The 55,931-nt window shown below is 75.0% G+C and carries 52 protein-coding genes (2 of these 52 cut by a window edge); 33 read left to right on the top strand and 19 right to left on the bottom strand.

What is annotated here, in order from left to right:
* Positions 1-371: the 5' portion of a M55 family metallopeptidase gene (locus tag ACSUPT_RS25460; RefSeq protein WP_351964743.1), read on the bottom strand. Its footprint begins 463 nt before the window's first position; the window shows 371 of its 834 coding nt (coding positions 1-371); it begins with the start codon at positions 369-371; its stop codon lies off the left edge, out of view.
* 47 nt (positions 372-418) lie between these two features.
* Complete coding sequence (locus ACSUPT_RS25455) at positions 419-886, bottom strand: Lrp/AsnC family transcriptional regulator (RefSeq protein ID WP_351964742.1); 468 nt, start codon at positions 884-886, stop codon at positions 419-421.
* 133 nt (positions 887-1,019) lie between these two features.
* Between ACSUPT_RS25455 and ACSUPT_RS25450 the strand changes: the two genes are divergently transcribed.
* Positions 1,020-2,021, top strand: a complete 1,002-nt coding sequence (locus ACSUPT_RS25450; protein WP_436945632.1) for a DMT family transporter — start codon at positions 1,020-1,022, stop codon at positions 2,019-2,021.
* The gene (locus tag ACSUPT_RS25445) at positions 2,014-3,234 is read left to right on the top strand and encodes an aromatic amino acid transaminase (RefSeq protein ID WP_351964740.1); all 1,221 of its coding nucleotides are present in this window, start codon (positions 2,014-2,016) and stop codon (positions 3,232-3,234) included. Before ACSUPT_RS25450 ends, ACSUPT_RS25445 begins: the two co-directional genes overlap by 8 nt.
* Before the next feature lie 21 nt (positions 3,235-3,255).
* Here ACSUPT_RS25445 and ACSUPT_RS25440 read toward each other — a convergent pair whose 3' ends face one another.
* Positions 3,256-3,756, bottom strand: a complete 501-nt coding sequence (locus tag ACSUPT_RS25440) for a hypothetical protein (protein ID WP_361664265.1) — start codon at positions 3,754-3,756, stop codon at positions 3,256-3,258.
* 138 nt (positions 3,757-3,894) lie between these two features.
* Between ACSUPT_RS25440 and ACSUPT_RS25435 the strand changes: the two genes are divergently transcribed.
* Positions 3,895-4,458 (top strand): hemerythrin domain-containing protein, encoded by a 564-nt coding sequence (locus tag ACSUPT_RS25435; RefSeq protein WP_351964738.1) that lies wholly within the window; start codon positions 3,895-3,897, stop codon positions 4,456-4,458.
* Positions 4,459-4,557: 99 nt separating this feature from the next.
* On the opposite strand, the gene ACSUPT_RS25430 is transcribed toward ACSUPT_RS25435, so the two are convergent.
* Together ACSUPT_RS25430 and ACSUPT_RS25425 are read right to left on the bottom strand one after the other, a co-directional pair.
* Positions 4,558-6,984: an MFS transporter gene (locus ACSUPT_RS25430; protein ID WP_436945629.1), complete on the bottom strand. Its 2,427-nt coding sequence runs from the start codon at positions 6,982-6,984 to the stop codon at positions 4,558-4,560.
* A 266-nt stretch (positions 6,985-7,250) separates the two neighbouring features.
* A complete protein-coding gene (locus ACSUPT_RS25425; protein WP_351964736.1) occupies positions 7,251-7,697 on the bottom strand; it encodes an SRPBCC family protein in 447 nt (148 codons plus the stop codon).
* 144 nt (positions 7,698-7,841) lie between these two features.
* On the opposite strand from ACSUPT_RS25425, the gene ACSUPT_RS25420 reads away from it, so the two are divergent.
* The 4 genes from ACSUPT_RS25420 (at position 7,842) to ACSUPT_RS25405 (ending at position 11,778) form a co-directional block, all read left to right on the top strand.
* On the top strand, positions 7,842-8,903 hold the full coding sequence (locus ACSUPT_RS25420; RefSeq protein WP_436945626.1) for an Rv2578c family radical SAM protein: 1,062 nt from the start codon (positions 7,842-7,844) through the stop codon (positions 8,901-8,903).
* Positions 8,904-9,167: 264 nt separating this feature from the next.
* Positions 9,168-10,742 carry an alpha/beta hydrolase gene (locus ACSUPT_RS25415; RefSeq protein WP_436945624.1) on the top strand — a complete coding sequence of 525 codons (1,575 nt, stop codon included), beginning with the start codon at positions 9,168-9,170 and terminating at the stop codon, positions 10,740-10,742.
* A 92-nt stretch (positions 10,743-10,834) separates the two neighbouring features.
* Positions 10,835-11,251, top strand: a complete 417-nt coding sequence (locus ACSUPT_RS25410; RefSeq protein ID WP_436945622.1) for a RidA family protein — start codon at positions 10,835-10,837, stop codon at positions 11,249-11,251.
* Positions 11,248-11,778 carry a GNAT family N-acetyltransferase gene (locus ACSUPT_RS25405; protein ID WP_403505525.1) on the top strand — a complete coding sequence of 177 codons (531 nt, stop codon included), beginning with the start codon at positions 11,248-11,250 and terminating at the stop codon, positions 11,776-11,778. Before ACSUPT_RS25410 ends, ACSUPT_RS25405 begins: the two co-directional genes overlap by 4 nt.
* Before the next feature lies 1 nt (position 11,779).
* Here ACSUPT_RS25405 and ACSUPT_RS25400 read toward each other — a convergent pair whose 3' ends face one another.
* Entirely contained in the window at positions 11,780-12,349 is a 570-nt protein-coding gene (locus ACSUPT_RS25400) for a HEAT repeat domain-containing protein (RefSeq protein ID WP_403505522.1), read from the bottom strand.
* Between the two features lie 384 nt (positions 12,350-12,733).
* Between ACSUPT_RS25400 and ACSUPT_RS25395 the strand changes: the two genes are divergently transcribed.
* The 11 genes from ACSUPT_RS25395 (at position 12,734) to pssA (ending at position 28,322) form a co-directional block, all read left to right on the top strand.
* The gene (locus tag ACSUPT_RS25395; protein ID WP_436945619.1) at positions 12,734-14,518 is read left to right on the top strand and encodes a 3-hydroxyacyl-CoA dehydrogenase family protein; all 1,785 of its coding nucleotides are present in this window, start codon (positions 12,734-12,736) and stop codon (positions 14,516-14,518) included.
* A 124-nt stretch (positions 14,519-14,642) separates the two neighbouring features.
* Complete coding sequence (locus tag ACSUPT_RS25390; protein WP_351964729.1) at positions 14,643-15,467, top strand: TetR family transcriptional regulator; 825 nt, start codon at positions 14,643-14,645, stop codon at positions 15,465-15,467.
* Positions 15,468-15,763: 296 nt separating this feature from the next.
* Positions 15,764-17,482 carry a hypothetical protein gene (locus tag ACSUPT_RS25385; protein ID WP_436945616.1) on the top strand — a complete coding sequence of 573 codons (1,719 nt, stop codon included), beginning with the start codon at positions 15,764-15,766 and terminating at the stop codon, positions 17,480-17,482.
* A 74-nt stretch (positions 17,483-17,556) separates the two neighbouring features.
* Positions 17,557-20,235 (top strand): tetratricopeptide repeat protein, encoded by a 2,679-nt coding sequence (locus ACSUPT_RS25380; protein WP_436945615.1) that lies wholly within the window; start codon positions 17,557-17,559, stop codon positions 20,233-20,235.
* Between the two features lie 316 nt (positions 20,236-20,551).
* Positions 20,552-21,889 carry a crotonyl-CoA carboxylase/reductase gene (gene ccrA / locus ACSUPT_RS25375; protein ID WP_403502894.1) on the top strand — a complete coding sequence of 446 codons (1,338 nt, stop codon included), beginning with the start codon at positions 20,552-20,554 and terminating at the stop codon, positions 21,887-21,889.
* A 30-nt stretch (positions 21,890-21,919) separates the two neighbouring features.
* On the top strand, positions 21,920-23,941 hold the full coding sequence (locus tag ACSUPT_RS25370) for a protein meaA (protein ID WP_351964725.1): 2,022 nt from the start codon (positions 21,920-21,922) through the stop codon (positions 23,939-23,941).
* Positions 23,938-24,918: an HpcH/HpaI aldolase/citrate lyase family protein gene (locus ACSUPT_RS25365; protein WP_351964724.1), complete on the top strand. Its 981-nt coding sequence runs from the start codon at positions 23,938-23,940 to the stop codon at positions 24,916-24,918. The genes ACSUPT_RS25370 and ACSUPT_RS25365 overlap by 4 nt, the downstream gene beginning before the upstream one ends.
* Positions 24,919-24,921: 3 nt before the next feature.
* On the top strand, positions 24,922-25,434 hold the full coding sequence (locus tag ACSUPT_RS25360) for a MaoC family dehydratase (RefSeq protein WP_351964723.1): 513 nt from the start codon (positions 24,922-24,924) through the stop codon (positions 25,432-25,434).
* 2 nt (positions 25,435-25,436) lie between these two features.
* The gene (locus ACSUPT_RS25355; RefSeq protein WP_351964722.1) at positions 25,437-26,642 is read left to right on the top strand and encodes an acyl-CoA dehydrogenase family protein; all 1,206 of its coding nucleotides are present in this window, start codon (positions 25,437-25,439) and stop codon (positions 26,640-26,642) included.
* Positions 26,643-26,812: 170 nt separating this feature from the next.
* Positions 26,813-27,460, top strand: a complete 648-nt coding sequence (locus ACSUPT_RS25350) for a phosphatidylserine decarboxylase (RefSeq protein ID WP_351964721.1) — start codon at positions 26,813-26,815, stop codon at positions 27,458-27,460.
* Entirely contained in the window at positions 27,447-28,322 is an 876-nt protein-coding gene (gene pssA, locus ACSUPT_RS25345; RefSeq protein WP_351964720.1) for a CDP-diacylglycerol--serine O-phosphatidyltransferase, read from the top strand. The genes ACSUPT_RS25350 and pssA overlap by 14 nt, the downstream gene beginning before the upstream one ends.
* 75 nt (positions 28,323-28,397) lie before the next feature.
* Here pssA and ACSUPT_RS25340 read toward each other — a convergent pair whose 3' ends face one another.
* The gene (locus ACSUPT_RS25340; protein ID WP_351964719.1) at positions 28,398-28,931 is read right to left on the bottom strand and encodes a GNAT family N-acetyltransferase; all 534 of its coding nucleotides are present in this window, start codon (positions 28,929-28,931) and stop codon (positions 28,398-28,400) included.
* A gap of 207 nt (positions 28,932-29,138) precedes the next feature.
* Entirely contained in the window at positions 29,139-30,128 is a 990-nt protein-coding gene (locus ACSUPT_RS25335) for an NAD(P)H-dependent oxidoreductase (RefSeq protein ID WP_436945611.1), read from the bottom strand.
* A 166-nt stretch (positions 30,129-30,294) separates the two neighbouring features.
* On the opposite strand from ACSUPT_RS25335, the gene sigJ reads away from it, so the two are divergent.
* Positions 30,295-31,245: an RNA polymerase sigma factor SigJ gene (sigJ, locus tag ACSUPT_RS25330; protein WP_436945609.1), complete on the top strand. Its 951-nt coding sequence runs from the start codon at positions 30,295-30,297 to the stop codon at positions 31,243-31,245.
* 120 nt (positions 31,246-31,365) lie between these two features.
* Here sigJ and ACSUPT_RS25325 read toward each other — a convergent pair whose 3' ends face one another.
* Complete coding sequence (locus tag ACSUPT_RS25325) at positions 31,366-32,520, bottom strand: glycerate kinase (RefSeq protein ID WP_436945607.1); 1,155 nt, start codon at positions 32,518-32,520, stop codon at positions 31,366-31,368.
* Positions 32,521-32,632: 112 nt separating this feature from the next.
* On the opposite strand from ACSUPT_RS25325, the gene ACSUPT_RS25320 reads away from it, so the two are divergent.
* Positions 32,633-34,351 carry a BCCT family transporter gene (locus ACSUPT_RS25320; protein ID WP_436945605.1) on the top strand — a complete coding sequence of 573 codons (1,719 nt, stop codon included), beginning with the start codon at positions 32,633-32,635 and terminating at the stop codon, positions 34,349-34,351.
* Positions 34,352-34,410: 59 nt separating this feature from the next.
* Here ACSUPT_RS25320 and ACSUPT_RS25315 read toward each other — a convergent pair whose 3' ends face one another.
* Positions 34,411-34,791: a TipAS antibiotic-recognition domain-containing protein gene (locus ACSUPT_RS25315; RefSeq protein ID WP_399217599.1), complete on the bottom strand. Its 381-nt coding sequence runs from the start codon at positions 34,789-34,791 to the stop codon at positions 34,411-34,413.
* A 231-nt stretch (positions 34,792-35,022) separates the two neighbouring features.
* On the opposite strand from ACSUPT_RS25315, the gene ACSUPT_RS25310 reads away from it, so the two are divergent.
* Complete coding sequence (locus tag ACSUPT_RS25310) at positions 35,023-35,514, top strand: NUDIX domain-containing protein (protein ID WP_436945603.1); 492 nt, start codon at positions 35,023-35,025, stop codon at positions 35,512-35,514.
* 102 nt (positions 35,515-35,616) lie between these two features.
* Here the strand turns inward: ACSUPT_RS25310 and ACSUPT_RS25305 are convergent, their stop codons facing one another.
* Positions 35,617-35,814, bottom strand: a complete 198-nt coding sequence (locus tag ACSUPT_RS25305) for a type II toxin-antitoxin system VapB family antitoxin (protein ID WP_351964712.1) — start codon at positions 35,812-35,814, stop codon at positions 35,617-35,619.
* A gap of 69 nt (positions 35,815-35,883) precedes the next feature.
* Here ACSUPT_RS25305 and ACSUPT_RS25300 point away from each other — a divergent pair, with 69 nt between their 5' ends.
* Positions 35,884-36,642 (top strand): SIR2 family NAD-dependent protein deacylase, encoded by a 759-nt coding sequence (locus ACSUPT_RS25300; protein WP_436945601.1) that lies wholly within the window; start codon positions 35,884-35,886, stop codon positions 36,640-36,642.
* On the opposite strand, the gene ACSUPT_RS25295 is transcribed toward ACSUPT_RS25300, so the two are convergent.
* The 3 genes from ACSUPT_RS25295 to ACSUPT_RS25285 form a co-directional block, all read right to left on the bottom strand.
* Complete coding sequence (locus tag ACSUPT_RS25295) at positions 36,639-37,133, bottom strand: methylated-DNA--[protein]-cysteine S-methyltransferase (RefSeq protein ID WP_436945599.1); 495 nt, start codon at positions 37,131-37,133, stop codon at positions 36,639-36,641. The two genes, ACSUPT_RS25300 and ACSUPT_RS25295, sit on opposite strands and share 4 nt — an antisense overlap.
* Positions 37,134-37,149: 16 nt before the next feature.
* Positions 37,150-38,628 carry an AlkA N-terminal domain-containing protein gene (locus tag ACSUPT_RS25290; RefSeq protein ID WP_436945598.1) on the bottom strand — a complete coding sequence of 493 codons (1,479 nt, stop codon included), beginning with the start codon at positions 38,626-38,628 and terminating at the stop codon, positions 37,150-37,152.
* A gap of 210 nt (positions 38,629-38,838) precedes the next feature.
* The gene (locus ACSUPT_RS25285; protein WP_361658882.1) at positions 38,839-39,408 is read right to left on the bottom strand and encodes an NAD(P)H-dependent oxidoreductase; all 570 of its coding nucleotides are present in this window, start codon (positions 39,406-39,408) and stop codon (positions 38,839-38,841) included.
* 120 nt (positions 39,409-39,528) lie between these two features.
* On the opposite strand from ACSUPT_RS25285, the gene ACSUPT_RS25280 reads away from it, so the two are divergent.
* The 10 genes from ACSUPT_RS25280 to ACSUPT_RS25235 all read left to right on the top strand — a co-directional run bounded on the left by ACSUPT_RS25280 (position 39,529) and on the right by ACSUPT_RS25235 (position 49,804).
* Complete coding sequence (locus ACSUPT_RS25280; protein WP_361658885.1) at positions 39,529-40,161, top strand: TetR/AcrR family transcriptional regulator; 633 nt, start codon at positions 39,529-39,531, stop codon at positions 40,159-40,161.
* A gap of 139 nt (positions 40,162-40,300) precedes the next feature.
* The gene (locus ACSUPT_RS25275) at positions 40,301-41,056 is read left to right on the top strand and encodes a (Fe-S)-binding protein (RefSeq protein ID WP_361658888.1); all 756 of its coding nucleotides are present in this window, start codon (positions 40,301-40,303) and stop codon (positions 41,054-41,056) included.
* Entirely contained in the window at positions 41,053-42,525 is a 1,473-nt protein-coding gene (locus tag ACSUPT_RS25270; RefSeq protein WP_436945595.1) for a lactate utilization protein B, read from the top strand. The genes ACSUPT_RS25275 and ACSUPT_RS25270 overlap by 4 nt, the downstream gene beginning before the upstream one ends.
* Before the next feature lie 65 nt (positions 42,526-42,590).
* Complete coding sequence (locus ACSUPT_RS25265; RefSeq protein WP_436946267.1) at positions 42,591-43,316, top strand: LutC/YkgG family protein; 726 nt, start codon at positions 42,591-42,593, stop codon at positions 43,314-43,316.
* A gap of 154 nt (positions 43,317-43,470) precedes the next feature.
* A complete protein-coding gene (locus ACSUPT_RS25260; RefSeq protein WP_351964704.1) occupies positions 43,471-43,695 on the top strand; it encodes a hypothetical protein in 225 nt (74 codons plus the stop codon).
* A 12-nt stretch (positions 43,696-43,707) separates the two neighbouring features.
* Positions 43,708-44,472 (top strand): outer membrane protein assembly factor BamB family protein, encoded by a 765-nt coding sequence (locus ACSUPT_RS25255; protein WP_436945593.1) that lies wholly within the window; start codon positions 43,708-43,710, stop codon positions 44,470-44,472.
* A gap of 76 nt (positions 44,473-44,548) precedes the next feature.
* The gene (locus tag ACSUPT_RS25250) at positions 44,549-47,002 is read left to right on the top strand and encodes a WD40/YVTN/BNR-like repeat-containing protein (RefSeq protein ID WP_436945592.1); all 2,454 of its coding nucleotides are present in this window, start codon (positions 44,549-44,551) and stop codon (positions 47,000-47,002) included.
* A gap of 130 nt (positions 47,003-47,132) precedes the next feature.
* Positions 47,133-47,534: a hypothetical protein gene (locus ACSUPT_RS25245; RefSeq protein WP_351964701.1), complete on the top strand. Its 402-nt coding sequence runs from the start codon at positions 47,133-47,135 to the stop codon at positions 47,532-47,534.
* Between the two features lie 106 nt (positions 47,535-47,640).
* The gene (locus ACSUPT_RS25240; protein WP_436945591.1) at positions 47,641-48,840 is read left to right on the top strand and encodes an NAD(P)/FAD-dependent oxidoreductase; all 1,200 of its coding nucleotides are present in this window, start codon (positions 47,641-47,643) and stop codon (positions 48,838-48,840) included.
* A gap of 10 nt (positions 48,841-48,850) precedes the next feature.
* Positions 48,851-49,804, top strand: a complete 954-nt coding sequence (locus ACSUPT_RS25235; RefSeq protein WP_361658901.1) for a sigma-70 family RNA polymerase sigma factor — start codon at positions 48,851-48,853, stop codon at positions 49,802-49,804.
* A 146-nt stretch (positions 49,805-49,950) separates the two neighbouring features.
* On the opposite strand, the gene ACSUPT_RS25230 is transcribed toward ACSUPT_RS25235, so the two are convergent.
* From ACSUPT_RS25230 to ACSUPT_RS25210, 5 genes are all read right to left on the bottom strand, one after another.
* Positions 49,951-50,508 carry an O-acetyl-ADP-ribose deacetylase gene (locus tag ACSUPT_RS25230; RefSeq protein ID WP_436945589.1) on the bottom strand — a complete coding sequence of 186 codons (558 nt, stop codon included), beginning with the start codon at positions 50,506-50,508 and terminating at the stop codon, positions 49,951-49,953.
* Positions 50,509-50,866: 358 nt separating this feature from the next.
* The gene (locus ACSUPT_RS25225; protein WP_361658906.1) at positions 50,867-51,436 is read right to left on the bottom strand and encodes a DedA family protein; all 570 of its coding nucleotides are present in this window, start codon (positions 51,434-51,436) and stop codon (positions 50,867-50,869) included.
* Between the two features lie 183 nt (positions 51,437-51,619).
* Positions 51,620-52,375: a thioesterase II family protein gene (locus tag ACSUPT_RS25220; protein WP_403499738.1), complete on the bottom strand. Its 756-nt coding sequence runs from the start codon at positions 52,373-52,375 to the stop codon at positions 51,620-51,622.
* 206 nt (positions 52,376-52,581) lie between these two features.
* On the bottom strand, positions 52,582-54,003 hold the full coding sequence (locus tag ACSUPT_RS25215; RefSeq protein ID WP_351964694.1) for a phytoene desaturase family protein: 1,422 nt from the start codon (positions 54,001-54,003) through the stop codon (positions 52,582-52,584).
* Between the two features lie 89 nt (positions 54,004-54,092).
* On the bottom strand, positions 54,093-54,923 hold the full coding sequence (locus ACSUPT_RS25210) for an inositol monophosphatase family protein (RefSeq protein WP_351964693.1): 831 nt from the start codon (positions 54,921-54,923) through the stop codon (positions 54,093-54,095).
* A 321-nt stretch (positions 54,924-55,244) separates the two neighbouring features.
* Here ACSUPT_RS25210 and ACSUPT_RS25205 point away from each other — a divergent pair, with 321 nt between their 5' ends.
* Positions 55,245-55,931: the 5' portion of a hypothetical protein gene (locus ACSUPT_RS25205; RefSeq protein WP_436945587.1), read on the top strand. It continues 3,981 nt past the right edge of the window; 687 of the gene's 4,668 nt are visible here — the first part of the coding sequence; it begins with the start codon at positions 55,245-55,247; the stop codon falls past the right edge of the window.

Below are 55,931 nucleotides of genomic sequence, written 5' to 3'. Positions count from 1 at the left end.
GTGATGGAGTTGGCGAGGTAGGTGTGGGCGAGGACGCCCTCGCTGCCGGCCCCGGTGTGGTAGCCGACGAAGGCGATGCCGTCGACGTCGCCGTGCTGGACGCCCTCGACCATGGAGAGCGACTTGTGCCGGCCGGTCAGCATCTGGGCGCGCGGGTCGAGTTGCTCGATGAGGAGGTTGCGCATGGTCCAGTGGGCCTCGTTGATGAGGACCTCGTCCGCGCCGCCGTCGAGGAAGCCGAGCACGGCCGCGTTGACGTCGGAGGTGAACATCGCCCGGCAGCGCTCCCACTGGGGCGTGCCGGGCAGGACGTCGGCGGGCCAGGTGACCCCGGTGGCGCCCTCCATGTCGGCGCTGATGAGGATCTTCATGCGCACACCGTACGCGGCCTCCAGCGGCCGGTACCAGGTGCGCCGCCTCAGCGCGGGTCGGCGGGGCGCGGGTAGGTGCGCGACTGCTTGACGCTGCCGAAGGCGAAGCTGGACTCGATGGAGGCGATCCCGGGGATGGCGTGGATCCGGTGGCGGACGAGCCGCTCGTACGCCTCCAGGCTCTCGATGACCACCCGCAGGAGGTAGTCGCTGCTGCCGGCCATCAGATAGCAGTCCTGGATGTGCTCGATGCGCGCGACGTGCTCCTCGAAGACGGCGACCGCCTCCGCCGTGTGCCGCTCCAGGCGGATGCGGACGAAGACGGTGATCGGCAGCCCGTACGCCACCTGGTCGACCATCGCCGTGTAGCCGCGGATCAGGCCCGCCTCCTCCAGGCGGCGCACCCGGCGCAGGCAGGGCGAGGGGGACAGCCGGACGCGGTCGGCGAGCTCCTGGTTGGTGAGTCGGCCGTCGGCCTGGAGCTCCCGGATGATCCGCAGGTCGATGTCGTCCATGTGCCGTCCGTTCCGCCCGTTACCCGGTTTTCCCCGCGCTTACTCCGCCCGTTCTTGGCAGATTCTGCCCCCACGGTAGACGTGGAGGGCAGAACTAGCAATCGGCTGCCCCGCCGCAGGGCCTAGCGTTGCGGTGACAGGGGACCCGGAGGGGCTGGAGGACGGTGTGGTCGCGACGAACGCGATGGAGGCTCCCGCGGCGGGCCGCGGGGTGTTCCCGCGCGGCCTGTCCCCGAGGGCGGCGGGCATGGCGGCGCTGCTGCTGACGGTGTCGATCTGGGCGGCGTTCGCGCTGAGCGCCCGGGCGCTGAGCACGTCGACGCTGCTGCCCGCTGACGCGGCGCTGCTGCGCTTCGGTGTGCCGCTGGTCGTCCTGGCGCCCGCGCTGTGGCGGCGGAGGCGCGCGCTGGGCTCGGTGCGGCCCGGACCCGCCGTCAAGATCGTCTGCGGGGCCGGGGTGCCGTTCTTCCTGGCCGCGATGTTCGGCGGGTCGCTGACCTCGGCGTCGTTCGTCGGGGCGATCGTGCCGGGCATGGTGCCGCTGTTCGTCTCCGCCCTGATGGTGGCGCGGGGGCGGGGCGTGCCGCGCGGGACGCAGGGCGCCGGTCTGGTGCTGATCGCGGTCGGCGTGGTCGCGCTGGTGTGGCGGTACGCGGTGCCGTTCGACGGCGACGTGATGCTGGGCTCCGGGACGCTGCTGGTGGCGAGCGGACTGTGGGCGCTGTACACGGTGGGCCTCAAGGAGGTGGACCTCGACCCGGTCGGGTCGATCGGGCTGCTGTGCCTGCCGTCGTTCGCGGTGATCGCCCTGCTGGTGGCGGCCGGTGTGCTGCCGACCGGGCTGGCGGACGCCGCCGTGACGGACGTGGCGCTGTTCCTCGTCGTGCAGGGCCTGGGCGTGGGGCTGTGCGCCGGGCTGCTGTACGCGTTCGCGATCCGGCGGCTGGGCGCCGAGCGCAGCTCCGTGGTGGGCAGCCTCAGCCCGGTCGCCGTGGTCCTGCTGGCGATCCCCCTGCTGGGCGAGCGGCCGACGGTGGCCGTCCTCGTCGGCGTACCCCTCATCACCACGGGCGTGGTCCTCGCGAACCGGCGCCCCCGTACCCCGCGTGAACCGGAGGTCTCCCCCGATGCTTGAGCTGCTGCCCGTCCCGCCGGTCGACCCGCTGTGGAACCTGGCCGCCGAGTACGGCGCCGACGAGCGCCCCCAGCGGCTGAACCTGGTGCTCGGCGTCTATCGCGACCACACGGGCGTCACCCCGGTGATGCGGGCCGTGCGGGAGGCCGAGATACGCCTGGCCGAGCACGCGGCGTCGAAGGAGTACCGGGGCCTGTCCGGCAACGCCGCGTTCAACCGGGCGATGCTCTCCCTCGTGCTCGGCGGCGACGTGCCGGCCGGGCGGGCCACCGCCGTGCAGACCGTCGCCGGGACGGGCGCGCTGCGGCTCCTCGCCGACCTGGTGCGGCAGACCCGCCCGGGCGCGACGGTGTGGATCAGCGACCCGGCGTACGTGAACCACCAGCCGATCCTGGAGGCGGCGGGCCTCACCGTGCGCGCGTACCGCTGGACCGACCACGACGGCCTGCTCGCGGACCTGGGGGACGCGGGACGGGACGACGTCGTGCTCCTCCAGGGCTGCTGCCACAACCCGACGGGCGTCGACCCGACGCGCGAGGTGTGGGAGGCGCTGGCGGACCTGGCGTCCCGCGCCGGCTGGGTGCCGTTCCTCGATCTGGCGTACCACGGCCTCGGCGACGGCCTGGAGGAGGACCTGTGGGCGGCGCGGATGCTGGCCGCGCGGCTGCCCGAGGTGCTGGTCGCGGTGAGCTGTTCCAAGAACTTCGGCCTGTACGCGGACCGTACGGGCTGCGCGATCGTGCTGGGCGCGTCGGAGCGGGCGCTGCGCCACGCGGAGACCGCGCTGCAGAACGCCGCCCGCACCCTGTACTCGATGCCTCCCGAGCACGGCGCCGCCATCGTGGCGGCCGTCCTGGAGGACGCGGGGCTGCGCGGGATGTGGCGCGACGAGCTGGACGGGATGCGGGCGCGGATCGCCGCGAACCGGGCCGCGCTGGTCGCGGAGCTGCGGGCGCTGGGCTGCGACGCGCTGGCCGGGCCGCTGGCGCGGCAGAAGGGCATGTTCGCGGGGCTGCCGCTGACGGCCGGCCAGATGGCGCTGCTGCGCCGCGAGCACGCGGTGTACGGCACGGCGACGGGCCGCATCAACATCGCGGGCCTCCCGGAGGCGCAGGCCGGCCGCCTCGCGGGCGCGCTGGTGGCGGTGCTGGAGCGGGGAGCGCCGGAGCGGGCGGTGCCGGCGGGTGCCGTCCCGGCGCGGGCGGCGCTCTGAGCACGGCGCCCGCGCCCGCGGTCAGACCGCGACGGCCGGGTCGCGCGGGTCGAGGGCCAGTGCGGTGAGGAGCTCCGCGCGGTGCAGGTCGGCGACCGGGGCCAGCAGGTCGGGGTGGCGCAGCAGCGCCGCCGCGCGGCGGTCCAGGTCGCCGGGTGCCAGGAGGCGGCCGTACTCGGCGGGTGCCCGGCCGGCCGCCTCGACGGCGGCCCGCGCCAGGGCGGGGTCGCCGAGCAGGCAGGCGGCCCAGCTGGCGACGACCTCGTCGACCCAGCTGCGCCACGGCGCGTCGTCGGCGCCCGCGCCGGTGATCCAGTCGAGCCGGTCGGCGCCCCCTCCGCCGGTGACGTCGACCAGGGCGGCGTCGAGCTCGGTGGGGTAGCGCAGCGCGGCGGCCGCGTCGGCGGCCTGGCGCGCCTGGGCGTGTGCGAGGGCGCGGTCGACGGCGCCGCTTCCCGGCGGGTAGGCGCGCAGGAGCCACTGGGCGGTCGCGGCGACGAGCGGGGCGAGCGGTGGGTGCACGGGCGATCCGTTGGGCCGAACGGGTGCGGACGGGGGCACGCTACCCCGGCGGGGCCGGACGGCGTAATGACGCATATCACCCGCTCCCGGTGGTATCCGCACTCTGCACCGATCACCCGGAACGCGTGAGGAGACGCCATGGGACACGGCGGAGATGTGATCACCGAGCTGACGACCGACCACCGGGAGGTGGAGGAGCTCTTCACCCGCATCACGGAGCTGCCCTCCGGCGACCCGGAGCGCAAGCGCCTCGCGGACCAGGTCACGATGGAGCTGGTCCGCCACTCGGTCGCGGAGGAGGCGTATCTGTACCCGGCGGTCCGGGAGCACGTGCCCAACGGGGACGCGCTCGCCGACAAGGAGCTGGAGGACCACGCGGCGGCCGAGCGCACGATGAAGGACCTGGAGGGCTGCGAGGCGGACGACGCCCGCTTCGACGCGCTGATCACCCAGCTGATGGCGGAGATCCGCGAGCACGTCGCCGACGAGGAGGCGAACCTGCTGCCCCGGCTCCGCGAGGCGTGCACGCAGGAGACGCTGGAGGAGCTGGGCGAGAAGGTGCGGCAGGCGAAGAAGACCGCGCCGACCCGGCCGCACCCGGCCGCCCCGGACAAGCCGCCGGCCAACAAGCTCCTCGCGCCGGGCACCGGCATGGTCGACCGGCTGCGCGACGCCCTCTCGGGGCGCGGCAAGCCCAGCTGACCCGAGGCGTGACGGCAGGCCCGCCGACCGGCCCCAGCGGCCGCTCGGCGGGCCTGCCGTCGTACGGGGGCGCGCCCCGGCCCCGTACCGGGCGGGCGGTCAGGCCTCGTGGCCGAGTCTGATCTCCCGTGAGGTGCGCGAGCCGCCCGCGATCTGCAGGGCGGTGGCGACCGGCGGGTATCCGGAGGCGATCAGCGTGTAGGCGCCGGACGCCAGGTCGGCGAAGCGGAAGGTGCCGTCGGGGCCCGTGGTGAGGGTGGCCACGGTGTTGCCCGCCGCGTCGAGGAGGGTCACGCGGGCGTCGTCGACGGGGCGGCCCGCGGGGGCGCGCACGGTGCCGCGCAGGGCGGCCCCGCCGGCGATCTCCACGTCCTGCCGGGTGTCGCCCGCCGGGTGCACGGCGACGGGGAGGGCGGTGGGGCCGAGGCCGGGAGCGGCGGCGGTGAGGGTGTAGTCGCCGGCGAGGAGGTCGGTCAGGGCGTAGCCGCCGTCGGGGCGGGTGCGGGCGGTGGCGACGACCTCGCCACGCGCGTCGGTGAGGGTCACGGCGGCGTCCTCGGCCGGCGCGCCGTCCGGGGTGGTGACGGTGCCGTGGAGGCGTCCGGCGCCGCCGAGGACGATGTCCCGTTCGACGGGCCCGTCCGCCTGGGCGCCGGCGGTGAGGGTGACGGCGCGGGGGCGGTGGCCGGCGGCGGAGGCGACGAGGACGTACGCGCCGGGGGCGGGGGTGCTCAGCGCGTACCGGCCACCGGCCCCGCTGGCACCGCGTCCGGTCTGGCGGCCGTGGGCGTCGAGCAGGGTGAGGGCGGCGCCGGGCACGGGGGTGCCGTCGTGGTGGCGGACCGTGCCGCACAGGGGCGCGCCGGGTCCGGCGGGCGGGGCGAGTTCGTAGTCGTCGCGCGGCGGGGGCAGCACCGAGGCGGGCGGCGCGGTGGCCGGCGCGGCGGGCGCCGGTTCGGCGGGCCGGGCGGCGGGGACGGCCGCGGGCGCCGGACCGGCGGTCAGCGGTCGTTCCCTGAGGAACAGGGCGACGACCAGCGCCGCGGCCAGCAGCGCGGCGAGGTGGAGCAGGACGCGCGGTGCGGCGTCGGCGTACGCCTCGACGTACCCGTGGCGCACCGCCGCGGGCAGCGTCCCCGGCCCGGCGGCGAGGGTGCCCAGGACGGTGGCGCCCGCGCAGACGCCGAGCTGCCCGGCGAGCGCGTGGGCGCCGGTCGCCGCGCCGAGGTCGGCGGGCGGGGCGGCGTTCTGGACGGCGAGGACGAGGACCGGCAGGAGCAGTCCGAGGCCCGCGCCGACGAGGGCCTGCCAGACGCTGTGGTCGACCCGCGGGGTGCCGCCGTCGAGCCGGGAGAGCAGCCACATGCCGACGCACGCGACGGCGACGCCGATGACGGCCTGGACCGCGTAGTGGCCGGTGCGGTGGACGAGGTGCCCGGAGACGAGCGCGGCGGCGGCGAGGGCGCCGACGAGCGGCAGCATCAGCACGGCGGTGTCCGCCGGGCCCTGGGAGCCGCCGCGCTGGAGCAGCGCCGGGAGGCACACGGCGATCCCGGCCAGGCAGGCGCCGGCGACCGCGCCGACCAGCCCGGCGACGGGCAGCACCGGGTCGCGCAGCAGCCGGGGCGGCAGGACCGGTTCGGGTGCGCGGCGGGCCGAGACCAGGTACAGCAGGAGGCTCCCGGCGGCGGCGCAGCCGAGGCCGGCGACGACGCGGGAGGTCCAGGCGTACTGGCCGCCGGCCCAGGTGAGCAGCAGCACCAGGCAGGTGGTCGAGGCGGTCAGGAGCAGCGCGCCGGCGAGGCCGGGGCGGGCGCGGCGGTGGGCGTCGGCGGACCCCCGGCCGCGTGCCGCTCCGGGTGCGGCCGGGGTGAGGGCCCCGGCGACGAGGAGCAGCGCGGCGAGGGCGGCGGGTGCCGTGAGGTGGAACGTCCAGCGCCAGGAGGCCGCGGTGGCGGTGTAGGCGCCGAGCAGTGGTCCGGCGGTGGTGGCGACGGCGAACGCGGCGCCGGTCAGGGCGAGTTGGCGGGCGCGCCGGTGCGCGGGCGCCAGGCAGGCGGTGGCGGCGGGGGCGCCGGCGAGGACGCCTCCGGCGCCGAGTCCCTGCAGGGCGCGCAGGGCGACGAGCTCGTCGGGGGTGCGCGCCCAGCCGGCGAGGGCGGTCGCGGCGGTGAACAGCGCGAGCGCGCAGAGGAACGTTCCCTTGCGTCCGTAGAGGTCGCCGAGCTTGCCGTGGAGCGGGAGGGAGGCGGCGGCCGTGAGGAGGTAGGCGGTGACGGCCCAGGGGGCGCGGCCGGGGCCGCCCGGCAGGTCGGCGGCGAGGTCCGGGAGGACGGCGGCGACGGACAGCTGCTGGAAGGCGGCGGCGAGGACGGCGGTCACCAGCCCGGCGAGGGCGAGGGCCGTCCGGCCGCGCCGGGGCCGGGGCGCGGGGCCGGGCGACGCGGTGTCGGACGCCGGCGGCGCGGTGCCGTCCGGCGGGGCGTGCCCGGTGCGCTCGTCCTGTGTCAGCGTGATCCCACCCACGGAAAATCGCTCCCCTCGTTCGCGGCCGGCTTCGCAGGGCGCCATTGTTGGCCGCGCGAGCGGGCCGTCGGCGCGTGCGCGCCGGGGCGAAAGGGCGGGTAGTGAGGGGGGTGGCCGGGTGGTGCCGGGGGCGGCGGCGGGCCGTCCGCGCAGGGTGCGAGGGGGTCGGCGCCGTGGCCGCGGGCGCGCCCCCATGCGCGCCGCGCACGCCGGGGGCGGCCGGGAATTCCACCCGATCCGGTGAGGGGCCGGGCGGCCCGTGCGGGTTACCTCTTCTCGGTCTCGGCGGCCAGGTTGGCGAGGACCGCGTCGTAGATCCGGGCGAGGCCCTTGGGGGCGAAGGTGCGCTCGAAGAAGCCGCCGATGCCGCCCGCGCCGTTCCAGACGGTGGCGACGACCACGCGGGAGCGGCCCTCGCCGGCGGGGGTGACGGTCCAGGTGGTGACCATGGAGGAGTTGCGGTCCTTCTCGACGAGCTGCCCGTCGGTGGGCTCGGTGACGTCGAGCAGGCAGTCGCGGACGCGCTTGCTGGTGGCCTGGAGCCTCCAGTGCACGAGGGTGCCCTCGCCGTCGCCGCCCTCGCGCACCTCGTACTCGCTGAACTGCTCGGGCAGGAGCCTCGCGCGGGTGTTCGCGTAGTCGGCGAGCGCGTCGAACACCGTCTCCGCGTCCGCCGCGACGACTCGTTCCGTAGTGGCCTCGACCTGCGCCATTGCCTTGTCCTCCGCGTTTCGGCGTATCTCGATCAGGGGCCAGCCAATCACCTCGGCGGGGCGCGCCCAAATCGGCGGGCGGCGATCATGGGAACGTTTGTTCTATTGTGGCGGTGCACGACACGAACGACCGAGGAGGCCGCCATGCGCTGGGACAACCTGGGGGACCGCCCGGACGGCTCGGCGGACGCGCCCGCGGCCGGCGAGGCGGCGCTGTTCGGGACCGACGCGGTGACCACCCGGACGTTCGACACACCGGAGTTCCGGGGGATCACCTTCCACGAGGTCCGCGCCCGCTCGATCCTCAACCGGGTGCCCGGCGCCTCCCGCATGCCGTTCGAATGGACGGTCAACCCGTACCGCGGCTGCACCCACGCCTGCGTGTACTGCTTCGCCCGCAAGACGCACAGCTACCTCGACCTCGACACGGGCATCGGCTTCGACACCCAGATCGTGGTGAAGGTGAACGCCCCGGAGCTGCTGCGCCGCCAGCTGGCCTCCCCGCGCTGGCAGGGCGCGCACGTCGCGATGGGCACCAACGTCGACTGCTACCAGCGCGCCGAGGGCCGCTACCGGCTGATGCCCGGCATCATCGAGGCGCTGCGCGACCGGGCCAACCCGTTCTCCATCCTCACCAAGGGCACCCTGATCCTGCGCGACCTGGACCTGCTGCGGCAGTCGGCCGAGGTCACCGACGTGGGCGTCTCCGTCTCGGTCGGCTTCACCGACCGGGAGCTGTGGCGGACGGTCGAGCCGGGCACGCCCGCGCCGGAGCGCCGCCTCGACGTCGTGCGGGCCCTGGGCGACGCGGGCATCGGCTGCGGGGTGCTCATGGCGCCGGTCGTGCCGTTCCTGGGCGACCGCCCCGAGCAGCTGCGCGCCACCGTCCAGGCCATCGCCGAGGCCGGGGCGACCTCGGTCACGCCGCTGGTGCTGCATCTGCGGCCGGGCGCCCGCGAGTGGTTCATGGCATGGCTCGGCGAGCACCACCCGCACCTGGTGCGGCGCTACGAGGCGCTCTACGCGGCCGGGGCGTACGCGCCGACCTGGTACCAGCGGCGGATCACCCGTCAGGTGCACGAGTTCGCCGCCGAGTTCGGGATCGGGCCCGCCGGGCGCGGCGCGTCCCGCCGCATCACCCGGCCCGCGCGCGAGGAGGCCCCGCCGGACGGCACGGCGGAGCCCACGCAGCTCACCCTGCTCTGAGGCCCGCCAGCACGGCTCACCCCTGGCGCGGGGCCACACGCGGCTCACCCCTGGGCGGGGCCGCGCACGGCTCACCCCTGGCACGGAGCCACACGCGGCTCACCTCTGGCGCGGGGGCCGCGCACGGCCGCCCGGCCCCGGCCCGGCCCGGACGCCCGCCACGCGGCACCCCGATCGGAGCCGCCCGCCCCCGATCGGGTCACGTACGGGTGGATCGGCGCCGTTCGCCCCGGTCCGGCCCGTCCGCGACCGGAGACTGGCCGGATGCAGAAACGCGCAGGAACCCTCATCGCGGCGGGCGCGCTGATCGCGGGTGCGGTCGGCGCGGCCCCGTCGGCCGCCGAACCGCCCGCGCCCGGGCCCCGCACCCCGTCGCTGTCGTGGACGGCGTGCGGCACGGAGCGGTACCCGAGGCTGGAGTGCGCCTCGCTGCGGGTGCCGCTCGACCACGCCGACCCGGACGGGAAGCAGATCACGCTCGCCCTGTCCCGCGTCCGGCACACCGCCCGCGCCTTCGAAGGACCGCTGCTGGTCAATCCGGGCGGGCCCGGCGCGAGCGGCCGCGACCTGGCCGGTTTCGTGGCCGCGTCCCTCCCGGCGAAGGTCGCCGCCCGGTACGACGTGATCGGTTTCGACCCGCGCGGTGTCGGCGCCAGCAGACCGGCCCTCACCTGCCGCCCCGGCCACTTCACGCCCGTACGCCCCGACTCGGTCCCCCGCGACCTGCGCGAGGAGCGGCGGAACGCCGAGCGGGCGGCGGCCTTCGCGCGGGCGTGCGGCGACGAGCACGGCGAGCTGCTGCCGCACATCGGCACGGTGAACGCCGCGCACGACATGGACGCAATCCGCCGGGCCCTCGGCGCGCCCCGCGTCAGCTACTTCGGCTACTCGTACGGCTCCTACCTGGGCGCCGTCTACGCCAGGCTGTACCCGCAGCGGGTGCGGCGGGCGGTCCTGGACTCGGTGGTCCACCCCGGCGGCGTCTGGTACGGCGCGAACCTGGCGCAGGACCACGCGTTCGACGCGCGCCACAAGGCGTTCCTCGCGTGGGTGGCCCGCCATGACGCGGCGTACGGGCTGGGGAAGGACCCGGCGCGGGTGGAGGCCCGCTGGTACGCGATGCGCGCGGCGCTGCGCGAGGAGCCCGCGGGCGGCAAGGTGGGCGCGGCGGAGGTGGAGGACACGTTCCTGCCGGGCGCGTACCACAGCAGCTACTGGCCGCTGCTGGCCGCCGCGTTCTCCGCGTACGCCGGGAAGGGCGACGAGCGGCCGCTGGTGGAGGCGTACGAGGCGCTCGCCGCGCCGGACGAGGCCACCGCCAACGCGTACGCGGTCTACACGGCCGTGCAGTGCCGGGACGCGCGGTGGCCGCGGTCGTGGGGCGTGTGGCACCGCGACATGTGGGCCGCGCACACGAAGGCGCCGTTCTCCACATGGAACAACGCCTGGTACAACGCGCCGTGCGCGTTCTGGCCGGTGCCGTCGCTGACGCCCCCGGACGTGGCGAACGACGCGGCGCCCCCCGTGCTGCTGTTCCAGGCGACGGAGGACGCGGCGACGCCGTACGAGGGCGCCGTGGCCACGCACCGGTTGCTTCGCGGTTCCCGGCTGGTGGTGGAGCGCGGCGGCGGCGACCACGCGGTGACCCTGCGCGGCAACACCTGCGCGGACCGCGTGCTCGCGCGGTACCTGGACACGGGCGAGGTGCCGCGCGGCGACGGCGGGGACGACCCGGACGTGGTGTGCCCGGCGCGTCCGGACCCGAAGCCCGCCGGGCCGGCCGTCAAGGCGCCCCCCGCCGTCCACGGCGCCCTGGCGGCCCGCGCCCCCGGCGCCTGACGCCGCAGCCCGCGGGCGCCTTGGCCCCCGGTGCCCGCGGGCTGCGGAAAACCGGGCGCGGCGGGGCGGAGGCGTCGCGCAGGATGGGCGGCATGACGACGACTCATCTGACGCATGTGGCGGCCCCCGAGGGGGTCGCGCCCGGTTCCGGCTACAGCCATGTCGTGTGGGGCACGGGCCGGTTCGTGGCCGTGTCCGGCCAGTGCGCCTTCGACGCGGACGGCCGGGTGGTGGGCGAGGGCGACGCCGCGGCCCAGGCCCGGCAGGTCTTCGCCAACCTCGGCCGCTGCCTCGCGGCGGCGGGCGCCGGCTTCGACGACGTGGTGAAGCTGACGTACTACGTGACGGATGTGGCGCACCTGCCGGCGGTCCGCGCGGCCCGCGACGAGGTGATCGACACCGCCCGCCCGCCGGCGAGCAGCGCCGTGCAGGTGAGCGCCCTGTTCCGGCCCGAACTGCTCGTGGAGATCGAGGCGTTCGCCGTACTGCCCGAGGGGACGCGGCGGTGACCGGAGCGGCGGTGGCCGTCGCCGTCCGGGAGATGGCGGACGCCGACTGCGCGGCGGTCGCCGCGGTGCGGGTGGCGGGCTGGCGGTTCGCCTACCGGGGGCTGCTGCCCGACGCGTACCTGGACGCGATGAGCGTCGAGGCCGACACGGACGCCCGGCGGGAGCACCTGGCACGCGCCGGGGACCGCACGGTCCATCTGGTGGCCGAGGCCGGGGAGGAGGTCGTCGGCTGGGCCGCCTTCGGACCCGGCCGCGATCCCGGCGCGGGCCCCGGCGACGCCGAGCTGTACGCGCTGTACGTACGGCCCGACGCGGTGGGCACGGGCGTCGGGCGGGCGCTGACCGGCGAGGTCCTGGCGCGGGCGGCGGGGCTCGGGTTCGGGCGCCTGTCGCTGTGGGTGCTGGAGGGCAACGCGCGGGGCCGGCGGTTCTACGCGAAGGCCGGGTTCGTGCCCGACGGGGCGCGCGAGCCGTGGGAGGTGGGGGGCCGGACGGTCATGGAGCTGCGGTACGCGCGCGCCCTGTGACCTACCCCGGCAGCCGGTCCAGGGCCGCCGTCGCCGCCGGGCCGATCCGGGGGTGGCGGCGGGCGGCCTCCAGCACGGGGCGGGCGCGCGGGTCCGCGAGAGCGCCGAGCCCCTCCGCGCACGCCACGCCCACCCGCCAGTGCGGGTCGTCCGGCGCGAGGCGGCGGCCCAGCGCGGTGACGAGGGCCGGTACGGACTCGGGCGCGCGCAGCGCGGCCAGCAGCCGCACCGGTACGAGGGCGTAGGCGACGCGCAGTTCGTTGGTGGCGAGCGCGGCGGCGGCCCGCGGCGTGCGCGGGTCGCCCAGCACGGCGAGCGCGTGCGCGGCCGACACGCACCGCTCGGGGTCCCGGTGGTTGAGGAGCAGCACCAGCGCCTCGAACGCGCGCCGGTCGCCGGCCGTGCCCAGCCGGAAGGCGGCCAGCTCCCGCGCCCACAGCGGCATGCGGGGCGCGGTGAGGACGGCGGCCAGCTCGTCGTGGTCGCCGGTCGCGAGGAGGCGGGGGTAGACGGGGTCGTCCCCGGCCTCGTGCTCCAGCCGGTCGGTGAGGGAGCCGAACTCGGGGTCCATGGCCGTCAGGGTAGCGACGCCCCGGGGCCGCGATCCAGATCACATCGCCTCTCCCGCTCCGGGGGCTGGCGCGCTCATTACCCACCGGTTAATCTCAGGTGAGCGGGGCCAACCCCCCGCGACCCCCATGGGCGGCCTGGTGACGCAGCCGTCCATGTGCTCGTCGGTTCAGCACCTTTCACGATGTGACTCCGGGACAGAGTCCGTCGGCCCTCTTTCGCGCGGCGCGCCACGACACGCCCGTACGGCCATCGACGCCCGTTCGGCGCGGCCCCCTCGCCCGCGCGCGGTACGCCCCCCTTTTCCGCCGCGCCCCGCGCGTGCTCGCGCCGGGCTGCCGCGCCCGCACCCTCACCAGTCGTCACTCATCCCTGGAGTCCCGTGATGGACACCCCTCTCTCCACCATCGCCGTCGTCGGTCTCGGCACCATGGGCACCGGCATCGCGGAAGTCCTGGCCCGCGCCGGCCGCGAGGTCGTCGGTATCGACATCAGCGAGGCCGCCGCCCGCCGCGCCGTCGCCTCGCTGGCCGCCTCCACCGCCCGGTCCGTGTCCCGGGAGCGGATCACCGAGGAGGAGCGGCGCGACATCCTCGCCCGGTTCCGCACGTACTCCGACCTCCAGGCAGCCGCCGACGCCGATCTCGTCATCGAGGTCGTGCCCGAGTCGTACGAGGCGAAGCAGCAGGTGGTGCGGGCGCTCGACGGGATCCTCCGGCCCGACGCGATCATCGCGACCGGCACGAACGCGCTGTCCGTGACCCGGCTCGCCGCCGACTCCGCCCGGCCCGAGCGCGTCCTCGGCATGCACTTCTTCAACCCGGCCCCCGCGATGAGGCTGGTCGAGGTCGTCTCCTCGGTGCTCACCGCCCCGCAGGCGGTCACCGCCGTCACCGACCTCGCGCACGCCCTGGGCAAGGAGCCCGTCGAGGTCGGCGACCGGCCCGGCTTCGTCGCGGACGGGCTGCTGTTCGGCTACCTCAACCAGGCGGCCGCCATGTACGAGTCGCGGTACGCCTCCCGCGAGGACATCGACGCGGCGATGCGGCTCGGCTGCGGCCTGCCGATGGGCCCGCTGGCGCTGCTCGACCTGATCGGCGTCGACACGGCCCGCACGGTCCTGGAGGCCATGTACGCCGAGTCCCGCGACCGGCTGCACGCGCCCGCGCCGATCCTGAAGCAGCTCGCCGAGGCGGGGCTGACGGGCCGCAAGGCGGGACGCGGCTTCTACACGTACGCGGCGCCCGACAGCGCGGAGGTCGTCCCGGACGCGCTCACCCCGGCGCCGGAGGGCACCGGCGGGGCCGTGCCGCGCGAGGTCCGCTCGGTCGGTGTGGCCGGGTCGGGCACGATGGCGTCGGGCATCGCGGAGGTCTTCGCGAAGGCCGGGTACGACGTGGTCCTCGCCGCCCGCTCCCCGGAGAAGGCCGAGACGGCGAAGGCCCGCATCGCCAAGTCCCTGGCCCGTTCGGTCGACAAGGGCCGGCTCACCGCCGAGGCCCGCGACGAGACGCTCGCCCGGATCACCCCGGCCGGGTCCCTGGACTCCTTCGCCGACGTGGACCTGGCCGTCGAGGCGGTCGCCGAGGACCTGGAGGTGAAGCGGCAGCTGTTCGCCATTCTGGACAAGGTGTGCAAGCCGGGCGCCGTCCTCGCCACCACCACCTCCTCGCTGCCCGTCGTCGCCTGCGCCCGCGCCACCTCGCGCCCCCAGGACGTCATCGGCATGCACTTCTTCAACCCGGCCCCCGCGATGAAGCTGGTCGAGGTCGTCCGCACGGTGCTCACCGCCGACGACGTCCACGCCACCGTCCGCGCGGTCACCGCGAAGATCCGCAAGCACCCGGTGGACTGCGGCGACCGCGCCGGGTTCATCGTGAACGCGCTGCTCTTCCCCTACCTCAATAACGCCGTGAAGATGGTCCAGGACCACTACGCGACGCTCGACGCCGTCGACGCCGCGATGAAGCTGGGCGGCGGCTACCCGATGGGCCCGTTCGAACTGCTCGACGTGGTCGGACTCGACGTGTCGCTGGCCATCCAGCGGGTCCTGCACGACGAGTTCCGCGAGCCCGGCCTCGCGCCCGCGCCGCTCCTGGAGCACCTGGTCGCCGCGGGCTGCCTGGGCCGCAAGACGGGGCGAGGCTTCCGCGAGTATGCGCGGCGCTGAGCCCGGAAGGGCGTACGGACCGGGGCCACACGGGACGTACGACGAGTGGGGCGGGCTGCTCGGGCCCTCGGGCGGCTCTCCCCCTCGGGCGCGGTCCCCCGCACCGATGCAGTACGTTCGGGGCATGTCCCAGCCCGCGAAGACACCCCGTACCAGCACAGCGCCCGACAGCCCCGAGAGCGCCGCGGGCGGCCGCGCCGCCGCCCAGCGGCTCAAGATGCGCCGCGAACTGGCGGCCGCCGCGATGGAGCTGTTCGCGACCAAGGGGTACGAGGCGACGACGGTCGACGAGATCGCCGCCGCCGCGGGTGTGGCCCGGCGGACGTTCTTCCGCCACTTCCGCTCCAAGGAAGAGGCGATCTTCCCGGACCACGACGACACGCTGGTCAGGGCGGAGGCGGTGCTCAACGCCGCACCCGCGCACGAGCACCCGCTGGACACGGTGTGCCGGGGCATCAAGGAAGTCATGAAGATGTACGCCGCGTCCCCCGCGGTGTCCGTCGCGCGCTACCGGCTCACCCGCGAGGTGCCCACGCTGCGGGAGCGCGAGATCGCCTCGGTGGCCCGCTACGAGCGGCTGTTCACCCGCTATCTGCTGGGCCACTTCGACGAGCGCGACCACCACGACGGCAACGACGACCCGCTGCTGGCGGAGGTGGCCGCGTCCGCGGTCGTCACGGCGCACAACCACGTGCTGCGGCGCTGGCTGCGGGCCGGCGGCCAGGGCGACGTGGAGGCCCAGCTCGACCACGCGTTCGCCATCGTGCGGCGCACGTTCGGCACCGGCATCGGCGCCGGGCGGTCCACGGCGCCGCGGACGGGCGGGGAGGGCCCGGCGGTCACCGCCTCGGCGGCGGGCGACGTGCTGGTGGCGGTCGCCCGGACGGACGCGCCGCTCGACCAGGTGATGCGCACCATCACCCGCGCCCTGGGCCACGACACCCCCTGACGGCGCGGCCCGGGTCCGTACGGGTGCGGGCCGGGCACGGGCATCCCGGTGGCCCGGGCGGCAAGCCCGGCCGGCGGCGCGGGCCCGCGGCCGGGCACGGGCAGTCCGGCGGCGAGACCGGGCAGAGCCCGGCCGCGAGACCGGGCACGGGCAGTCCGGCGGCGAGACCGGGCAAGGGGCCGTACAACCCTCGGGGCGGTACGGGGGTCCAACCTGCGGGACGCGGGGGGCCGACCGGAGACGAAGGGCCGTTTCACCCCTCGCTCCGTCACCTCCGCGAAAGGACCCGTTCCGACATGACCCCTGCCCCGCCCGGGCGCCTGCGCCGTGCCGCCGTCGGAGGGGGCACGGCCCTGGCCGTGCTCCTCACCGGCGGCGCCGCCGCGGCGCCCGCCCTGGCCGACACCACGCCGCTGCCCGCCGTGATCGAGGTCGGCACCCTCCGCTCCCCCGACACGCTGCCCCGGCCGGCCGGGGCGCTCACCGAGGCGCACTTCCTCACCTACCAGTTCGTCGTGGGGGGACAACTGCCCGGCGGCGCACCGGTCACCGGCGCGGAGATCACCATCGACGTCAGCGGCGCCGAGCGGGTCGCGGAGTTCCGGTTCCGCCCCGAGTGCCGGGTCACGGGCGCGCGGGCGGTCTGCCCGGTCGCCATGCCCGACGGCAACGGCGACCCCGAGACCCACGTCCCGTTCCACATCCGCCCCCGCCTCGGCACGGCGGCCGGGGACCAGGGCGTGGTGAAGGCGACCGTCACCGCCGGCAACGCCCGCATGGTCGAGGACACCCCCACGGAGATGCCGGTGGTCATCGCCGACCGCGACAGCGTCGCCATCGGCGGCCTCCCGGACGACATCGTGGACGTCCCGCCGGGCGGACGCGCCACGGTGCCGCTGGAGGTGACCAACACCGGCGCCCGCACCCTGGACCGCGTGACGCTCAACGTGGACGGCTTCGACGGCGACGCGACGGTCGTCCTCCCCGGCGACCACGACAACTGCTGGTACCTCACGAAGGACCCCAAGGACCCCAAGTCGGCGCGGATCGCCATGGCCTGCGAGTTCACGGCCGGCCTGCGGCCGGGCGTCACCTACCGGCCGTCGCCCGGCCTCGCCGTCTCCCTGGCCGGCCTCGCCGAGCACGGCCGCCTGCAGTTCTCCGTCTCCACCCGCCCGGCGACGCGGAAGGGCGTACGGGGCGGCTCCGCCCCGCTGGGCCTGGTGCCCACCACCACCCCGACGCCGCCGCGCGTCCCGATGCCCGCCGACCACTACACGCTGAACCACCCGCCCGTCATCAGCGTGCGCAGCCGCCCCGCCGCCGACGGCGCCGCGATCGGCACGAGCGTGCGGACGGCGGTCGGCCGCGAGGTCACCGCCCGCGTCGGCGTCGCCAACAAGGGCGGTGCCCCGCTCACCGCGCCGGCCGCCCTGGTCGAGGTGCCGCGCGGTGTGGAGGTCGTACGGCCCGATCCGCGCTGCCGCCCCGAGCCGTGGTCCGACCGGTGGAACGACGCGCCGCCGCCCACCTTCGGCAACCGCCCCGGCGACGCCGCGCCCGTCCCGACCGGCGCGGTCTACCGCTGCGCCGACCCGGCGGACCTGGCGCCCGGGAAGCAGCTGCTCTTCTCCTTCGCCCTGAAGCCGCAGCGCGCTCTGAACGGCGCCAGGGGCGTCGTGTTCGAGCCGTCGCTCAGCCCGTACGACCCGGCGCAGCGCGCGAAGGTCGCGTTCCTGACGGTCACGGCGACCGCGGCGGCCACGACGAGTCCCTCCCCGAGCGCGAGTGCGAGCCCGTCGCCCGGTGGCACGGCCACGCCCACTCCGTCCGCTTCCTCCACCGGCGCGGGCAACCCGACGTACGGCACGGGCACGGGCGGCGGCTCCGGCGCCCTCGCCTCGACCGGCTCGACCGGCACCCTGGCCCTCGCGGGCGCGGCAGCGGCCCTGGCGGCGGCCGGCGCCCTGCTGTTCGCCTCCGCACGCCGCCGTGCGACGAGGCAGCGGCACTGACGAGCCGCGGCACCGAGCGCCCGAAGGGGGCGGACCGGCTGACGCCGGCCGCCCCCGCGTGTTATCCACGGGGCATGGACGAGGCGGGCGGGACGAGCGGGGCAGACGGCGTCAACCGCCATGACCGGGTGAGCAATCGGCTCGCGGACACGTCGGCGGAGACCGTCGTGCAGGCCGGGAGCATCGGCTCGTTGACCATCCACCAGATGGTGGCGCGACCGCCCGCGGCCGCTCTGCGGAGCCTGCCTCCCCGCCCGCAGACGGTGGTCGGCCGTGAGCGGACCCTGGCCGCCCTGCTGGAGCACCTGCGCCCGACCGCTCCCTTCCCCGCACCGCACGCCGTGGCCGTCACCGGCCAGGGCGGTGTCGGCAAGACGGTGATCGCCCTGGAGGCGGCGTACGAGGCGGTCGGCCGCGGCTGGTTCCCCGGCAGTGTGCTGTACGCCGACGCCCGCGCCCACCACCCCGGCCGCGAGGCGGGCCTGGAGGAACTGCTGGACGGCTTCCTGCGCATGCTGGGGGTCGCGGGCAGTGACGTCCCCACCCACCTCGTCGGCCTGGAGGCCCTGTTCCGCGGTGAGCTGGCCCGGCGCGGGGAACGCCTGGGGGCGACGCTGATCCTGGTGGACGACGCCGCGTCGGTGGCCGACCTCGCCGGGCTGGTCCCGCCCGGGGCGGGGCACCGGCTTCTGGTGACATCGCGGGAGAGGCCGCCCGGCCGGCCGGACCTCGCGGTGCTGCCGCTCGACGTGTTCGCCCCGGAGGACTCGCTGGCCATGTTCCGGGCCGGCCGGCTCGGGCCCGTGGACGAGCGGGACCTGACCGAGGTGGCCGAACTATGCGGGCACCTCCCGCTCGCCCTGTCCATGGCGCTGGCCCGGCTGCGGGAGGAGGGCGGCGGCGCGCTGGGCCCGCTGCTCGCCCGGCTGCGGGAGGGCCGCAACCGCCTCGCCGAGCTGGACCTGCACGGTCCGTTCGACACCTCGTACCGGGCGCTCGCCCCGGACGACGCCCGGCTGCTGCGGCTGCTGGCGCTGCACCCCGCGACGCTGATCGACCCCGGCTCCGCCGCCGCGCTCGCCGGGGTGCCGGAGGCCGAGACCGTCCGAAGGCTGCGGCGGCTGCTCCGGGCGGGGCTGCTGCTGCCCGCCGCGCCGGACGGTCGGGTCCGCTTCCACGACCTGGTACGCCTCTATGCCGGTGAGCGGCTCGAGGAGGGACCGGAGGCCGAGCGCACCGAGGCCCTGTCCCGGCTGCTGCGCCACTTCGCCGAGCGCGCGGCCCGGTCCGGCGCCCCGTGGCTGGAGGACGAGCGCGGCGCGGCGGTGGCCGCCCTCGCCGCGGCGGCGGCCGCGCGCCTGGACGAGGCGGTGGAGGAGCTCGGCGAGCCGCTGACCGCGTACCTGGTCCGCCATTCCCACCTCATCGACGCCCTGACCGTCCTCAGGCACCGGGCGATGGCGGCCGGGCGGCGCCGGGACCGCGCGGCCGAACAGCGCGCCCTGAACCAGATGAGCGAGTTGTACACGGAACTGCGCCACGTGGATCACGCGAGGGCGTGCGACCGTGCCGGAGACCTGCTGCGCTACCGGCACGGCGGAGCTCATGTCCCCCTGGGCGTGATGCGGGGGCGCCTCCACGACCTCCTGGGTACGCAGACCCGCATGCACGGGCGGCACGCGGAGGCGGTGACGCACCTGTCCACGGCGGAGCGTATCTGGCGGCGGGAGCGGCGCGACCGGGAGCGCGCGGTCTCGCTGTGCGCCCTCGGCTCGGCGTACCTCGCTCTGGGCCGCAACCAGCAGGCCACCTCGGTCCTCCGCCAGGCGCTGCTCCTGGCCGGGACCGGTGACTACCCCTCCGTCGCCGCGCTGGCCCATCGGGAGCTGGCCGAGGCGGCGCTGGCGCGGGGGGACGCGCGCGGCGTGGTGGAGCACGCCAAGAGCGCATACGACCTGGCGAGCCGCACCGGTGAGCACGGCGTCCGCGTCGCGTCGCACGTCACCCTCGCCCGGTTCGCCCTCGCGCGGGGTGATCTCGCGGATGCGCGGGAATGGGCCGACCTGGCCCTGGATGCGGCTCGGCTCCCCGCCCCCCTGTCGAAGATGCTCCCGCACCTCGTGGACGCCCTGCTCTCGGACAGGGAGGTGGAGCAGGCCGAGAGGGAGGCGCGGAGTGACGCGCCGCGGCACGTGGCCGACGGAGGGCAGAGGGACGCGGAGCACGCCGTCGCGTCGTCGGCGGGGCGGCGCGAAGAGGAGCGGCGGGCACGCCGTGAGCAGGTCGAGACCCTGGCCGGGGCAGCGCTGGAGAGTTCGGACGACGAGAGGCTTCCCCCGCCACCTCCCCCGCCGGACCGCACCCTGCCCGCCTCCGCCTGGGCGCGGCTCGCGGTGGCCCTGCTGTGCGTCGTGGCGGCACCGTTCGCCGGTCTGCCGCCCGGGCTGCCGCCCCTCGCCCACTGGGCCCTGTGGGCGGGGTATCTGACGCTCGGCGCGCTGGGCCTGGGAGCGTCCTACCGGACGCTGGCCACAGGGAGGAACACCCTGTCGGTGGCGCTGGCGAGCGTCTGGACCGTGGCCGGCGCGGGTGTGGGCTTCCTCCAGGCCGGGCCGGCCATCGACGCCGCGTGGGCTCTCGTGCCGCAGTTGGCGACACTCGCGCCGCTCGTCGCCTTCTGGCACTTCCACCGTGAGGTGTGGGGCGCAGTGTGGCGTGGTCTCGCGCGCCCGCTGCGGACGCGGGGCAACTGATCGATCATCGCTCATCCGAGCGCGACGTTTTCCAAGTGAGAGCAATTTCTGGCACGCAGTGTCTTGTCACCTGGCACGGCGTGCCATACGTTGATGTTGTCCGGGCGGCCGGCGTGCAGAGGACTCTCGTACGCCGGCTGTCCCCGCAGCCCTTCCCGGGGCCGCGCGCCCGGACGCCTGCGTCACAGGCACTCTCGCGCACCACCCCGCGCCGCCAAGCACCACCGGCCGAACCGACGGCACACCTCCCTGCAGCACACCCCGACGTACCCCTCAGCGTCCCCGAGAAGACGCATGCATCGCCGGAGGCACCACCGTGAAGGAAATCCTGGACGCGATCCAGTCGCCGGACTCCACGTCCGAGGACTTCGCCCACCTCGCACTGCCCGAGTCCTACCGCGCGGTCACCGTCCACAAGGACGAGACCGAGATGTTCGCCGGTCTCACCACCCGCGAGAAGGACCCGCGCAAGTCGCTCCACCTGGACCAGGTGCCGCTGCCCGAGCTCGGCCCCGGCGAGGCCCTCGTCGCCGTGATGGCCAGCTCCGTCAACTACAACTCGGTGTGGACCTCGATCTTCGAGCCGCTGTCGACCTTCGGCTTCCTGGAGCGGTACGGCCGCACCAGCGAGCTGGCCAAGCGCCACGACCTGCCGTACCACATCATCGGCTCCGACCTCGCGGGCGTCGTCCTGCGCACCGGGCCGGGCGTCAACTCCTGGAAGCCGGGCGACGAGGTCGTCGCACACTGCCTCTCGGTCGAGCTGGAGTCCTCCGACGGCCACAACGACACGATGCTCGACCCCGAGCAGCGCATCTGGGGCTTCGAGACCAACTTCGGCGGCCTCGCCGAGATCGCGCTCGTGAAGTCCAACCAGCTGATGCCGAAGCCCGGCCACCTGTCGTGGGAGGAGGCCGCCGCCCCCGGCCTGGTCAACTCCACCGCGTACCGGCAGCTGGTCTCCCGCAACGGCGCCGGGATGAAGCAGGGCGACAACGTCCTCATCTGGGGCGCGAGCGGCGGACTCGGCTCGTACGCCACCCAGTTCGCCCTGGCCGGCGGCGCCAACCCGATCTGCGTGGTGTCCTCGCCGCAGAAGGCGGAGATCTGCCGCGCCATGGGCGCCGAGGCGATCATCGACCGCAACGCCGAGGGCTACAAGTTCTGGAAGGACGAGCGGACCCAGGACCCGAAGGAGTGGAAGCGCTTCGGCAAGCGCATCCGCGAGCTCACCGGCGGCGAGGACATCGACATCGTCTTCGAGCACCCGGGCCGCGAGACCTTCGGCGCCTCGGTCTACGTCACCCGCAAGGGCGGCACCATCACCACCTGCGCCTCCACCTCGGGCTACATGCACGAGTACGACAACCGCTACCTGTGGATGTCGCTGAAGCGGATCATCGGCTCGCACTTCGCCAACTACCGGGAGGCCTGGGAGGCCAACCGCCTGATCGCCAAGGGCAAGATCCACCCCACCCTGTCGAAGGTGTACGCGCTGGAGGAGACCGGCCAGGCCGCGTACGACGTCCACCGCAACCTCCACCAGGGCAAGGTCGGCGTGCTCTGCCTCGCCCCCGAGGAGGGCCTGGGCGTCCGCGACCCGGAGATGCGCGCCAAGCACATCGACGCCATCAACCGCTTCCGGAACATCTGACCGGAACGTCCGAGAGGCGACACCACCGTCATGACGGAACGCAAGAAGGACCGCCCCTGGCTCATGCGGACGTACGCCGGTCACTCGACCGCCGAGGCGTCCAACGAGCTGTACCGGCGCAACCTCGCCAAGGGGCAGACCGGTCTCTCGGTCGCGTTCGACCTGCCCACGCAGACCGGCTACGACCCGGACCACGTCCTCGCCCGCGGCGAGGTCGGCCGGGTCGGCGTCCCGGTCTCCCACCTCGGTGACATGCGGCGGCTGTTCCAGGACATCCCCCTGGAGCAGATGAACACGTCCATGACCATCAACGCCACCGCCATGTGGCTGCTGGCGCTCTACCAGGTGGTGGCGGAGGAGCAGGGCGCGGACATCTCCAGGCTCCAGGGGACGACGCAGAACGACATCGTGAAGGAGTACCTGTCGCGCGGGACGCACGTCTTCCCGCCCGGTCCGTCGCTGCGGCTGACCACCGACATGATCACCTACACGGTCAACCACATCCCCAAGTGGAACCCGATCAACATCTGCAGCTACCACCTGCAGGAGGCGGGCGCCACACCGGTGCAGGAGATCTCGTACGCGATGTCCACGGCCATCGCGGTCCTGGACGCGGTGTTCGCCTCCGGGCAGGTGCCCGAGGAGCGCAGGGGCGACGTGGTCGCCCGGATCTCGTTCTTCGTGAACGCGGGCGTCCGCTTCGTCGAGGAGATGTGCAAGATGCGCGCCTTCGGCCGCATCTGGGACAAGATCACCCGCGAGCGGTACGGCATCGAGGACCCCCGGCAGCGCCGCTTCCGCTACGGCGTCCAGGTCAACTCCCTGGGCCTGACCGAGGCGCAGCCGGAGAACAACGTCCAGCGCATCGTGCTGGAGATGCTCGCCGTGACGCTGTCGAAGGACGCCCGCGCCCGCGCCGTGCAGCTGCCCGCGTGGAACGAGGCGCTGGGCCTGCCCCGGCCCTGGGACCAGCAGTGGTCGCTGCGCATCCAGCAGGTCCTGGCGCACGAGAGCGACCTGCTGGAGTACGACGACATCTTCGAGGGCTCGCACGTCATCGAGGCGAAGGTGAGCGCCCTGGTCGAGGAGTGCCTCGCCGAGATCGCCCGGATCGAGGAGATGGGCGGCGCGATGGCCGCCGTCGAGTCGGGCTACCTCAAGGCGCAGCTCGTCGCCTCGCACGCCGAGCGGCGGGCCCGCATCGAGGCCGGCGAGGAGAAGATCGTCGGCGTGAACTGCTTCGAATCCACCGAGCCGAACCCGCTGACCGCGGATCTGGACACGGCGATCCAGACCGTGGACCCGGCGAACGAGGCACGGGTCGTCGCCGCGCTGCACGAGTGGCGCGACAACCGCGACGAGACCCGGGCCCAGGACGCCCTCGCCGCCCTCAAGGCGACGGCCGCCGGGGACGGGAACCTCTTCGCCGCCACCCTGGAGTGCGCCCGTGCGGGGGTCACGACCGGGGAGTGGGCGTGGGCGCTGCGCGACGTGTTCGGCGAGTACCGCGCGCCGACCGGCGTCTCGTCCGCCCCCGTGGCGGTGGCGGCCGAAGAGGGTTCCCCGCTCGCGGCCGTCCGGGCGAAGGCCGCCCGGACGGCCGCCGATCTGGGCGCGGGACGGCTGCGGCTGCTGGTCGGCAAGCCCGGCCTGGACGGCCACTCCAACGGCGCCGAGCAGATCGCCGTACGCGCCAGGGACGCCGGGTTCGAGGTGGTCTACCAGGGCATCCGGCTCACCCCGGAGCAGATCGTGGACGCGGCGCTCGCGGAGGACGTGCACTGCGTGGGACTGTCCATCCTGTCCGGTTCGCACGCCGAGCTGGTGCCGGACGTGCTGAACCGGCTGCGGGAGGCCGGCGCGGCGGACATCCCGGTCGTCGTGGGCGGGATCATCCCGAACGCGGACGCCGCGGACCTGAGGCGTGCGGGTGTGGCCGCCGTCTTCACCCCGAAGGACTTCGGGATCACGGAGATCATCGGCCGTATCGTCGACGAGATCCGCAATGCCAACAAGCTCGACCCTCTCGAAAGCACGGAGGTCCCCGCATGACCGAGACCACGCCCGCCGGTACGGTGAACCGGCTGCGCCCCCGCCGTTCCTGCCTGGCGGTGCCGGGCTCGAACCCGCGTTTCCTGGAGAAGGCCCAGGGCCTCCCGGCCGACCAGGTCTTCCTGGACCTGGAGGACGCCTGCGCGCCGCTCGCCAAGCCGGATGCGCGGCACACGATCGTGAAGTTCCTCAACGAGGGCGACTGGACCGGCAAGACCCGCGTCGTCCGGGTCAACGACTGGACGACCCACTGGACGTACCGGGACGTCGTCACCGTCGTCGAGGGCGCCGGGCAGAACCTCGACTGCATCATGCTGCCGAAGGTGCAGGACGCCTCGCAGATCGTCGCCCTGGACCTGCTGCTGACGCAGATCGAGAAGACGATGGGCTTCGAGGTCGGCCGCATCGGCATCGAGGCGCAGATCGAGAACGCCCGCGGCCTGAACAACGTCAACGAGATCGCCCAGGCGTCGCCGCGCATCGAGACGATCATCTTCGGCCCGGCCGACTTCATGGCGTCGATCAACATGAAGTCGCTGGTCGTCGGAGAGCAGCCGCCCGGCTACCCGGCGGACGCCTACCACTACATCCTGATGAAGATCCTGATGGCCGCCCGCGCCAACGACCTCCAGGCGATCGACGGCCCCTACCTGCAGATCAAGAACGTGGACGGCTTCCGCGCGGTCGCCGGCCGCGCCGCCGCGCTGGGCTTCGACGGCAAGTGGGTGCTGCACCCCGGCCAGGTCGAGGCGGCCAACGAGGTGTTCTCCCCCTCGCAGGAGGACTACGACCACGCCGAGCTGATCCTGGACGCGTACGAGTACTACACGTCGGAGGCGGGCGGCAAGAAGGGCTCCGCGATGCTCGGCGACGAGATGATCGACGAGGCGAGCCGCAAGATGGCCCTGGTCATCGCCGGCAAGGGCCGGGCCGCGGGGATGCGGCGCACCAGCACGTTCGAGGCCCCGGAGGCGTAAGCGATGCAGTTCGGACGCACCTACGAGGAGTTCGAGGTCGGGGCGGTGTACAAGCACTGGCCCGGAAAGACGGTCACCGAGTACGACGACCACCTCTTCTGCCTCCTGACGATGAACCACCACCCGCTCCACATGGACAGCAACTACGCGGAGAAGACGACGGACTTCGGCAGGAACGTCGTCGTCGGGAACTACGTCTACTCGCTGCTGCTCGGCATGTCCGTGCCGGACGTGTCCGGCAAGGCCATCGCCAACCTGGAGATCGAGTCGCTCAGGCACGTGGCGCCGACCTTCCACGGCGACACGATCTACGGCGAGACGACGGTCCTGGACAAGTGGCCGTCGAAGTCGAAGGACGACCGCGGGATCGTCCACGTCGAGACCAAGGGGTACAAGCAGGACGGCACGCTCGTGTGCGTCTTCCGCCGCAAGGTGATGGTCCCCACGGCCACCTACATCAAGGAGCGCGGCGGCGAGCAGCCCGGCCGCCCGGAGCTGAACCACCAGGAGAAGTAGTCATGGCCCGACTCGCGCAGACCCACGGTCTGACCGATGTCCAGCAGGAGATCCTGTCCACGGTCCGGGACTTCGTCGACAAGGAGATCATCCCGGTCGCGACGGAGCTGGAGCACCGCGACGAGTACCCCCAGGACATCGTGGACGGGCTGAAGGAGCTGGGTGTCTTCGGCCTGATGATCCCCGAGGAGTACGGCGGTCTGGGCGAGTCGCTCCTGACGTACGCGCTGTGCGTGGAGGAGATCGCCCGCGGCTGGATGTCCGTCTCGGGCATCATCAACACCCACTTCATCGTCGCCTACATGCTCAAGCAGCACGGCACGCAGGAGCAGAAGGACACCTTCCTGCCGCGGATGGCGGCGGGCGAGGTGCGCGGCGCGTTCTCGATGTCCGAGCCGGCGCTCGGCTCGGATGTGTCGGCGATCACGTCGAAGGCGGTCAGGGACGGCGACGAGTACGTCCTGAACGGCCAGAAGATGTGGCTGACGAACGGCGGTACGTCCACGCTGGTGGCCGTTCTGGTCCGGAGTGACGAAGGACACCCCGAGGGCACGGCGCCGCACAAGTCGATGACGACCTTCCTGGTGGAGAAGGAGCCGGGCTTCGGCGAGGTCCGGCCGGGCCTCACCATCCCCGGCAAGATCGACAAGATGGGCTACAAGGGGGTCGACACCACCGAGCTGATCATGGACGGGCTGCGGATTCCGGCCAATCGGGTCCTCGGCGGCGTCACCGGGCGCGGCTTCTACCAGATGATGGACGGCGTCGAGGTCGGCCGGGTGAACGTCGCGGCCCGTGGCTGCGGCGTCGCACAGCGTGCGTTCGAACTGGGTGTCCGGTACGCCCAGCAGCGTCAGACGTTCGGCAAGCCGATCGCCCAGCATCAGGCCATTCAGTTCAAGCTGGCCGAAATGGCTACCAAGGTCGAGGCCGCTCATGCCATGATGGTGAACGCAGCTCGCAAAAAGGACTCTGGGGAACGAAACGACCTCGAAGCAGGCATGGCCAAGTATCTGGCCTCCGAGTACTGCAAGGAGGTCGTGGAGGACGCCTTCCGCATCCACGGGGGCTACGGGTTCTCCAAGGAGTACGAGATCGAGCGCCTCTACCGCGAGGCCCCGATGTTGCTCATCGGTGAAGGCACCGCCGAGATCCAGAAAATGATCATCGGTCGCCGCCTGCTCGAGGAGTACCGATTCCAGGGCTGATTGTCGGTTTTGGGGGGTAATGGCCGCGAAGAAGATCACATCCAGTCATCTTCTTCCGGCCTTCGACTCGGCTTCTGGCTTGCCCAGTTGCGGCCCGCAACCGATAGCATCGCCGAAAAGCCGCCGTCCCCCGTTCCCGAGCGCGGCATCATCCGCTACGAAGGTCATCCATGCCCCACAGCCAAACCTCTGCACCTCGCGGCCGTGTCCGTCTCGCGCGCGGAGCATCGCCGTGGCTTCTGCCGACCGTCGCCACCGCAGCAGTAAGCCTCGTCCGCGCCCGCCGCTCCCGGCGTGCCGCGGCGTTCGCCGTCCCGACGACCGCGCTCGCGGCCGGCATGCTGTGGTTCTTCCGCGACCCCGAGCGCGAGATCGCTCAGGGCAGGGTCATCTCGCCCGCCGACGGGGTGGTGCAGAGCATCATGCCGTGGAAGGACGGGCGCACCCGGGTCGCCATCTTCATGAGCCCGCTGAACGTCCACGTCAACCGCGCCCCGATGGCGGGCACGGTGACGTCCGTGGAGCACATCCCGGGCGGCTTCGTGCCGGCGTTCAACAAGGAGAGCGAGAACAACGAGCGCGTCGTCTGGCACTTCGACACGGAGCTCGGCGACATCGAGATGGTGCAGATCGCCGGCGCCGTGGCCCGGCGCATCGTGCCGTACCTGGCGCAGGGCGCCAAGGTCGAGCAGGGCGACCGGATCGGCCTGATCCGCTTCGGCTCGCGGGTCGACATCTACCTCCCGGAAGGTGTGGACGTCGCCGTCGAGGTCGGACAGACCACGACCGCGGGGGTGACTCGCATTGACCGTGATTGACCCTGAGCGACCTGCGGGCTGGGTCGCCGACGGCGAGGCGGACGAGGCCGCCGCGGAGGAGCAGGAGGAGATGCCCCTGTCCCTCCGGCTGTCGATAGCGGACACGCTCACCCTGGGCAACGCCACGTGCGGCTTCATGGCGGTGTACTTCACCACCACCGGCATCCTCATCCCGCACCTCACGGGCAGCGAGGAGACCGGCATGGCGCGGCACTCCGCCGCGACGGCCGTGATACTGATGCTCTGCGCGGCGATCTTCGACCTGTTCGACGGGCTCGTGGCGCGCAAGCTCCGCTCGTCCCCGATGGGCGCCGAGCTGGACAACCTGTCGGACCTGATCAGCTTCGGTCTGGCCCCGGCGTACTTCGTCCTCGTGTACGGGATGGTGGACAGCGACGCCCACCAGCGGGTGTCCGCGGTGGCCGCGATCGTGGTGCTGCTCGCCGTCGTGATGCGGCTGGCGAGATTCTCGGTCGTCACGATGAAGGACGGCATGTTCCAGGGCATGCCGAGCCCGTTCGGCGCGCTGACGGTCGTGTCGATCGTGCTGCTGGGCCTGCCGTTCATCCCGACGCTGCTGGCGATCCTCGGCACGGCGTGGCTGATGGTCAGCCGGGTCGAGTACCCGAAGCCGCGGGGCCCGCTCGCGGTGGCGATGCTCAGCTGGATCGTCGGCGCGATGGGCATGCTGGCGGCCTGGGCGTTCGACGCGCCCGGCGGTCAGCTGCTGCTCCAGACGGGGTGCGCGCTCCAGGTGGTGCTGGGCGCGGTGATCCCGCTCTTCGCGACGGCGCGGCGGGTGAACACCTTCCGCGACAACCGGCGCGAGAGCCGGGAGGCGCGGGCGGCGCAGCTGCCGTAGGCGGATGACAGGGCGAGGGGCCCGGGTGCGACACGCACCCGGGCCCCTCGTCGTATGTGCGGGCGCCGTACCGGGTCAGCCGACGGCCTTGTAGTAGTACGTGGTCGCGCGGGGCTCCCCCGCCGGGTCGGTGGCGTAACCGGGGATCGTCCCGGCCCTGCTCCACCCGGCGGAGCGGTACAGGCCCTCGGCGGGGCTCCCGGTCTCGGTGTCGAGGACCAGCAGCCGCAGCCCGGCGGCCGCGGCCCCCGCCTCGGCGGCCGCGAGGAGCCGCCGGCCGAGCCCCCGGCCCCGCGCGGCGGTGTGCACCAGGAGCTTGGCGATGTCGCCGCGGTGCCGCTGGTTGGGCGCGGTGGCCCGGACGAGGGTCACGACGCCCAGGAGGGCGTCCCCGGCCCCGTACGCGGCCCAGACGGTCCGTACGCCCTCCTCGGCCTCGCGGGCCGCGCCCCGCCACCAGTCGGCGGCCTCGGCGGCGCCGAGCGGGGCCAGGAAGCCGACGGACGCGCCGCCGTGGACGGCGTCCCGGAGGAGGGCGCCGAGCGCGTGGGCCGAGGCGCGCACACGCGCGCCGTCCAGGGTCTCGATGCGGAGGGTGTCGATGTCCATGGGCGCATCGTCGCAGCGGTGTGTTGCGCCCGGATGACGGGCGCCTCCCGGGACGCGGTGTCCTCGCGCCGGCCGTCACGGCCGGGCGCCGCTCCGCCGGTGATGAGGCGTGCCCGGTCCGGGCCGGCTCCCCGCCTGCCCGGTCACGCTGAACAGGCGCCCGCCCTCCCGTCCGGGCGGAAGGGCGGGCAGGGAGCCGGTTGCCGGTCACGGTTCGAGATCGACGACCCCCTTGCCGTCCGGGATGTCCAACGGCACGGAGACCTGGTCGTGGGTGATCAGCCATGCACCGTCGGTCTTCCGGAAGCAGAGCGTCACCCGGACCCATGTGCCGCCCGCCGGTGTCCCGTCGGGCAGCGTGCCGCCGAGACGGCCGAAACCGTGCGCGTACGCCACGTCCCCGCCCACCGCGGTCACCAGGTCGCGGATCTCGTAGGTGACGTCCTGGAAGGTCGCGAACACCCGCGCCCAGTTCTTGAGCTTCGCGTCGACCCCCACGTGCTGGAGGGGCGGCTCGATGTCGAAGGACACCACGTCCGCCGCGTACAGCCGCCGCAGCGCCTCGGTGTCATTGGCCCGGACCGCGCCGGTGACGCCGTCGACGAGGCGGCGGATCGCGTCTTCGTCCGTCTCGCGCGGTGCGGGCGCGGCCGCCGGCCCCTGCGCGCCGCGGGCGACGACGTGGTCCAGCAGCGTGTCCAGGGCGCCTGCCTGGTGGGCGCCCGCCGTGAGCGTCCCCTGCTCGTCGAAGTCCGCGTCCAGGGAGAGCGAGACCTGCGGGGCCACCGCACCCATCTGGAGCAGTTCGCACAGCGCCCGCAGCCGCCGGGCCGCCAGGGCGCCGCCGCGCACGCCGTAGGAGACGAAACCGACGGCCTTGTGGGTCCACTCCGCGTACAGGTAGTCGATCGCGTTCTTGAGCACGCCGGGGATGGAGGCGTTGTACTCGGGGGTGACCATCACGAAGCCGTCGAAGCCGGCGATTGTGTCCGCCCACGCCCGGGTGTGCGCGTGCTGGTACCGCCCGGTGAGCGCGGGCAGCGGCTCGTCCAGATGGGGCAGCGGGTGGTCGAGCAGGTCGATCACCTCGAACCGCGCGTCGCCCCGGCGGGCGGCCCGCTCGTGGACCCAACGGGCGACCTGTTCCCCCTTGCGGCCCGGGCGGGTGCTGCCGATGAGTATGCCGATCCTGGTCATGCCGTCTCCTGCGGTGTCCCGCCCGGGTCCTCCGGGCCGGTGGCGTCTGTCGAGCAGTACGACGAAGCGGCCCGCCGGAATGTCAGGAGGGCGCGGACCTGACAATCGATCGGGCTGTCCCGTCGGAAGGGGGAGGGACATCCGAGACGAGGGAGCCGCAGGAACCATGACCGTGCACGCGACGTCACGACACGACGACGACTCCGACGCGGAGCTGGAGGCGATCATCAGCGAGCGGCGGCGGCTGACCGGTCTCGCCTACCGGCTCCTCGGTTCGCTGGCCGAGGCGGAGGACGCGGTCCAGGAGACCTACACCCGCTGGTACGCCATGTCCCGGCGGCAGCAGGACGCCGTCGAGTCCCCCGGAGCCTGGCTGACGACGGTCGCCACCCGGGTGTGCCTGGACATCCTCGGCTCGGCGCGGATGCGGCGGGAGCGGTACGTGGGCGAATGGCTCCCCGAGCCGCTGCCGGGGCGGACCGACTGGATCGGCGGGCGCCGGGGCACCGAGGCGGCCCACGCCGCGGACCCGGCCGACCGGGTCACCCTCGACGAGTCGGTGGGCATGGCGTTCCTGGTCGTCCTGGAGTCCATGACCCCGGCCCAGCGGGTCGCGCTCATCCTGCACGACGTCTTCGGCTACCCGTTCGCCGAGATCGCGCGGATCACCGGCCGCACCCCGGCGGCATGCCGCGAACTGGCCTCCTCGGCCCGTCGCCGCGTCCGGGCCTCGCTGCCCCCGCAAGCCCCGGCGGCCCACCAGGCACGTCTCGTGAGGGACTTCAAGGAGGCGTGGGACGCGCAGGACGTCGAGGCCCTCATCGGCCTCCTCGCCCCCGGCGCCACGTTCACGGCGGACGGCGGCGGCGTGGTCCCCGCCGCGCTCCGCCCGATCCTGGGCGGCGAGGGGATCGCCCACTACCTCACCGGTCTCGCCGCCCGTGCCTCCGGCGGCCTCACGGTCCTGGAACGCACGGTCAACGGCCGGGCCGGCCTGGTGCTCGAGCACGAGGGCACCACGGTGGCGGTGTACGCGTTCGACGTCGCGGACGACCGGATCACGCGCATCTGGGCGGTGCGCAACCCCGGCAAGCTGCGCCCGTGGACGGAGGACTGACCGGCCGGATCCCGACCGCGCCGCCGGGCGCGGGCCCGCCGCACCGCGGTGGCACCGCCGCGCGGGCCCGGATTCCGGGCCCCGGCCGGGCGGGGGCGGCCCGCCCGGCCGGCGCGGGCGCTACAGCAGGAAGTCGCGGGCCAGGTTCGCCGCCGCGCGCTCCAGCAGGGGGCCCGCCTCCGCGATGCACTTCGCCGGGTCGGGCTCCAGGTCCGTCAGCGGGTACGCGCGGCGGATGCCGGCGCGGCCCAGGGCCTCCGGCGGCAGCGCCAGGCGGCCGCAGACCGCGACGACCTCCACCCCGGCCGCCCTGGCCGCGGCCGCGACGCCCGCCGGCGCCTTGCCGTGCAGGGTCTGCTCGTCCAGGGAGCCCTCGCCGGTGATCACGAGTGTGGCCCGGTCCAGGGCCTCGGTGAAGCCGAGGATGTCGAGCATCAGCTCGATCCCGGGCCGGAAGCCCGCGCCGAGTCCGACCAGGGCCCCGTACCCGATGCCGCCCGCGCCGCCCGCGCCCGGGGCGAGGGCCGCCTCGGCGGCGCGCGGGCCCACGGCCCTCTCCAGCACCTCCACGTACCGCGTGAGCGCCGCGTCCAGGGCGGCCACGTCCTCGGGCGTCGCGCCCTTCTGCGGGCCGAACACCGCCGGGGCGCCCTTCGAGCCGGTCAGCGGATTGTCCACGTCGCTCGCGAGCACCAGCTCCACGTCCGCGAAGCGCGGGTCGAGGCCCGACAGGTCGGCCGTCGCCAGGTCGCGCAGCCCGCCGCCGCCCGGCCCCACCGGCTTGCCGTCCGCGTCGAGGAACCGGGCGCCGAGCGCGGCGAGCATGCCGGCGCCGCCGTCCGTGGTGGCGCTGCCGCCCACGCCGAAGACGAGGGTGCGGGCGCCCGCGTCGAGCGCGGCCCGCAGCAGCTCCCCGGAGCCGTACGTGGTGGCCGTCAGCGGCGCGAACACGCCCTCGGGCAGCAGCTGGAGGCCGGACGCCTCCGCCATCTCCACGACCGCCGTGCCGTCGCGCAGGGCGAACGCCGCGGTGACGGGCTCTCCCAGCGGGCCGGTCACCCGGACCTCGCGGCGCTCGAACCCGGCGGCCACCGCCGCCGCGACCGTGCCGTCGCCGCCGTCCGCGACCGGCAGGGCCTCCACCGCCACACCGGGGACGACGTGCCGGAGCCCCGCCGTGACCCGCTCGGCGACCTGCACGGCCGTGAGGGACCCCTTGAACTTGTCGGCCGCGACGAGCACGCGCGCGGCCTCAGTAACTGCTCCGTCCGTCACTCTTGCATCCCTTGCTATCGAACAGGCAGTCGCGCCAAGGGGACCCTATCCGGAGCGCCGGACGGCGTGCCACCCCTCCGGCACCCGGTCGCGCCGACCATAGTGGGGCGTCATGAGCACGGAACCGATGGATCAGCCCCCGCCCGGCGCTCCCCCGGGCACCTCAGCGGAACCCTCGCCGGACCGGACCCTCGTGACGATCGGCTTCACCGCGGTCCTCGCCGTCGTGCTGTGGGCCTGGCTCGGCGAGGACTCGTTCGACAGCGCGTCGTCGACGGGCCTGTCCTGGGTGCTGGACAACTTCGGCTGGCTGTTCGTGGTGGCCGCCGACGTGTTCCTCGTCCTGTGCCTGGTGATCGCCTTCAGCCGGTTCGGCCGCGTCCGGCTGGGCAAGGACGACTCGGAGCCCGAGTTCGGGAACCTGGCGTGGATCGCGATGATGTTCAGCGCCGGAATGGGCATCGGCCTGATGTTCTACGGCGTCGGGGAGCCGCTCACCCACTACCTCACCCCGCCGCCGGCGGCGGCCGTGCGGGCGGAGTCGGCGGAGGCGGCCCGCGCGGCGATGGAGTACTCGTTCTTCCACTGGACGCTCACCCCGTGGGCGATCTACGGCATCGCCGGCCTCGCCCTGGCGTACGCCGGTTTCCGCAAGGGGCGCGGGAACCGGCTGAGCGCGGCGTTCGTGCCGCTGATCGGCGCGCGGCGGGCCGAGTCGTGGCCGGGCCGGCTGATCGACCTGCTGGCCGTGTTCGCGACGGTCTTCGGCACGGCGACCAGCCTGGGCCTGGGCGCGCTGCAGGTCGCGGAGGGCCTGGACCTGACGGCGGGGCTCACGGCGACCCGCACGACGCAGCTGGTGATCATCGCGGTGCTGTCGGCGGCGTTCGTGCTGTCGGCGTTCTCCGGGCTGCACCGCGGCATCAAGTGGCTGTCCACGCTGAACATCACGCTCGCGGCGCTGCTGATGGTGTTCGTGTTCCTCGTCGGACCGACGGTGTACATCCTCGACTCGATCCCCGCGTCGGTCGGCGGCTACCTCCAGAACCTGCTGCCGATGGCGTCGCGCACGGGCGCGTTCTCGGACCACTCGTGGCTGGGCGCCTGGACGATCTTCTACTGGGCGTGGTGGCTGTCGTGGGCGCCGTTCGTGGGGACGTTCATCGCGCGGATCTCGCACGGGCGGACGATCCGCGAGTTCCTGATCGGGGTGCTGCTGGTGCCCAGCGGCGCGACCGTCGTGTGGTTCTGCGTGATGGGCGGTTCGGCGCTGCGCCTGGAGTCGACGGGCGCCGCGGACCTCGCCGGCGCCGTGCAGGACGGGGCGGAGGCGTCGCTGTTCGCGATGCTGGACGCGCTGCCGCTGGGGACGATCACGTCGTTCCTGGCGATGGTGCTGGTGATGACGTACTTCATCACGAGCGCGGACTCGGCGTCGCTGGTGATGGGGTCGCTGACCAGCCGGGGCTCGCTGCACCCGCCGACGTGGCTGGTCGTCGGCTGGGGCGTGCTGATGGCGGCCGTGGCGGCGGTGCTGCTGGTCGTGGGCGGGCTGAACTCGCTGCAGACGGCGACGATCCTGGTCGCGCTGCCGTTCGTGGTGGTGATGCTGTGCCTGTGCTGGGCGCTGCTGAGGGAGCTGCGGGAGGACCCGGGCGCCGGGCTGGTGCGGCACCCCGCGCTGCACGGGCTGCGGGACGTCGTACGGACGATGGTCGGCGACGCGGTGACGGAGCAGGTGCCCGGGCGGCACCACCGGCTGCGGCGGGCGGCGCGGGCGCGCAGCGAGTCCGAGGACGACACCGGCGGCCGGGGCGACGGACCGGGGTGAGGCGCGGGCGGCGCCCCGGCCCCGCCCGAGGCGGCCCCGCCCGGACGGGCCGTGCGGTCCTACGCGGCGAAGCCCGAACCCCGCTCGGCGTACACCTTCATCGCCGCGCCCAGGAACTCGACCATCCCCGGGTGGTAGGAGTTGTGGAACTCCCGCATGGAGTCGTCCTCGGCGTACAGGAGGGCCATGCCGATGTAGGCCTCCCTGCTGGGGGTGTAGAAGCGGCAGGCTATGCCGAAGTGCCTGCCGACCAGTTCCTGCACGTGGGGGTCGCCGGGGAGCGAGCCGTCCAGGCAGGCGGCGATCTCCTGGTAGAGGGCGTCCCAGTCCCGGTGCACCCGCTCCCTGTCCACGTGCGCCCAGTCGTCGGTCGCGGACAGGCTCCGGGCCTGCTCCGCGGCCAGCGACCGGCGGCACCTCTGCGCGTATGAGTCGTCCACGGCGTGCACCTCGTGTCTGTGTCCTGACGGCCTGTGCGGCGCATTCCCGGGGGCGGCTCCGCCGGCAGTGATCGACTGCCTTCCAGGCGGCAGGGTGGCACGCTCCCGCGGGGGCGGGCAATCGCTTTTCGCCGCGCCGCACTTGCCGGTGGCGGCGCGGCGCGGGCCCGGCTCCCGGCGGGCGGTGCGTGGTGCCGGAGCGTCCGCCGGGAAAGCCACTACGCTGGCCGGGTGACGACCACCGACTACGCCATGTACATCGCCGGTCTGCCGAGGGTCCTCGCGGGCGCCGCCATGCTGTTCCGGGACGGCGCGGGCCGCGTCCTCGTCGTGGAGCCCAACTACCGCGACGGGTGGACGTTGCCGGGCGGGACGATCGAGTCGGACGAGGACGAGACGCCCCGTCAGGCCGCCCGCAGGGAGACGCTGGAGGAGATCGGCCTGGACGTGGCGCCGGGCCCGCTCCTGGCCGTCGACTGGGTGCTGGGCACGGCGCGGCCGCCGCTGGTGGCGTACGTGTACGACGGCGGCGTCCTGGACGACGCGGCGCTCGGCGCGATCCGCCTCCAGGAGACCGAGCTGCTGTCGTGGAAGCTGATCACCCGCGACGAGATCCCGGCGTACCTGCCGGGCACCCTGGGCCCGCGCGTCCTCGCGGCGCTGGAGGCCCTGGACGCGGGCCGGGGCCCGGCGGAACTGGAGAACGGCGCGCCGGCCATGTGAAGCCGTCCGCCCGGTGGCCGGGACGCCGCGCTCCCTGGTGAGCGGGGCCCGTGCCGGCGCGCGGAGCCCGGTCCCGGCCGGCGGCGTCCGGAGCGGGACGGGTCAGCCCTGGTCCTGGGGCTTCGGGGCCGGGCGGCGCAGGTCGTCCTCCCGGGGGGCCACGCGGGCCTCGGTGCGGTGGCCGCGCTGGATGTAGTCGCGGACGACCAGCTCGACGGCGTCCTGCGGGTTGCCGACGCCCGCCAGGACCATGACTTCGACGACGAGTTCGGCGTCGAGCGCGATGTTCACCTTGGCCATGGGCGGACCCTACAGCGCGGGGCGGGCATCTGTTCGCGGGTCGCGGGAACCGGCTCGTAGGCTCGCGGTATGACGATGGTCGCGATTCTCAGCGGTGCCGGCATCTCCACGGACTCGGGGATCAGTGACTACCGGGGCCCGAACGGGCTGTGGCGGCGGGACCCGGAGGCCGGGAAGCTGGTCACGTACGCGTACTACATGGCCGATCCGGACATCCGCCGCCGCTCGTGGCGGATGCGGCTCGACGGCCCGGTGCTGCGGGCCCGGCCGAACGCCGCGCACCTGGCGGTGGCGGAGCTGGAGCGGACGCCCGGGTTCGCCGTGCGGGTGCTGACGCAGAACGTGGACGGGCTGCACCAGATGGCCGGGATGCCCGGGCGGAAGGTCCTCGAACTGCACGGCACGGCGCGGGCCGTCGTGTGCACCCGCTGCCACGCCCGGTCCTCGATGGAGGAGGCGCTGGAGCGGGTGGTGGCCGGTGAGGACGACCCGCCGTGCCGGGCTTGCGGCGGCATCCTGAAGTCGGCGACGGTGATGTTCGGGGAGCGGCTCGACCCGGTGGTGCTGGGGCGGGCCATGGGCATCGCCAAGGCGTGCGAGGTGTTCGTCGCCGTCGGCTCGTCGCTCCAGGTGCAGCCGGCCGCGTCGCTGGCGGGGATCGCCGCCGAGCACGGGGCGCGGCTGGTCGTCGTGAACGCCGAGCCGACCCCGTACGATGGGCTCGCCGACGAGGTCGTGCGCGAACCGATCGGCACGGCCCTCCCGGCGCTGCTGGCGCGGCTGCGGGACGGGGCCGGGGCGGCCGACCCGGGCCGGGCTGCGGACTAGAACAGGCCGCCGGTGCCGGCGCCGCTTTCGAAGGCGAGCAGGCGGCGCTTGCGGTCCAGGCCGCCGCCGTATCCGGTGAGGCCGCCGCTCGCGCCGATGACGCGGTGGCACGGGATGATGATCCCGATCGGGTTGCGGCCGTTGGCGAGGCCGACCGCGCGGGACGCGGTGGGACGGCCGAGCGCGGCGGCCAGCTCGCCGTAGGTGCGGGTCTGGCCGTACGGGATGGTCCGCAGCAGCTCCCAGACGCTCCGCTGGAACGGCGTCCCGGCCAGGTGCAGGGGCAGGTCGAACGCGGTCAGCTCGCCCGCGTGGTACGCGTCGAGCTGGCGGACCGCCTCGCGGAACGGGCGCGGGTCGGGCTCGCCGAAGGTCTCCTCCGGTGGCCGGTGGCGCTGCTCGGTCATGTACAGGCCGCTGAGGACGCCGTCGGTGGCGACGAGGGTGAGCGGGCCGTAGGGGCTGTCGACGATCGTGTGCTGCCGGTGCATGGCTGGCTTCCTCGGCTCAGGCGGGGAGGTGGTTGACGGGGTGGCTGTCGGTGGCCCAGAGGTACTGGACGGCGTAGGCGCGCCAGGGGCGCCAGGCGGCCGCGCGGGCCGTGAGGGCGGCCGGTGTGGACGGCAGGCCCAGCGCGGCGGCGGCGCGGCGCACGCCCAGGTCGGTGGGGAGGAACGCGTCCGGGTCGCCGAGCGCCCGCATGGCGATGACCTCGACGGTCCAGGGGCCGAACCCGGGCAGGGCGAGCAGTCCGGCGCGCGCCTCGTCCCAGTCGCTGTCCAGGCCGAGCTTGAGGGTGCCGTCGGCGAGCGCGGCGACCAGTGTGGTGAGGGAGGCGCGGCGGCTGCGGGGCAGGGCCAGGGCCTCCGGGTCGAGTGCGGCGAGCGCCTCGGGCGCGGGGAACAGATGGGTGAGGCCGCCGCCGGGGTCCTCGACGGGGGTGCCGTGCGCCGCCACGAGCCGCCCGGCGTGGGTGCGGGCGGCGGCCGTGGAGACCTGCTGGCCCAGGACGGCGCGTACGGCGAACTCGGCCGCGTCCACCGTGCGGGGCACGCGGCGGCCCGGGGCGCGGTCGACGTGCGGGGCGAGCAGCGGGTCGGCGCGCAGCTGCTCGTCGACGGCCACGGGGTCGGCGTCCAGGTCGAGGAGCCACCGGCAGCGGCTGATGGCGTGGGCGAGGTCGCGCGGGTCGGTGAGGTGGAGGCGGCAGGCGATGTGGTCGGCGGCGGGGGCGAGGGCGGCGATGCCGTGCCCGTACGGGAGGGCGAGGGTGCGGCGGTAGGCGCCGTCGCGCCACTCCTCGACGCCGGGGACGGCGGTCGCGGCGAGGTGGCCGAAGAGGTTGGACGGGTTGAGGGGGGTGCGGTACGGCAGCCGGAGCGCGATCACGCCGGGGGTGGGGGCGGCGGGGGCGCCGCGGCTGCCGGTGGCGCGGGCGCGCAGTTCGCCGGGGGCGAGGGCGAAGACCTCGCGGACGGTCTCGTTGAAGGAGCGTACGGAGGAGAAGCCGGCGGCGAACGCCACGTCGGCCATGGGGAGCGCGGTCGTCTCGATGAGCACCCGCGCCGTCTGGGCGCGCTGGGCGCGGGCGATGGCGAGCGGTCCGGCGCCGAGTTCGGCGCGCAGCTGCCGTTCGATCTGGCGGGTCGAGTAGCCGAGGCGCGCGGCGAGACCGGGGACGCCCTCGCGGTCGACGACGCCGTCGCGGATGAGGCGCATGGCGCGGGCGACGGTGTCGGCGCGGACGTCCCATTCGGGTGAGCCGGGGCTCGTGTCGGGGCGGCAGCGCTTGCAGGCCCGGAAGCCGGCCTGCTGGCAGGCGGCGGCGCTCGGGTAGAAGACCATGTTCTGCGGCTTGGGCGGCACGACCGGGCAGCTGGGGCGGCAGTAGATGCGGGTGGTGAGGACGGCGGTGAAGAACCAGCCGTCGAAGCGGGCGTCCTTCGACTGGACGGCCCGCACGCAGCGCTCGGTGTCGGTGTGCATGCCTCCAGGATGGTGGAGGCGGGCGGGCCGCCGCTGGCGGAAATCCGACATGAACCTTCCGCTGCCTGCGGCCGGGGGTGTCGCCGTACGGGTGTGCGGGCGGCGCCGGTACGCCGGAGGGATCGTGTCCGGCCGTGGGGGGCGGATACGGCGGCGGCCGCCCTGCCGGGTGGCGGGGCGGCCGCGGCCGTGGGGACGGGGGCGCTGCGGTCAGGCGGTGGCGTCGGCGGGGGCGGCCACGGCCTCGGCGACGTGCGTCAGCACGGCGGACAGACCGGTGATGACCTCGGCGTCCTCGGCCGGGTGGGTCTCCGCGAAGCGGGTCACGGAGCCGGGGATGGCCAGCTCGACGGACTCCAGCACACGGGCGCCGGCGACACCGGCGGCCTTGCGGGCCTCGGTCTGCGCCCACACGCCGCCGTACTGGCCGAAGGCGGTGCCGATCACGGCGACCGGCTTGTCCTTCAGGGCGCCGGCGCCGAAGGGGCGGGACAGCCAGTCGATGGCGTTCTTCAGCACGGCCGGCATGGTGCCGTTGTACTCGGGCGTGAAGAGCAGCACGGCGTCGGCGTCCGCGGCGGCGGCGCGCAGCCTCGCGGCGGCTTCGGGGGCACCCGCCTCGGTGTCGATGTCCTCGTTGTAGAAGGGGACCTCGGCCAGGCCCTCGTACAGCTCGACGGTGACGCCCTCGGGGGCGAGACCGACTGCGGCCTCGGCGAGCTGGCGGTTGTGGGAACCGGCGCGGAGGCTGCCGACGAGCGCGAGGATACGAGCGGACATGGTGACTCCTGAAAGGGGAAGCGGTCAGAAGGACAACTAACCGGACCGAGGTCCGTTTAAAGTTGTACCAGGTAACCGGACCGCGGTCCACTTTCATTCCCGAGGCGTTAGGCTGCTTCCATGACCTCCCCGCCCCCGCACGGACGCATGGAGCTGTCGCTCACCCCCGTCGAAGCGCCCCCGCAGCTGCGCGCGGACGCCGCCCGCAACCGCGCCCGCCTCCTGGAGGCCGCCGCGCGCCTCGCCGCCGAACAGGGCGCCGCCAATCTGACCATGGAGGCCGTGGCCTGCGCCGCCCAGGTCGGCAAGGGCACGGTCTTCCGCCGCTTCGGCGACCGCTCCGGCCTCCTGCTGGCCCTGCTCGACCACCAGGAGCAGCGGTTCCAGCAGGCGTTCATGTGCGGGCCCGCCCCGCTCGGTCCGGGCGCGCCGGCCGCCCGGCGGCTGCATGCCTTCGGCCCGGCCGCGCTGCGCCACGAGGACGAGCACCGCGATCTGTACCTGGCGGCGGCGCAGCTCGATCCGGTGCGGCGGCACACGGTGCCGGCCCGGCTCGTACGGCTCACGCACCTGACGGCGCTGCTGCGGGAGGCGGGTACGGACGCCGATCCGGAGCTGGCCGCGCAGACCCTGCTCGGCTCCCTCGACCCGGGCCTCACCCACCATCTGCGCACCGACCGGGGCATGCCGCTGAGCCGCCTGGAGGCGGCCTGGCACGACCTCGTGGCGCGGATGCTGCCGCCCGGCGCCTGACCCCGGGCCGGCCGGTTCCCCGGCGGACCCGGCCCGCTCCCCCGGCCGCGGTACTACGATCCGTCAGGTGATCGCACCGCCCGCCTCCACGAGCGGGCGGCCCGGAACCACGGCCCCACCGGCCGGGAGAGGACGGGGCATGCGCGTGGCGCTCTTCGTCACCTGCGTCAACGACACGCTGTACCCGCGCACCGGCGTGGCGACGGTGCGGCTGCTGGAGCGGCTCGGGGTGGCGGTGGAGTTCCCCGCCGGCCAGAGCTGCTGCGGCCAGCCCGCGTACAACACCGGCTACCGGCACGAGACGGAGCCGCTGGCGCTCCGCTTCGACCGGGCGTTTCGCGCGTACGACTACGTGGTCACCCCCTCCGGTTCGTGCGCAGCGATGGTGCGCGAGGGCTATCCGCGGCTCGGCGCGAAGGCCGCCGCGGAGGGCCGGGGCACTCGGCTCGCCGAGGCGGCGGCGCGCGCGGCGCCGAAGACGTACGAGCTGACCGAGTTCCTCGTGGACGTGCTCGGCGTGACCGACGTCGGCGCGTACTTCCCCCACACCGTCACCTACCACCCCACCTGCCACGGCCTGCGCGCGCTGGGCCTCGCGGACCGTCCCCGCCGGCTCCTCGCCCACGTCCGCGGCCTGGAGCTGCGCGAGCTCACCGGGGCACGGGAGTGCTGCGGCTTCGGGGGGACGTTCGCCGTCAAGAACCCGGACGTCTCCGCCGCGATGGGCGCCGACAAGGCGGACGCCGTCGAGGCGACGGGCGCCGACGCGGTGTGCGCCGTCGACAACTCGTGCCTGGCGCACATCGGCGGCACCCTCGCCCGGCGCGGCTCGCGGGTGCGGCCCGTGCACCTCGCCGAGATCCTGGCCGCCACCGAGGAGGAGCCCCACGCATGAGCGGTACGTACCTGGGCATGCCGGCCTTCCCCGAGGCCGCGCACGACGCCGTACGCAACCCCACGCTCCGCCGGAACCTGCGCCACGCCACCCGCACGATCCGCGACAAGCGGGCCCGCGCGGTGGCCGAGCTGGAGGACTGGGACGGGCTGCGCGCCGCCGCCAGGGCGGTCAAGGACCGGACGCTGCGCCACCTCGACCGCCACCTGGTGCGGCTGGAGCAGGCGGTCACCGCCGCCGGCGGCACGGTGCACTGGGCCGTCGACGCCGCCGAGGCGAACCAGATCGTCACCGGCCTCGTCAAGGCGACGGGCGAACGCGAGGTCGTCAAGGTCAAGTCGATGGCCACGCAGGAGACCGGCCTCAACGAGGCGCTGGAGGCGGAGGGCATCCGCGCCTACGAGACGGACCTCGCGGAGCTGATCGTGCAGCTCGGCGACGACCGGCCCTCGCACATCCTGGTCCCGGCGATCCACCGCAACCGGGGCGAGATCCGGGACGTCTTCCGGGAGCGGATGGGCAGCTGGGGCCGCCCCGCCCCCGAAGGGCTGACCGACCACCCGGCCGACCTCGCGGAGGCGGCGCGGCTGCATCTGCGGGAGAAGTTCCTGCGGGCCAAGGTCGGTGTCTCGGGTGCGAACTTCATGGTGGCGGAGACCGGCACCCTCGTCGTGGTCGAGTCGGAGGGCAACGGGCGGATGTGCCTGACGCTCCCCGAGACGCTGATCTCCGTCGTCGGCATCGAGAAGGTCGTCCCCACCTGGCGGGACCTGGAGATCTTCCTCCAGCTGCTGCCCCGCTCCTCGACGGCGGAGCGGATGAACCCGTACACGTCGATGTGGACCGGCACGACCGACGGGGACGGGCCCCGCGCCTTCCACCTGGTGCTCCTCGACAACGGGCGCACCGACACGCTCGCCGACGAGGTGGGCCGGCAGGCCCTGCGCTGCATCCGCTGCTCGGCCTGCCTGAACGTGTGCCCGGTGTACGAGCGGGCCGGCGGCCACGCGTACGGCTCCGTCTACCCGGGTCCCATCGGAGCGATCCTCAGCCCGCAGCTGCGCGGCACGGACAGCGAGGTCGACGCGTCGCTGCCGTACGCGTCGTCGCTGTGCGGGGCCTGCTACGAGGTGTGCCCGGTCGCCATCGACATCCCGGAGGTGCTGGTGCACCTGCGGGAGCGGGTGGTCCAGGGCGGTGAGGTGACGCGGAACGGGGTGCGGGTCAGGCTGCGCCCGGCGAAGGGGCACGCGGCCGAGCGGGCGGCGATGCGCGCGGCGCGCTGGACGCTGGACCACCCGGCGGCGCTGCGGGCCGGGCAGCGGCTCGCCGCGCGCACCCGGCGGCTGCACCCGAGGCGGCTGCCGGGGCCCGGCAGGGCCTGGACGGACACACGGGAGCTGCCGGAGGTGCCGGCGGAGTCGTTCCGGGACTGGTGGTCGAGGACACGGGGAGGCGCGGCGCGGTGAGCGGGAGCCGAACGGGCGGTGCGGGCGGCGCGGGCGCGGGTGCGGGTGCGGGCGGCAGGGAGCGGGTGCTGGCGCGGGTACGGCGCGCGCTGGTGGACGTGCCGCGCGACGAGCGGCCCGCGGACGTGCCGGTGGAGCGGTCCTACCTGCGGACGCACGGGCGGCGGACCGCCGAGGAGACCGTGGCCCTCCTGGCCGAGAACCTCGCCGACTACCGGGCGGTCGTGCACCGGACCACCGAGGACGGCCTCCCCGCCCTGCTGGCCGGGCTCCTGGCCCGGCGCGGCTCGACGGCGGTGCTGGTGCCGCCGGCGCTGCCGCCGCACTGGCTGGCGGCCACCGGCGCCGCCCTGGTCCCCGACACGGCGGCGCACACCGTCCGGGAGCTGGACGCGGCCGGCAGCGTCGTCACCGGCTGCGCGCTGGCCATCGCGGAGACGGGCACGCTCGTGCTGGACGGCGGGCCCGACCAGGGCCGACGGCGGATCACGCTCGTGCCGGACCACCACATCTGCGTCGTACGGGTCCCGGCGCAGATCGTCTCCTCCGTTCCGGAGGCGCTGGAGCGGCTGGGCCCGCGCCGTCCGCTGACGTGGATCTCCGGTCCGTCCGCGACCAGCGACATCGAACTGGACCGGGTCGAAGGCGTGCACGGCCCGCGCACCCTGGAGGTCGTCCTGCTGGAGACCCCCCGCCCCGGCGACGGCCCCGACGACCCGCGGTCCACGGGCGCGGACGCGGGCGCCGGCGAGGGCGCGGGCGCGGGCGCGGTTGAAGCGTCCACGGCTTGACGCCCGCGCCGTTGAACGGGTGACCGGCGCGGGGCCGGTGGCGCGTCACCGCCGCGGGATGCGGGGGCCGCAGGGCGGGAGGACGATGGTGGTGTGACGCGGGCGGCAGGGTGAGCCCCGCGTCCCCACCACCCCTACTCCCCCGGGGTCTTCGATGTTCCAGCTGTTCCGCAACCTCAGCTCGACCGATCTGGCGGTTCGTCAGTTCCCGGTCTTCGCGCTCTCCTTCGTGCTGGCGAGCCTGTTCTACAAGTTCGGCAGCTTCGCCCTGGAGGCGGTGGCGTTCCTGGCGACCTGGTTCGTCCTGGACGCGGTCGTGGAGGGCGTGCGGCGGGTGCGCGACCGGCGGTGGAGGGTCCGCCCGCAGCAGGGCGCGTAGAGCGGGCCGGCGATGGCGGCGGGCATCCCGCGCGGTGTGCTCGACCCGGACGGCCGGCGGGCGGTCGTCCACGACCGGCACGGCACGCTGATCGCGCTCGACACGGAAACCGGCACCGTCCTGTGGCGGCGCGGCCGGCGGCTGCGGCCGTGCGCCGTGGCGGGCGCGGCGGTCGTCGCCGTACGTCTGGCGGGGGTGCCGGGCGGCGGGCCCGCGGAGGCGCACGAGCGGGACGGCCCCGGTCCGGCGGGCCCCGTGACGGCCGTGGTGGTCGACATCGAGGACGGCGACGAGCGATGGGAGTCGGCGCCGCTGCGGCTGCCGGACTGGGCGCGGCCCTCGCTGGTCGACACGCCCGTGTTCACGCTGGCCGCCGAGGTGGCGGCCGGCGGGCGGGCCGTGGTCCTGCGGTGGGCGGCGCTCGACCGGTACGACGGGGGCGCCCCGCCCGGCCCCGGATCGCGGGCGGCCGCCGTGCGGAAGGCGAGCGGCGCGGTGCGGGTGGATCTGTCCGGGCCGTCGCCGGTGGTGCTGCCCGAGGCGCCCGGGCCGGTCCCGGAGGCCGTACGGGAGGCACCGGACGGTGCCGGGCCGCTCCCGCCGGACGTACTGGAAGCGGGCCGGGTCGGCGTACGGCGGGTGGAGCTGGCCGTACGGCGGGGGGCGGCGGGCGACGCGCTGGTGCTGCGGGCGGTGGATCCGGGCGCGCAGGCGCCCGCCTGGGAGGTGGTGCTCGACGAGGGGCCGCGCCGCGCCCCCCTGCCGCCCCGCCCCTGACCCCGGCACGACGGCCACGGCCCGCGGCCCGTGACCGGGTGCCGAACCGACCGGCCCGCGAGGAGAGCGGATCGCCATGACCACCTCGGACGAAGAACTGGCCCGTGCCAGGAACATCCCCGTCGACCAGGTGCCCCTGCTGCGGGAGGCGCGCGGCACCACCAACGAGACGCTCGCGCGGACGCCCGAGGGCGCGCTGCGCAAGGCGCTGGTCCGCCTCGACCGGGCCGACCTGCCCACCGAACGCGGCATGTTCCGCCTGGAGCAGCTGCGGGACGACGAGGGCAAGGTGCCCGAGCAGGCGCTGGAGACGGCGCTCGGGCAGATGTGGACGGCTGTCCGCTCCAGCCCGCCCTCCCCGGTGACGGCCGGCGTCCCCACCCTCCAGGACGGGATCGGCACCCGCGCCGGGCCCGCGCCGACCGCCGGGATGGCGATGACCGCCTGGGAGTGGCTGGGTCCCGGCAACATCGGCGGCCGCACCCGCGGACTGGTCGTCGACCCGGACGACCCGGACCGGATGTGGGCGGCGAGCGCGGGCGGCGGGGTCTGGCACACCGGGGACGGCGGGGCCTGGTGGGCGCCCGTGGACGACTTCCTGGGCAACCTCGCCTGCGCGTGCCTCGCCATGGACCCGGCCGACCACCGGCGGCTGTACGTCGGCACGGGCGAGGGCTTCTCCAACGGCGACGCGCTGCGCGGCAGCGGGATCTTCACCACCGCCGACACGGTCACCTGGGTGCCGCTGCCCGCAACCCAGACCCCCGACTTCCACTACGTGAGCCGGATCGCGGTGTCCTCGACCGGCGAGGTGCTGATCGCGGCGACCGGCACGGGGCTGCACCGCTGCGACGACCCGGCACGCGCCACCTGGCGCAGGGTCCTGGACGTGCCGGTCGGCGACGTGCGGTTCGACCCGGGCGACGACCTGCGCGCCGTCGCGGGCGCCATGGCCGACGGCGAGGCCTGGTACACCAGGGACGGCGGCCTGACGTGGACGCCCGCCGCGCGCGGCCCGTGGGGCGGGCGCGTGGAGCTGGCGTACGCGGCGCGCACGTCGGAGGTGGTGTACGCCTCGGTGGAGGCGACGGACGGCGAGATCTGGCGGTCCGACGACGGCGGCGCGACCTACCGGCGGCGCGGCACCCTGGCCCCCAACGGCCTGAAGGCCCCGTACCTCGGCAAGCAGGGCTGGTACGACAACGCCGTGTGGGCCGGTGACCCGGCCGACGAGGACCTGCTCGTGGTGGGCGGGATCAACCTGTGGCGCAGCACCGACGGCGGCCACCGGCTGCGGGAGATCAGCACCTGGTGGCACGGGCGGTCCGTGCACGCCGACCAGCACGCGATCGTCTCGCACCCCGGATACGACGGGACGGGCAACCGGACGGTGTTCTTCGGCAACGACGGCGGGGTGTTCAAGGCGGTCGACCTGGCCGCCGTCGGCACCGAGCCGGAACCGCCGTTCACCGCCGGCTGGACGGAGCTGGTCAACAACTACGGCGCCACCCAGTTCTACGGCGGCGCGGGGAACGCGGCCAGCGGCACCATCGTCGGCGGCGCGCAGGACAACGGGACGCTCGCGGTCGGCCCGGCCGACGGCAGCGAGGCGTGGCGGAGCATCTTCGGCGGGGACGGCGGCTGGTGCGCCGCCGACCCGACCGACCCGGACGTCTTCTACGGCGAGTACGTACGGCTCGGCATCCACCGCTCCGTGGACGGCGCGACGACGGACGGGGAGTCGGCGGGCGTGCCGTGGTACGAGCGGTACATCAACGGGCAGGTGCTGAACCCGGTCGACAACACCTGGCAGTGGAAGCCGGTGCCGTACCGCATCCCCGACGCCATGTCGGGCAGCGCCCTGTTCATCGCCCCGTTCGTCCTCGACCCGAACGCCCCGAGGCGCCTCCTCGCCGGCGGCATGTCGCTGTGGCGCACCGACGACGCGAAGGCGCCCAACACCCTGTCGACGGGCCCGAAGTGGCGGGCCGTCAAGCCTCCGGCGGGCAAGCCGGTCAGCGCCATCGCGGTCGCCCCGGGACACCCGGACGTGATCTGGGTGGGCCACACGGACGGCCGGGTGTTCCGCACGGGCGACGGCACGGCCCCCATGCCGTCCTGGGACCGCGTCGGGGTGACGGGGCCGCGCCCGCTGGAACCGGCCCGGTACTGCACGTGCCTGACCGCCGTCGCGGGCGACCCGGACACCGTGTACGCCGCCTTCGGCGGGTACGTCCGGGGCAATCTGTGGGTGAGCCGGGACGGCGGGGCGCAGTGGGCGAACCTGGGCTCGGCGCTGCCCGCCGCGCCCGTGCGGGCCCTCGCCGTGCACCCGCGGCGCTCCTCCTTCCTGTACTGCGGCACGGAGGTGGGTCTCTTCGCCAGCGAGGACGGCGGTCTGTCGTGGTCGCCGACGAACGAGGGGCCGACCAACTGCTCGGTGGACGACCTGTTCTGGATGGACGCCACGCTGGTGTGCGTGACGCACGGCCGCGGCATGTTCCGCATCGACCTGTCCGGCGTCGGGTGAGGCGCCGCCGGCGGCGACGTCTTGAGGATTCTCGAAGTGCCGGCACCGGCGCGGGCGGCGCCGGGATACTTCCCCGCACCGGACACACGCCGGCCGGGGTCCTCCGGCCGGGCATCGCGGAGGGTGACACATGCCGGACCACGCACTGACCCGTCGATGGCCGACCTTCCTGGCGCTCGCCCTGGCGCTGGTGACCTTCGTCGACGGGGTGCCGCCCCTGGCCTTCCTGGCGGCGCTCCTCGTCGCCATGCCGGTCTGCTATCTCGTCTTCGGCGCGTTCCGCGGGGAACTCCGCGACCGCCGGACGCTCGCGGTGCAGCTCGCCGGGCTGGCGGGCTTCGGCGCCCTCGCGGCGCTCGCGCTCGCCGCCGACGCCCGGTGGGGCCTGTACGTCGCGGCCGCCGGATGGTTCGCCCACGGGGTGTGGGACCTCGTCCACCACCGCTCCGGCCGCGTGGTGCCGCGCGCGTGGTCCGAGTGGTGCGGTGTCGTCGACGTGTCGGGCGCGCTCGCGATCCTCGTACTCGCCTGATCGACACCCCCTCGTATGACTCAGATCACACATGCTTCCTGTCAGCAATCGGCCCGCCGCCCCGCTCAACACGCGGAAGCAAGCGAACCGAGACGGGAGCACGCGCATGAAGCACCGCATCGTCGTCCTGGGCGCCGGATACGCCGGGGCCTTCACGGCCGGGAACCTGGCCCGCCGGCTCTCCTCCGCGGACACCGAGATCACCCTCGTCAACGCCGAGCCGGACTTCGTCGAGCGGCTGCGGCTGCACCAGGTCGCCGCCGGGCAGGACATCGGCGCCCCGAAGCTCGCCGACGTCTTCGCGGGCACGGGGGTCCGGCTGCGCCTGGCCCGCGTCACCGCGGTCGACCCCGAGCGGCGGGTGGTCGCCGTGGCCGACGGGCGGGGCGGCGGCGAACTCGGCTACGACACGCTCGTCTACGCGCTCGGCAGCCACGTGGCCGACCACGGCGTGCCGGGCGCGGCCGAGCACGCCTTCGACGTCGCCGGCCGTGCCTCGGCGCTGCGCCTGCGGGAGCGCCTGGACACCCTGGAGCGCGCAGGCGGCGGGAGCGTGGTGGTCGTCGGGGACGGGCTGACCGGCATCGAGGCCGCCACCGAGATCGCCGAGTCGCGTCCGGCCCTGTCGGTGGCGCTGATCGCCCGCGGCGAGCTGGGAGCCAGGCTCTCCCCGGGGGCCCGCGCCCATCTGCGCCTGGCCTGCGACCGGCTCGGCATCGCCGTGGTGGAGCACACCGGCGTCGAGGCGGTCGAAGCGGCCCGCGTGCTGTGCGCCGGCGGCGCCGCCCTGGCCGCCGACGCGACCGTGTGGGCGGCCGGGTTCGCGGTCCACCCGATCGCCGCCGCCAGCGGACTGGAGACCACCGGGGACGGCCGGATCGTCGTCGACCGCGCCATGCGGTCGGTGTCGCACCCGGACGTGTACGCCGCCGGGGACAGCGCCTACGCCATCGGCGACAACGGCAGGCCGCTGCCGATGTCGTGCGCCTCGGCCGGCTCCACCGGCCGGCAGGCCGCCGAGTCGGTCGTGGGCCGCCTGACCGGCCGGAAGGCCGCCCGGGTCAGGCTCGGCTACGTGGGCAACCACATCAGCCTCGGCCGGCGGGACGGCATCCTGCAGCTGGTCGACGCCGAGGGGCGGGCGAAGCCGGCGCACGTGAGCGGCCGGAAGGCGGCGCGGATCAAGGCGGGCATCCTCAGGGTCGCGCTGTGGGGCGTCTCCCATCCGACCTTCGGCCTGCCGAAGCGTCAGCTCGCCCTCGTGGTCCCGCCGTACGCGCCGGCCGAGGGCCGTGCCGCCGCCTAGGGTGGCCCGCGTGGACAGCACTGACACGGACCGCTTCGACACCAGTCGGTTCGAGGCCTGCCGGAACCGGCTGGCCTCGCTGGCGTACCGGCTGCTGGGCTCCGCCGCCGACGCCGAGGACGCCGTGCAGGACGCCTTCCTGCACTGGCAGGCAGCCGACCGGCAGCGGATCAGGGTGCCGGAGGCGTGGCTGACCAAGGTCGTCACGCATCTGTGCCTCGACCGGCTCCGCTCGGCGCGGGCCCGCCGGGAGCGCTCCGTCGGCGCGTGGCTGCCCGAGCCGCTCCTCGCGGGCGACCCCATGCTGGGCCCGGCCGACACCTTCGAGCAGCGCGAGTCGGTCTCCCTGGCCGTGCTCACCGTCATGGAGCGGCTGTCCCCCGTCGAGCGGGCCGTCTACATCCTGCGCGAGGCGTTCGCTCACAGCCACGCGGAGATCGCGGAGATCCTCGACATCAGCGAGGCGGCGAGCCAGCAGCACCTGCACCGGGCGCGGCGCCGCGTCACCGCCGCGCGCCGCCACCGCGACGACGTGGACCCCGCGGCCGCCCGGAGGATCGTGGAGGAGTTCCTCGCCGCCGCCTCGTCGGGGCGCACCGAGCGGCTGGTGGCGATGCTCACCGACGACGCTGTCGCGATCTCCGACGGCGCCGGTCTGGCGGAGAGGCTGCTGCAGTTCGACACGCCGCAGCGGATCGCCGCCGTCGCGCGGGCCGGGTTCACCCCGACGCCCGCGAAGCGGCGGCTCGCGGGCGGCACGCCCGCGATGCACTACGCGTGCGTCAACGGCGCCCCGGCGCTGCTGGTCGTCGTCGGCGACCAGGTCGTCGGCGCCGTGACGTTCGACATCGCGGGCGGCAGGATCGCCACCGTGCGGGGCATCGCCGCCCGCGCCCGCCTCGGACGGCTCACCGCCGCCTGGCGGCGGCAGGAGCCGGACACGCCGCTCGTCGCCGAGTGGTGACCCGCCGACGGCCGTGGCCCGGGACCGGCTCCCGCCCTGCGGGCGGCGCGGCCGAGATGCGTGGTCAGGGGGCCGCGCGGCCGGGGGCGGTGCCGCCCGGGTGCGTGGTCAGCGGACCGCGGGTGGCACGGCCGGGGGTGGCGTGGTCAGGGGGTCACGGGTGCGCCGGGGCCGTCGGCGTCGTCGCCCGGTGTGCCGGCGTACCGGGCGAACGCCTCGTACGCCCGCTCGTCGAACAGGACGAAGACCACCTCCTCGACGGCCGTCTCCGCCTCCCGCACCGCCCGCACGGCGATGCGGGCGGCGTCGTCGAGGGGCCAGCGGTACACACCGGTCGAGATGGCGGGGAACGCGACCGTGCGGGCGCCCAGTTCGTCGGCCACGCGCAGCGACTCGCGGTAGCAGGAGGCGAGCAGCTCGGGATCGCCGCCGCCGTCCGGCCCGTACACCGGGCCGACGGTGTGGATCACCCAGCGGGCGGGGAGCCGTCCGGCGGTGGTGGCCACGGCCTGCCCGGTGGGCAGGCCCCGGCCGTAGCGGGAGGCGCGCAGGGCGCGGCACTCGGCGAGGATCGCGGGGCCGCCCGCGCGGTGGATGGCGCCGTCGACCCCGCCGCCGCCCAGGAGCGAGGAGTTGGCGGCGTTGACGATCGCGTCGGCGTGCTGCCGGGTGATGTCGCCGAGCGTCAGGGTCAGTCGCGTCATGAGCCGATCATGCCGGATCCGGGGACGGCGCCGGCCGCATTTCCGCCCCGGGGGCCGGGGTGCCGTAGCAGCGGGCCACCCAGGCGTCGTCGTGGACGGTGTCGAGGCTGAGCGTCGGTGCCGCAGCCGCGATGGTTTTGGTGTCAGGTGGAGCGCAGTTCCCTCGCCGACTGGCTCACGTAGGTCCGCCGTGGTGAGAGCGCGGCCACCACGCGAAGCCGGTGCGGATGGGCCAGGGTGACCAGCGTGTGCACCAGCGCGCCGCCGCCGGGGCACCCGCGCCGTCACCGGGCACTGCTCGGGCCGCGTCTGACGGGCCGCCGCACGCGTCCCGTCCGTATCCGCATCCCCGACTCCCTCACCGCTCCGCTCGTCCGAGGCGACGGCCCGACCGCCGCTGCACGCCCAGCGCGACGGCGGCGACCAGCAGCGAGACCGCCGGGCCGACCAGCAGCGGGGCGGGCCCGCAGCCCGTGACCAGCCGCCCGCCGAGATATCCGAGGCCGACGGTGTACGAGACGAAGAGGGTCTCGGCTATGCCGGCGCCTATCAGATAGCTGCGGAGCGGGAAGCCCACCACGCCCGCCGTGAGTCCGCCCACGCCGCGCCCGGTGGGCACGAAGCGCACGGCGATCACCGCCGGTATGCCGTACCGGTGGATCCGGTGGCTGACCCACTCCAGCATCGAGCGGCGCCGGGCGTCGCGCGACAGCCAGGCCAGCGCCCGGCCCCGCGACCTGCGCCCCAGCGAGAAGACGACGAGGTCTCCCAGGACGGCGCTGGTCAGGGGGATGAGCAGCAGGAGGGGCAGGCTCAGACCGCCGGCCGCCGCGACGGCGCCCGCCCCGGCGAGCAGCGCGGAGTTGGGCACCATCGGCGGCGCCGTGGCGAGAACGAGCAGCACGTAGAACCAGTACGAGCAGTCCATGCCGGCCAACTCCCTCGGGTTCCCGTGCCGTCACCTGCATGCAAACGCTGGCAGGTGCGACGCCGGGGTGCAACCGCCCCAGGGGCGGCCCAGGGCTATCCAGGAGCTGTCCCCTAGGGGAAGCGGGGTCCGCTCTCCGGGGCACCCGGAGAACGCGCCGCGGCTCGCCCCGGAGGCCCCGAATCAGGGTTTGTGGCGCACGAGTTGGTCCAGAGTGCCGGTGATGACGGAGGCCAGGGGGCCGAGTTCCTCGTCGAAGTAGAAGTGCCCGCCCGCGACGGTGTGGACCTCGGCGCCGCCGACCGCGTAGTCCTTCCACAGCGCGAGGTCGCCGGGCGGGACGGAGGCGTCGTCCTCACCGCCGATCGCGACGAGCGGGCAGGTCAGCGGCGCCCCGGCGACATACCGGTACCCCTCGATGATCCTCAGGTCGCCGCTGACGACCGGGTACGCCAGCTGCCACAGCTCCGGGTGCGCCTCCAGGGCCCGCGCGCCCTCGCCCCCGAGCCCCCGGAGCCAGGCGCGCACCTCGTCCTCGCCGAAGCCCAGGCCGCGCGGCACGCGCTCCGCCGGGGCCTTGCACGCGGAGACGAAGAGGGCGGTCAGGGGCGAGGGGAAGCGGGGCCGCAGCCGCCGTGCGGCCTCGAACGCCACCACGGCGCCCATGCTGTGCCCGAGGAACGCGGTGGGCCGGTCGAAGGGCGTGTCGAGGGCCCGTACGGCCTCTTCCGCGAGCGCCTCCACCGACGCGGGCGCGGGGTCGTCGTAGCGGTCCTGGCGGCCCGGGTACTGGACGGCCCGCACCTCGATCCACTCCGGCAGCCCGCGGGCGAGCCGGTGGTAGGCGCTGGCGGCTCCTCCGGCGTGGGGGAAGCAGTACAGCCGCACGGCGGCGTCCGGCCGCGCCACGAAACAACGGAACGGGCTCGCCGGAGTCATCGTCCGCTTCCCCCCTGCCCTCACGGTGTCCCGGCCCGCCCCTCACCGCGGCGACCGCCGACGCGGCCGCCGAGCGCCCGGCGGCCGACACCCGGGCACGACGGTCCCCACCCTGCACCACCCGGCTGTACCGGCGCTACAGGCCGCCGGGGAACACCCGGCCACCGGGAAGGGCCGCGCGGGTGAAGCGGAGGGCTCCGCGGGGCTCAGCGCGGGTCCCGGCGCAGGTGGCGCCAGACCGCCTTCGCGGCGTTGTGCCCCGACATGCCGTGGACGCCGGGGCCGGGCGGGGTGGCGGACGAGCAGAGGAACACCGCCGGGTGGGGGGTGTGGTACGGGCGCAGCGTGAGGCGGGGGCGGAGCATCAGCTGGAGGCCGCGGGCGGCGCCGCAGGCGATGTCGCCGCCCACGTAGTTGGCGTTGCGCGCGGCCATCTCGCGCGGGCCGGCGGTGGCGCGGGCCAGCACGCGGTCGCGGAAGCCGGGCGCGAAGCGTTCGATCTGCCGCTCGATCGCCTCGGTGAGGTCGCCCTGCCAGCCGTTGGGGACGTGGCCGTACGCCCAGAAGACGTGCTTGCCGGCGGGGGCGCGACCGGGGTCGACGAGGCTGGGCTGAGCGGTGATCAGGAACGGTGTCTCCGGCGCCGTGCCGCCCGACGCCTGCCGCAGGGCGGTGCCGATCTCCCGGGTGGACGGGCCGACTTGGACCGTTCCGGCGCGGCGGGGCTCCTCGGCGGTCCACGGGACGGGGCCGTCCAGCGCGTAGTCGATCTTGAAGACGGAGGCGCCGTAGCGGTAGCCGTCGTAGAAGCCTCCGAGGCCGGCGATGCGGGCGAGCGCGGTCGGCGAGGTGTCGAAGACGTACGCGCGGGCCGGCGGCAGGTCGTCGAGGCGCTTGACCTCGTAGTCGGTGTGGACGGCGCCGCCGAGGTCCTTCAGGTACGCGGCGAGCGCGTCGGAGATGGACTGGGAGCCGCCGCGCGGCAGGGGCCAGCCGCCCGCGTGTGCGGCGAGCGCGAAGACCAGGCCGATCGCGCCGGTCGCGAGCCCGCCGAGGGGCGCGATGACATGGGCGACGAGCCCGGCGAACAGGGCGCGGGCGCGGTCGTCGCGGAAGCGGCGCATCAGCCAGGTGGACGGCGGCAGCCCGTCGAGGCCGAAGCGGGCGAGGGTCACGGGGTCGCGGGGCAGCGCGGTCAGGGGCAGCGACATGAAGTCGCGGGCCAGCGTGTCCCATCTGCCGGTGTACGGCTCGACGAGGCGCCGGTACGCGCCCGCGTCGCGCGGCCCGAACGAGGCGGCCGTCTCGGAGACGGACCGGGCCAGGACGGCCGCCGTGCCGTCGTCGAAGGGGTGGGCCATGGGCAGCGGCGCGTGGAGCCATTCGAGGCCGTAGCGGTCGAGCGGCATGGCGCGGAAGGCGGGCGAACCCGCGCCCAGCGGGTGCACGGCGGAGCACGGGTCGTGACGGAAGCCGGGGAGGGTCAACTCCTCCGTGCGGGCTCCGCCGCCGACCGTCGCCTTCGCCTCGAAGACGGCCGTGGAGAAGCCGCGGCGGGCCAGCTCGACGGCGGCGGTCAGCCCGTTGGGCCCCGCTCCCACGACGACGGCATCGAGCATCGACGGCACCTTCGGACTCCTTCGTCAGCCGACGGCCAGGACAGCCCAGGATAGGGCGCCGCCCGCGGCCGCCGGGCGGCGGGCGGGGCGCCGGGGCGTCACTGGGGCCGCAGCAGCGACACGACGCGCGTGGCGGTGGCCTCGTCCCGCGCGGCCGTGAACGGCAGGGTGTTGCCGCCCGTGACGCGGAACGGGTCGCCCGCGATCGTGCGGTGCGTGCCGCCCGCCTCGGTGACCAGGAGCAGGCCCGCCGCGTGGTCCCAGGCGTACTCCCAGGTGAAGGCGACCGCGTCGCAGTCGCCGCGCGCCACCGCCAGGTACGCCAGGCCCGCCGAGCCGCACGGCCGGGGGTCGACGCCGTCGACGGCGAGGCCGGCGAGGGCGTGCTTCTGCGCCGCGGTCGTGTAGTCGGGGTGCGCCGTGGCGACCCGCAGCGTCGCACCCGGCTCGGGGCTGCCGGCCCGCAGCGGTGCGCCGTTCAGCCGGGCACCCCTGCCGCGGACGGCGACGGCCGTCTCGCCCAGGGCGGGGGCGTACGTCCAGGACGCCAGCAGCTCGCCGTGGCGGGCGAGGGCGACGAGGGTGCAGAAGCCCGGGTCGCCGTGGACGAACTGGCGGGTGCCGTCGACCGGGTCCACGATCCACACGGGCGCGTCGCCGCGTATCGCGTCGTACAGGACGGGGTCGGCGTGGACGCCCTCCTCCCCCACCACGACGGAGCCGGGCAGCAGCGCCGTCAGGGACCGCGTCAGGTGCAGCTCGGCCTGGCGGTCGGCGATGGTGACCAGGTCGTGCGGTCCCGACTTCTCGTCCACCTCGTGCGTGGCGAGCTGCCGCCAGCGGGGCGTGACCTCCGCGGCGGCGGCCGCGCGCACGGCGTCCTCGACGGCGGACAGGAAACCGGTGTCGTCCAGCACTTCGTCGCTCATGCGTCCATCACACCACGCCCCACCGACACGCCGGGGTTCACGGCCGGTGACACCTGGAGGCGGAGTCGTCCCCCACCGTTCGCCCGCGCTTCACGCCGCGAGCCCGTGGTCGCGCGGGGGGGGAGCCGGGGCGCGACCGCCACTCGCCCGCGCTTCACGCCGCGGGCCCCGTGGTCGCGCACGGGGAGCCGGGCTACGCGGACATCCTCGACGCCGGCATCTCGAGCCCCATGGTCGCGCACGGGGAGCCGGGGCGCGCCGCCCGCCCGACTCCCGGCCCTCTCGCGGGCGTTGTCGGTGGCGCCTGCCAGGATCGGGGGCATGAACGTCCCCACCCCGCTCCGTTCGGAGCTCCACAGGTCGCAGGTGTACGTCGACTGGGTGCGCGCCCACGACCCGGGCGCGGAGGCGGCCGCGGTGGCCCTGCTCGACGAGGTGGCGGGCGGGGTGCACCGGGCGCGGGAGAAGCCGGGCCGGTTCGTGGAGGGCCTGGAGCGGCGGGTGCGGGAGCTGCCGCCCGCGCACCGCCCGTGGTTCTGGGACACGGTGGCGCACCGGCTGTGCGGCTGGAGCGACCGGTACGCGGGCCGGGTGTTCGCGCTGGCCCGGAAGGCGGAGCGGGAGCACACGCTGCCGGTGGACACGGCGTGGCGGGTGGCGAACGTGCGGCTGCTCGCCGGGACCGGGGTCCTGCCGGCCAAGGAGTTGAGCGACCATCAGCGGTGGCTCGCCTCGGTGCTGGACGCCGGGGAGGCGCACCGGGAGTTCGTGCGGGTGCTGACGGCGTGGGCCGGGTCGCCGGGCGAGCTGCCCGCCGATCTGGCGCGGCGCGTGCGGGCGTCGGCGCGGGCGGCCGGGCTCGACGCGGCGGAGGACGCGCGGGTCCTCGCGCGCGTGGTGGGCGGCGGGCGCGGCAAGGCGGTGCCGGACGCCCTGCTGGACGCGGTCGCCGCGCTGCTGGAGCGGCACCCGCAGGACGACGGGGTGTACGCGGCGCTGGTGGACCTG

The sequence above is a fragment of the Streptomyces sp. SudanB25_2051 genome (genome assembly GCF_964272635.1).
In the GTDB taxonomy this organism is placed as follows: domain Bacteria; phylum Actinomycetota; class Actinomycetes; order Streptomycetales; family Streptomycetaceae; genus Streptomyces.
The sequence above is the reverse complement of the archived record's forward strand: the minus strand, read 5'-3'. Positions and strand labels throughout refer to the sequence as shown.

Coding starts and splice junctions, on each gene's coding strand:
- ACSUPT_RS25210 (WP_351964693.1), bottom strand. CDS start 54,923: ATGAGCGACGAAGTGCTGGACGACACCGGTTTCCTGTCCGCCGTCGAG.
- ACSUPT_RS25365 (WP_351964724.1), top strand. CDS start 23,938: ATGACCGAGACCACGCCCGCCGGTACGGTGAACCGGCTGCGCCCCCGC.
- ACSUPT_RS25370 (WP_351964725.1), top strand. CDS start 21,920: ATGACGGAACGCAAGAAGGACCGCCCCTGGCTCATGCGGACGTACGCC.
- ACSUPT_RS25390 (WP_351964729.1), top strand. CDS start 14,643: ATGTCCCAGCCCGCGAAGACACCCCGTACCAGCACAGCGCCCGACAGC.
- ACSUPT_RS25290 (WP_436945598.1), bottom strand. CDS start 38,628: ATGCACACCGACACCGAGCGCTGCGTGCGGGCCGTCCAGTCGAAGGAC.
- ACSUPT_RS25410 (WP_436945622.1), top strand. CDS start 10,835: ATGACGACGACTCATCTGACGCATGTGGCGGCCCCCGAGGGGGTCGCG.
- ACSUPT_RS25270 (WP_436945595.1), top strand. CDS start 41,053: ATGAGCGGTACGTACCTGGGCATGCCGGCCTTCCCCGAGGCCGCGCAC.
- ACSUPT_RS25415 (WP_436945624.1), top strand. CDS start 9,168: ATGCAGAAACGCGCAGGAACCCTCATCGCGGCGGGCGCGCTGATCGCG.
- ACSUPT_RS25255 (WP_436945593.1), top strand. CDS start 43,708: ATGGCGGCGGGCATCCCGCGCGGTGTGCTCGACCCGGACGGCCGGCGG.
- ACSUPT_RS25395 (WP_436945619.1), top strand. CDS start 12,734: ATGGACACCCCTCTCTCCACCATCGCCGTCGTCGGTCTCGGCACCATG.
- ACSUPT_RS25385 (WP_436945616.1), top strand. CDS start 15,764: ATGACCCCTGCCCCGCCCGGGCGCCTGCGCCGTGCCGCCGTCGGAGGG.
- ACSUPT_RS25320 (WP_436945605.1), top strand. CDS start 32,633: ATGAGCACGGAACCGATGGATCAGCCCCCGCCCGGCGCTCCCCCGGGC.
- ACSUPT_RS25455 (WP_351964742.1), bottom strand. CDS start 886: ATGGACGACATCGACCTGCGGATCATCCGGGAGCTCCAGGCCGACGGC.
- ACSUPT_RS25260 (WP_351964704.1), top strand. CDS start 43,471: ATGTTCCAGCTGTTCCGCAACCTCAGCTCGACCGATCTGGCGGTTCGT.
- sigJ (WP_436945609.1), top strand. CDS start 30,295: ATGACCGTGCACGCGACGTCACGACACGACGACGACTCCGACGCGGAG.
- ACSUPT_RS25240 (WP_436945591.1), top strand. CDS start 47,641: ATGAAGCACCGCATCGTCGTCCTGGGCGCCGGATACGCCGGGGCCTTC.
- ACSUPT_RS25350 (WP_351964721.1), top strand. CDS start 26,813: ATGCCCCACAGCCAAACCTCTGCACCTCGCGGCCGTGTCCGTCTCGCG.
- ACSUPT_RS25435 (WP_351964738.1), top strand. CDS start 3,895: ATGGGACACGGCGGAGATGTGATCACCGAGCTGACGACCGACCACCGG.
- ACSUPT_RS25380 (WP_436945615.1), top strand. CDS start 17,557: ATGGACGAGGCGGGCGGGACGAGCGGGGCAGACGGCGTCAACCGCCAT.
- ACSUPT_RS25305 (WP_351964712.1), bottom strand. CDS start 35,814: ATGGCCAAGGTGAACATCGCGCTCGACGCCGAACTCGTCGTCGAAGTC.
- ACSUPT_RS25420 (WP_436945626.1), top strand. CDS start 7,842: ATGCGCTGGGACAACCTGGGGGACCGCCCGGACGGCTCGGCGGACGCG.
- ACSUPT_RS25355 (WP_351964722.1), top strand. CDS start 25,437: ATGGCCCGACTCGCGCAGACCCACGGTCTGACCGATGTCCAGCAGGAG.
- ACSUPT_RS25425 (WP_351964736.1), bottom strand. CDS start 7,697: ATGGCGCAGGTCGAGGCCACTACGGAACGAGTCGTCGCGGCGGACGCG.
- ACSUPT_RS25245 (WP_351964701.1), top strand. CDS start 47,133: ATGCCGGACCACGCACTGACCCGTCGATGGCCGACCTTCCTGGCGCTC.
- ACSUPT_RS25225 (WP_361658906.1), bottom strand. CDS start 51,436: ATGGACTGCTCGTACTGGTTCTACGTGCTGCTCGTTCTCGCCACGGCG.
- ACSUPT_RS25275 (WP_361658888.1), top strand. CDS start 40,301: ATGCGCGTGGCGCTCTTCGTCACCTGCGTCAACGACACGCTGTACCCG.
- ACSUPT_RS25295 (WP_436945599.1), bottom strand. CDS start 37,133: ATGCACCGGCAGCACACGATCGTCGACAGCCCCTACGGCCCGCTCACC.
- ACSUPT_RS25220 (WP_403499738.1), bottom strand. CDS start 52,375: ATGACTCCGGCGAGCCCGTTCCGTTGTTTCGTGGCGCGGCCGGACGCC.
- ACSUPT_RS25400 (WP_403505522.1), bottom strand. CDS start 12,349: ATGGACCCCGAGTTCGGCTCCCTCACCGACCGGCTGGAGCACGAGGCC.
- ACSUPT_RS25280 (WP_361658885.1), top strand. CDS start 39,529: ATGACCTCCCCGCCCCCGCACGGACGCATGGAGCTGTCGCTCACCCCC.
- ACSUPT_RS25230 (WP_436945589.1), bottom strand. CDS start 50,508: ATGACGCGACTGACCCTGACGCTCGGCGACATCACCCGGCAGCACGCC.
- ACSUPT_RS25250 (WP_436945592.1), top strand. CDS start 44,549: ATGACCACCTCGGACGAAGAACTGGCCCGTGCCAGGAACATCCCCGTC.
- ACSUPT_RS25445 (WP_351964740.1), top strand. CDS start 2,014: ATGCTTGAGCTGCTGCCCGTCCCGCCGGTCGACCCGCTGTGGAACCTG.
- ACSUPT_RS25300 (WP_436945601.1), top strand. CDS start 35,884: ATGACGATGGTCGCGATTCTCAGCGGTGCCGGCATCTCCACGGACTCG.
- ACSUPT_RS25335 (WP_436945611.1), bottom strand. CDS start 30,128: ATGACCAGGATCGGCATACTCATCGGCAGCACCCGCCCGGGCCGCAAG.
- ACSUPT_RS25340 (WP_351964719.1), bottom strand. CDS start 28,931: ATGGACATCGACACCCTCCGCATCGAGACCCTGGACGGCGCGCGTGTG.
- ACSUPT_RS25285 (WP_361658882.1), bottom strand. CDS start 39,408: ATGTCCGCTCGTATCCTCGCGCTCGTCGGCAGCCTCCGCGCCGGTTCC.
- ACSUPT_RS25360 (WP_351964723.1), top strand. CDS start 24,922: ATGCAGTTCGGACGCACCTACGAGGAGTTCGAGGTCGGGGCGGTGTAC.